This is a genomic window from Rhodanobacter sp. PCA2 (genome assembly GCF_013620825.1).
In the GTDB taxonomy this organism is placed as follows: domain Bacteria; phylum Pseudomonadota; class Gammaproteobacteria; order Xanthomonadales; family Rhodanobacteraceae; genus Rhodanobacter_A.
On record NZ_NJIC01000036.1, the window covers coordinates 1 to 55,647 of the forward strand.

At 70.3% G+C, this 55,647-nt stretch carries 58 protein-coding genes (1 of these 58 only partly in view); 37 read left to right on the forward strand and 21 right to left on the reverse strand.

Annotated features, from left to right (window positions below; all coding sequences use genetic code 11):
- The coding region (locus tag PCA_RS12010; RefSeq protein ID WP_255436821.1) for a helicase-related protein at positions 1–1,566 on the forward strand (1,566 nt) is incomplete at its 5' end.
- A 316-nt stretch (positions 1,567–1,882) separates the two neighbouring features.
- Here the strand turns inward: PCA_RS12010 and fghA are convergent.
- From fghA to PCA_RS12050, 8 genes are all read right to left on the reverse strand, one after another.
- On the reverse strand, positions 1,883–2,719 hold the full coding sequence (fghA, locus tag PCA_RS12015) for an S-formylglutathione hydrolase (RefSeq protein ID WP_181302858.1): 837 nt from the start codon (positions 2,717–2,719) through the stop codon (positions 1,883–1,885).
- A gap of 133 nt (positions 2,720–2,852) precedes the next feature.
- Positions 2,853–3,962, reverse strand: coding sequence for an S-(hydroxymethyl)glutathione dehydrogenase/class III alcohol dehydrogenase (locus PCA_RS12020; protein ID WP_181302859.1), 1,110 nt, complete (start codon positions 3,960–3,962; stop codon positions 2,853–2,855).
- Positions 3,963–4,008: 46 nt separating this feature from the next.
- A complete protein-coding gene (locus tag PCA_RS12025; protein ID WP_181302860.1) occupies positions 4,009–4,281 on the reverse strand; it encodes a metal/formaldehyde-sensitive transcriptional repressor in 273 nt (90 codons plus the stop codon).
- Between the two features lie 147 nt (positions 4,282–4,428).
- Complete coding sequence (locus tag PCA_RS12030; protein WP_181302861.1) at positions 4,429–5,796, reverse strand: amino acid permease; 1,368 nt, start codon at positions 5,794–5,796, stop codon at positions 4,429–4,431.
- Between the two features lie 18 nt (positions 5,797–5,814).
- Positions 5,815–6,477 carry a rhomboid family intramembrane serine protease gene (locus PCA_RS12035; protein WP_181302862.1) on the reverse strand — a complete coding sequence of 221 codons (663 nt, stop codon included), beginning with the start codon at positions 6,475–6,477 and terminating at the stop codon, positions 5,815–5,817.
- Between the two features lie 147 nt (positions 6,478–6,624).
- Complete coding sequence (locus tag PCA_RS12040; protein ID WP_255436822.1) at positions 6,625–7,437, reverse strand: C40 family peptidase; 813 nt, start codon at positions 7,435–7,437, stop codon at positions 6,625–6,627.
- Between the two features lie 272 nt (positions 7,438–7,709).
- A complete protein-coding gene (locus PCA_RS12045; protein WP_181302863.1) occupies positions 7,710–8,414 on the reverse strand; it encodes a YggS family pyridoxal phosphate-dependent enzyme in 705 nt (234 codons plus the stop codon).
- A 140-nt stretch (positions 8,415–8,554) separates the two neighbouring features.
- Entirely contained in the window at positions 8,555–9,985 is a 1,431-nt protein-coding gene (locus tag PCA_RS12050; RefSeq protein WP_181302864.1) for a M20 family metallopeptidase, read from the reverse strand.
- A gap of 109 nt (positions 9,986–10,094) precedes the next feature.
- Here PCA_RS12050 and PCA_RS12055 point away from each other — a divergent pair, with 109 nt between their 5' ends.
- From PCA_RS12055 to PCA_RS12090, 8 genes are all read left to right on the forward strand, one after another.
- Positions 10,095–10,559, forward strand: a complete 465-nt coding sequence (locus PCA_RS12055; RefSeq protein ID WP_181302865.1) for an SET domain-containing protein — start codon at positions 10,095–10,097, stop codon at positions 10,557–10,559.
- An 18-nt stretch (positions 10,560–10,577) separates the two neighbouring features.
- A complete protein-coding gene (locus tag PCA_RS12060; protein ID WP_181302866.1) occupies positions 10,578–11,120 on the forward strand; it encodes a GNAT family N-acetyltransferase in 543 nt (180 codons plus the stop codon).
- Between the two features lie 128 nt (positions 11,121–11,248).
- The gene (locus PCA_RS12065; protein WP_181302867.1) at positions 11,249–11,935 is read left to right on the forward strand and encodes a response regulator; all 687 of its coding nucleotides are present in this window, start codon (positions 11,249–11,251) and stop codon (positions 11,933–11,935) included.
- Positions 11,932–13,365, forward strand: coding sequence for a sensor histidine kinase (locus PCA_RS12070; RefSeq protein WP_181302868.1), 1,434 nt, complete (start codon positions 11,932–11,934; stop codon positions 13,363–13,365). Before PCA_RS12065 ends, PCA_RS12070 begins: the two co-directional genes overlap by 4 nt.
- Before the next feature lie 167 nt (positions 13,366–13,532).
- On the forward strand, positions 13,533–14,966 hold the full coding sequence (locus PCA_RS12075; RefSeq protein ID WP_181302869.1) for an efflux transporter outer membrane subunit: 1,434 nt from the start codon (positions 13,533–13,535) through the stop codon (positions 14,964–14,966).
- A complete protein-coding gene (locus PCA_RS12080; protein ID WP_181302870.1) occupies positions 14,966–16,096 on the forward strand; it encodes an ABC transporter permease in 1,131 nt (376 codons plus the stop codon). The genes PCA_RS12075 and PCA_RS12080 overlap by 1 nt, the downstream gene beginning before the upstream one ends.
- A 5-nt stretch (positions 16,097–16,101) precedes the next feature.
- Complete coding sequence (locus PCA_RS12085; RefSeq protein WP_219918778.1) at positions 16,102–16,845, forward strand: ABC transporter ATP-binding protein; 744 nt, start codon at positions 16,102–16,104, stop codon at positions 16,843–16,845.
- Positions 16,842–17,792 (forward strand): HlyD family efflux transporter periplasmic adaptor subunit, encoded by a 951-nt coding sequence (locus tag PCA_RS12090; protein WP_181302872.1) that lies wholly within the window; start codon positions 16,842–16,844, stop codon positions 17,790–17,792. The genes PCA_RS12085 and PCA_RS12090 overlap by 4 nt, the downstream gene beginning before the upstream one ends.
- 975 nt (positions 17,793–18,767) lie before the next feature.
- On the opposite strand, the gene PCA_RS12095 is transcribed toward PCA_RS12090, so the two are convergent.
- Positions 18,768–19,100, reverse strand: coding sequence for an MGMT family protein (locus PCA_RS12095; RefSeq protein WP_181302873.1), 333 nt, complete (start codon positions 19,098–19,100; stop codon positions 18,768–18,770).
- Between the two features lie 80 nt (positions 19,101–19,180).
- Between PCA_RS12095 and PCA_RS12100 the strand changes: the two genes are divergently transcribed.
- A complete protein-coding gene (locus tag PCA_RS12100) occupies positions 19,181–19,585 on the forward strand; it encodes a hypothetical protein (protein ID WP_181302874.1) in 405 nt (134 codons plus the stop codon).
- On the opposite strand, the gene PCA_RS12105 is transcribed toward PCA_RS12100, so the two are convergent.
- Positions 19,582–20,706 carry an inorganic phosphate transporter gene (locus tag PCA_RS12105; RefSeq protein ID WP_181302875.1) on the reverse strand — a complete coding sequence of 375 codons (1,125 nt, stop codon included), beginning with the start codon at positions 20,704–20,706 and terminating at the stop codon, positions 19,582–19,584. The genes PCA_RS12100 and PCA_RS12105 overlap by 4 nt on opposite strands.
- Before the next feature lie 10 nt (positions 20,707–20,716).
- Positions 20,717–21,346 (reverse strand): pit accessory protein, encoded by a 630-nt coding sequence (locus tag PCA_RS12110; protein WP_181302876.1) that lies wholly within the window; start codon positions 21,344–21,346, stop codon positions 20,717–20,719.
- A 179-nt stretch (positions 21,347–21,525) separates the two neighbouring features.
- Here PCA_RS12110 and PCA_RS12115 point away from each other — a divergent pair, with 179 nt between their 5' ends.
- Entirely contained in the window at positions 21,526–22,854 is a 1,329-nt protein-coding gene (locus PCA_RS12115; protein ID WP_181302877.1) for a hemolysin family protein, read from the forward strand.
- A 109-nt stretch (positions 22,855–22,963) separates the two neighbouring features.
- On the opposite strand, the gene PCA_RS12120 is transcribed toward PCA_RS12115, so the two are convergent.
- Positions 22,964–23,722, reverse strand: coding sequence for an RNA methyltransferase (locus tag PCA_RS12120; RefSeq protein WP_181302878.1), 759 nt, complete (start codon positions 23,720–23,722; stop codon positions 22,964–22,966).
- A 110-nt stretch (positions 23,723–23,832) separates the two neighbouring features.
- Here PCA_RS12120 and PCA_RS12125 point away from each other — a divergent pair, with 110 nt between their 5' ends.
- The gene (locus tag PCA_RS12125; RefSeq protein ID WP_181302879.1) at positions 23,833–24,636 is read left to right on the forward strand and encodes an inositol monophosphatase family protein; all 804 of its coding nucleotides are present in this window, start codon (positions 23,833–23,835) and stop codon (positions 24,634–24,636) included.
- Between the two features lie 13 nt (positions 24,637–24,649).
- Here the strand turns inward: PCA_RS12125 and PCA_RS12130 are convergent, their stop codons facing one another.
- The 4 genes from PCA_RS12130 to PCA_RS12145 all read right to left on the reverse strand — a co-directional run bounded on the left by PCA_RS12130 (position 24,650) and on the right by PCA_RS12145 (position 27,987).
- Positions 24,650–24,904, reverse strand: coding sequence for a DUF2164 domain-containing protein (locus PCA_RS12130; RefSeq protein WP_181302938.1), 255 nt, complete (start codon positions 24,902–24,904; stop codon positions 24,650–24,652).
- 200 nt (positions 24,905–25,104) lie between these two features.
- Positions 25,105–25,791 (reverse strand): DnaA regulatory inactivator Hda, encoded by a 687-nt coding sequence (hda, locus tag PCA_RS12135; protein WP_181302880.1) that lies wholly within the window; start codon positions 25,789–25,791, stop codon positions 25,105–25,107.
- Positions 25,788–26,981 (reverse strand): AI-2E family transporter, encoded by a 1,194-nt coding sequence (locus PCA_RS12140; RefSeq protein WP_181302881.1) that lies wholly within the window; start codon positions 26,979–26,981, stop codon positions 25,788–25,790. The genes hda and PCA_RS12140 overlap by 4 nt, the downstream gene beginning before the upstream one ends.
- Before the next feature lie 25 nt (positions 26,982–27,006).
- Positions 27,007–27,987 carry a DUF2066 domain-containing protein gene (locus PCA_RS12145; protein ID WP_181302882.1) on the reverse strand — a complete coding sequence of 327 codons (981 nt, stop codon included), beginning with the start codon at positions 27,985–27,987 and terminating at the stop codon, positions 27,007–27,009.
- A gap of 165 nt (positions 27,988–28,152) precedes the next feature.
- Here PCA_RS12145 and purM point away from each other — a divergent pair, with 165 nt between their 5' ends.
- From purM to PCA_RS12160, 3 genes are all read left to right on the forward strand, one after another.
- On the forward strand, positions 28,153–29,187 hold the full coding sequence (gene purM / locus PCA_RS12150; RefSeq protein WP_181302883.1) for a phosphoribosylformylglycinamidine cyclo-ligase: 1,035 nt from the start codon (positions 28,153–28,155) through the stop codon (positions 29,185–29,187).
- Positions 29,188–29,421: 234 nt separating this feature from the next.
- Positions 29,422–30,081 (forward strand): phosphoribosylglycinamide formyltransferase, encoded by a 660-nt coding sequence (purN, locus tag PCA_RS12155; protein WP_181302884.1) that lies wholly within the window; start codon positions 29,422–29,424, stop codon positions 30,079–30,081.
- Positions 30,082–30,116: 35 nt separating this feature from the next.
- Entirely contained in the window at positions 30,117–30,821 is a 705-nt protein-coding gene (locus PCA_RS12160; RefSeq protein ID WP_181302885.1) for a DUF3108 domain-containing protein, read from the forward strand.
- A gap of 3 nt (positions 30,822–30,824) precedes the next feature.
- Here PCA_RS12160 and PCA_RS12165 read toward each other — a convergent pair whose 3' ends face one another.
- The 4 genes from PCA_RS12165 to PCA_RS12180 form a co-directional block, all read right to left on the reverse strand.
- Positions 30,825–31,145 (reverse strand): hypothetical protein, encoded by a 321-nt coding sequence (locus PCA_RS12165; RefSeq protein ID WP_181302886.1) that lies wholly within the window; start codon positions 31,143–31,145, stop codon positions 30,825–30,827.
- The gene (locus PCA_RS12170) at positions 31,142–31,492 is read right to left on the reverse strand and encodes a hypothetical protein (protein WP_181302887.1); all 351 of its coding nucleotides are present in this window, start codon (positions 31,490–31,492) and stop codon (positions 31,142–31,144) included. Before PCA_RS12170 ends, PCA_RS12165 begins: the two co-directional genes overlap by 4 nt.
- A 27-nt stretch (positions 31,493–31,519) precedes the next feature.
- A complete protein-coding gene (gene murA, locus PCA_RS12175) occupies positions 31,520–32,779 on the reverse strand; it encodes a UDP-N-acetylglucosamine 1-carboxyvinyltransferase (RefSeq protein WP_181302888.1) in 1,260 nt (419 codons plus the stop codon).
- An 88-nt stretch (positions 32,780–32,867) separates the two neighbouring features.
- A complete protein-coding gene (locus tag PCA_RS12180) occupies positions 32,868–33,110 on the reverse strand; it encodes a BolA/IbaG family iron-sulfur metabolism protein (protein WP_181302889.1) in 243 nt (80 codons plus the stop codon).
- 145 nt (positions 33,111–33,255) lie between these two features.
- On the opposite strand from PCA_RS12180, the gene PCA_RS12185 reads away from it, so the two are divergent.
- The 14 genes from PCA_RS12185 to ptsP all read left to right on the forward strand — a co-directional run bounded on the left by PCA_RS12185 (position 33,256) and on the right by ptsP (position 46,136).
- Complete coding sequence (locus tag PCA_RS12185; protein WP_181302890.1) at positions 33,256–34,266, forward strand: KpsF/GutQ family sugar-phosphate isomerase; 1,011 nt, start codon at positions 33,256–33,258, stop codon at positions 34,264–34,266.
- Positions 34,267–34,334: 68 nt separating this feature from the next.
- Positions 34,335–34,883, forward strand: coding sequence for an HAD hydrolase family protein (locus tag PCA_RS12190; RefSeq protein WP_181302891.1), 549 nt, complete (start codon positions 34,335–34,337; stop codon positions 34,881–34,883).
- Positions 34,880–35,488: an LPS export ABC transporter periplasmic protein LptC gene (gene lptC / locus PCA_RS12195; protein ID WP_343204444.1), complete on the forward strand. Its 609-nt coding sequence runs from the start codon at positions 34,880–34,882 to the stop codon at positions 35,486–35,488. Before PCA_RS12190 ends, lptC begins: the two co-directional genes overlap by 4 nt.
- Positions 35,489–35,510: 22 nt before the next feature.
- Positions 35,511–35,999 carry a lipopolysaccharide transport periplasmic protein LptA gene (gene lptA / locus PCA_RS12200; RefSeq protein WP_343204445.1) on the forward strand — a complete coding sequence of 163 codons (489 nt, stop codon included), beginning with the start codon at positions 35,511–35,513 and terminating at the stop codon, positions 35,997–35,999.
- A 2-nt stretch (positions 36,000–36,001) separates the two neighbouring features.
- Positions 36,002–36,721, forward strand: coding sequence for an LPS export ABC transporter ATP-binding protein (lptB, locus tag PCA_RS12205; RefSeq protein ID WP_181302893.1), 720 nt, complete (start codon positions 36,002–36,004; stop codon positions 36,719–36,721).
- 288 nt (positions 36,722–37,009) lie between these two features.
- On the forward strand, positions 37,010–37,345 hold the full coding sequence (locus tag PCA_RS12210; protein WP_181302894.1) for a DUF2946 family protein: 336 nt from the start codon (positions 37,010–37,012) through the stop codon (positions 37,343–37,345).
- Positions 37,346–37,448: 103 nt separating this feature from the next.
- Entirely contained in the window at positions 37,449–39,548 is a 2,100-nt protein-coding gene (locus PCA_RS12215) for a TonB-dependent copper receptor (RefSeq protein WP_181302895.1), read from the forward strand.
- A gap of 108 nt (positions 39,549–39,656) precedes the next feature.
- Complete coding sequence (locus PCA_RS12220) at positions 39,657–41,123, forward strand: RNA polymerase factor sigma-54 (RefSeq protein ID WP_181302896.1); 1,467 nt, start codon at positions 39,657–39,659, stop codon at positions 41,121–41,123.
- A 134-nt stretch (positions 41,124–41,257) separates the two neighbouring features.
- Complete coding sequence (raiA, locus tag PCA_RS12225) at positions 41,258–41,581, forward strand: ribosome-associated translation inhibitor RaiA (protein ID WP_181302897.1); 324 nt, start codon at positions 41,258–41,260, stop codon at positions 41,579–41,581.
- A gap of 130 nt (positions 41,582–41,711) precedes the next feature.
- Entirely contained in the window at positions 41,712–42,662 is a 951-nt protein-coding gene (gene hprK, locus PCA_RS12230; protein ID WP_181302898.1) for an HPr(Ser) kinase/phosphatase, read from the forward strand.
- A gap of 4 nt (positions 42,663–42,666) precedes the next feature.
- Positions 42,667–43,569, forward strand: a complete 903-nt coding sequence (gene rapZ / locus PCA_RS12235; RefSeq protein WP_343204446.1) for a RapZ family nucleotide-binding protein — start codon at positions 42,667–42,669, stop codon at positions 43,567–43,569.
- A 39-nt stretch (positions 43,570–43,608) separates the two neighbouring features.
- On the forward strand, positions 43,609–44,001 hold the full coding sequence (locus PCA_RS12240; protein ID WP_181302899.1) for a PTS fructose IIA subunit family protein: 393 nt from the start codon (positions 43,609–43,611) through the stop codon (positions 43,999–44,001).
- Entirely contained in the window at positions 43,994–44,263 is a 270-nt protein-coding gene (locus PCA_RS12245) for an HPr family phosphocarrier protein (RefSeq protein WP_181302900.1), read from the forward strand. The genes PCA_RS12240 and PCA_RS12245 overlap by 8 nt, the downstream gene beginning before the upstream one ends.
- A gap of 142 nt (positions 44,264–44,405) precedes the next feature.
- On the forward strand, positions 44,406–46,136 hold the full coding sequence (gene ptsP, locus PCA_RS12250; protein ID WP_181302901.1) for a phosphoenolpyruvate--protein phosphotransferase: 1,731 nt from the start codon (positions 44,406–44,408) through the stop codon (positions 46,134–46,136).
- A 15-nt stretch (positions 46,137–46,151) separates the two neighbouring features.
- On the opposite strand, the gene PCA_RS12255 is transcribed toward ptsP, so the two are convergent.
- Complete coding sequence (locus PCA_RS12255; protein WP_181302902.1) at positions 46,152–46,859, reverse strand: AraC family transcriptional regulator; 708 nt, start codon at positions 46,857–46,859, stop codon at positions 46,152–46,154.
- A gap of 131 nt (positions 46,860–46,990) precedes the next feature.
- On the opposite strand from PCA_RS12255, the gene PCA_RS12260 reads away from it, so the two are divergent.
- The 8 genes in view from PCA_RS12260 to PCA_RS12295 are tightly spaced (at most 49 nt apart) and all read left to right on the forward strand, a layout consistent with a single transcriptional unit that may run on beyond the window.
- Entirely contained in the window at positions 46,991–47,932 is a 942-nt protein-coding gene (locus PCA_RS12260) for a proline racemase family protein (protein ID WP_181302903.1), read from the forward strand.
- A complete protein-coding gene (locus PCA_RS12265) occupies positions 47,929–49,041 on the forward strand; it encodes an FAD-dependent oxidoreductase (protein ID WP_181302904.1) in 1,113 nt (370 codons plus the stop codon). Before PCA_RS12260 ends, PCA_RS12265 begins: the two co-directional genes overlap by 4 nt.
- Positions 49,038–49,283, forward strand: a complete 246-nt coding sequence (locus PCA_RS12270; protein WP_181302905.1) for a 2Fe-2S iron-sulfur cluster-binding protein — start codon at positions 49,038–49,040, stop codon at positions 49,281–49,283. Before PCA_RS12265 ends, PCA_RS12270 begins: the two co-directional genes overlap by 4 nt.
- Entirely contained in the window at positions 49,276–50,568 is a 1,293-nt protein-coding gene (locus PCA_RS12275; protein WP_181302906.1) for an FAD/NAD(P)-binding oxidoreductase, read from the forward strand. The genes PCA_RS12270 and PCA_RS12275 overlap by 8 nt, the downstream gene beginning before the upstream one ends.
- Entirely contained in the window at positions 50,565–51,470 is a 906-nt protein-coding gene (locus PCA_RS12280) for a dihydrodipicolinate synthase family protein (RefSeq protein ID WP_181302907.1), read from the forward strand. Before PCA_RS12275 ends, PCA_RS12280 begins: the two co-directional genes overlap by 4 nt.
- A 1-nt stretch (position 51,471) precedes the next feature.
- The gene (locus PCA_RS12285) at positions 51,472–53,070 is read left to right on the forward strand and encodes an aldehyde dehydrogenase family protein (RefSeq protein WP_181302908.1); all 1,599 of its coding nucleotides are present in this window, start codon (positions 51,472–51,474) and stop codon (positions 53,068–53,070) included.
- On the forward strand, positions 53,067–54,275 hold the full coding sequence (locus tag PCA_RS12290) for a Xaa-Pro peptidase family protein (RefSeq protein ID WP_181302909.1): 1,209 nt from the start codon (positions 53,067–53,069) through the stop codon (positions 54,273–54,275). Before PCA_RS12285 ends, PCA_RS12290 begins: the two co-directional genes overlap by 4 nt.
- A gap of 49 nt (positions 54,276–54,324) precedes the next feature.
- Positions 54,325–55,647 carry the 5' portion of a DUF885 family protein gene (locus tag PCA_RS12295; RefSeq protein ID WP_181302910.1) on the forward strand. 456 nt of this gene lie beyond the right edge of the window, so only the first 1,323 of its 1,779 coding nucleotides appear in the window; the start codon lies at positions 54,325–54,327; its stop codon lies beyond the right edge, outside the window.

Consider the following 55,647-nt stretch of genomic DNA (forward strand, 5'->3'; position numbering starts at 1 on the left):
GTGCTGGATGCCGCCGACGTGGACGAGGCCATGCGCCAGTCCCTGCTCGCCGAATTCCATGCCGACATCCAGCAACCCTCGCCCGTGCTGGAGCACGACTACGCGAACGATCCGCGCCTCGAGGCGCTGGTCGAATTGCTCGACGCGCATCCGCAGGACAAGTTCCTGCTGATCTGCCGCAGCCAGGCCAAGGTGCTGGCGCTGGAGGAAGCGCTGCGCACGCGCAGCGGCGCCGGCATCGCGCGCTTCCACGAGGGCCTGGGCATCGTGCAGCGCGACCGCAACGCGGCCTACTTCGCGCAGCCCGACGGTGCGCGCCTGCTGCTGTGCTCGGAAATTGGCTCGGAAGGCCGCAACTTCCAGTTCGCGCACCGGCTGGTGCTGTGGGACCTGCCGCTGGACCCCGACCTGCTGGAACAGCGCATCGGCCGCCTCGACCGCATCGGCCAGACGCACGACATCAGCATCCACATCCTCGCCGTCGCCGACAGCGCGCAGCACGTGCTGGCGCGCTGGTACGACGAGGGCGTGGATGCGTTCCGGCTGAGCCCGGCGGACGGCCGCGAACTGCTGCGCCGCTACGGCGACACGCTGGCGCGGCTGGCCGACCAGCATGCGCGCGGCGACGACGGCCGCGACCAGGAACTGGACGTGCTGCTCGCCGAGACGCGCGCCGCCCACGAGCAGATGGCCGAACTGATCCACGAAGGCCGCGACCACCTGCTGGAACTCGCCGCCAGCCGCGATCCGCACGCCGAGGAACTGGGCCAGGCGTTCCGCCGCGAGGACGAGGACCCGTCGCGCGATGCGTTCGTGCAACGCCTGCTGGAAGCCTACGGCATCCACGCCGAGGAACTGGGCGGCAAGGTGCTGCTGCTCGATCCGCAATACCTCTCCACCGACGCCCTGTCCGGCTTCGCCGAAGGACCGCTGTCGGCCACCTTCAGCCGCGCGGTGGCGCTGGCGCGCGAGGAACTGCCGCTGCTGCGGCTCGACCATCCGATGATCGCCGGCGCGCTGGACCTCGCGCTGTCCGGCGAACAGGGCAACGCCGCCTTCATGGTGGACGACATGCTGCCGCCGCGCAGCGCGCTGCTGCAGAGCGTGTTCGTGCTGGAGTGCGTGGCCGACCGCCGGCTCGATGCGGAGCGTTTCCTGCCCGCGCTGCCGATCACCGTCACCGTCGACACGAAGCTCGTCGAGCGCGAGGACTTCCAGCCCAGCGACACCGCGCTGCGCAAGGCCGCCGACCGCAACATCGAGGTGCCGCGCTACCGCAAGTTCCTCGCCAAGCTGGTACCGCCGATGCTGGAGAAGGCCGAGCAGACGGCGCGCAGCCGCGCGCAGGCGATGATCGACGATGCGGTGGCGGCGGCCGGCGCCACACTGGACGCCGAACTGTCGCGCCTGCAGGCACTGCGCACGGTGAACCCGTCGATCAGTGCGGCGGAAATCGCCACCGTCGCCGCCGAACGCGATGCCCTGCTCGCCGCCCTGCCGCAGTCGCGGCTGCGGCTGGATGCGGTACGTTTCGTGGTGAGCGCGGATTTCCTGGCGCTGCGCTGACCGCGGAACCTCATCGCTGCTGATTCGTCATCCCGGCACACTGGTGCTCGTCACCCCGGCGCACTTGTCGCTCGTCACCACGGCGCACTTGTCGCTCATCACCCCGGAGCACTTGTCGCTCGTCATCCCGGCGCAGGCCGGGATCCAGTGACTTCACAACCCCTCATTCCGGCGAACGCCGGAATCCAGTGACGCTACAAGCTCGTCATTCCGGCGCAAGCCGGAATCCAGCGACTACGACGCCCATACAGACGCCGCGGCTGCTGGACCCCGGCCTGCGCCGGGATGACGGGCATAGGATGACGGGCAATATCAGTCAGCCCTTCATCGCCCGCGCATGCCAGGCGATGTGCTCGCCGATGAAGCTCGCGATGAAGTAGTAGCTGTGGTCGTAGCCGGGATGCAGGCGCAGGGTCAGCGGATGGTTCACCGCTGCGCACGCCTCGCGCAGCAGTTCCGGCCTGAGTTGCGTGGCGAGGAATTCGTCGGCCTCGCCCTGATCCACCAGCAGCGGCAGGCGTTCGCTCGCGGTCTTCAGCAGTTCCACGGCGTCGTACTGCGCCCAGCGCGAACGGTCCGGTCCGAGGTACGCGGCAAACGCCTTCTCGCCCCACGGCACCTGCGCCGGCGCCACGATGGGCGCGAACGCCGACACGCTGCGGTAGCGCCCCGGGTTGCGCAGCGCGATGGTCAACGCGCCGTGGCCGCCCATCGAGTGCCCGCTGATGCCGCGCACGCCATTGGTCGGGAACGAAGCCTCGACCAGCGCGGGCAACTCCTGCGCCACGTAGTCGTGCATGCGGTAGTGCGTGGTCCAGGGCTGCTCGGTGGCGTTGAGGTAGAAGCCCGCGCCCTGGCCGAGGTCGTAGGCCGGGTCGTCCGCCACGCCTTCGCCACGCGGGCTGGTGTCCGGCGCCACCACGATCACGCCATGCTCGGCCGCGTAACGCTGCGCGCCGGCCTTGGCGATGAAGTTCTGCTCGGTGCATGTGAGGCCCGACAGCCAGTACAGCACCGGCAGCCGTTCCTTCTCCGCCTGCGGCGGCAGGTAGACGGCGACGTTCATCGCGCAGCCCAGCACGGCCGAGTCGTGCCGGTAGACGTCCTGCCAGCCGCCGAAGCAGGCGCGGTGTTCGATGCGTTCGAGGTTCACGTGGGATCTCCTTGGCTTTTCCTTCTCCCCTTGGGAGAAGGTGCCCGAAGGGCGGATGAGGGTACGGGCGAAGCACAACGCTTCGCCCGTACCCTCCCCCTACCCCTCTCCCGAAGGGAGAGGGGCTTGCAGGTCAATAGTGGACGACCGAACGAATCGACTTGCCTTCGTGCATCAGCTCGAAGGCATGGTTGATGCCGTCCAGTCCCATGGTGTGGGTGACGAAGGGCGCCAGTTCGATCTCGCCCTTCATCGCGTCCTCGACCATGCCGGGCAACTGGCTACGGCCCTTCACGCCGCCGAACGCGGTGCCCATCCACTTGCGGCCGGTGACCAGCTGGAACGGACGCGTGGAGATTTCCTGGCCCGCGCCGGCCACGCCGATGATCACCGACTGGCCCCAGCCGCGATGCGCGCATTCCAGCGCCGCGCGCATCACGTTGACGTTGCCGATGCATTCGAAGCTGTGGTCCACGCCCCAGCCGGTCATCTCCACGATCACCTGCTGCACCGGCTTGTCGTGCTCCTTCGGATTGACGCAGTCGGTGGCGCCCATGGAACGCGCCAGCTCGAACTTCGCCGGATTGGTATCCACCACGATGATGCGGCCCGCCTTCGCCTGGCGTGCGCCCTGCACCACGGCCAGGCCGATGCCGCCGAGGCCGAACACCGCCACGCTGTCGCCTTCCTGCACCTTCGCGGTGTTGTGCACTGCGCCGATGCCGGTGGTGACGCCGCAACCCAGCAGGCAGACCTGCTCGTGATCCGCCTGCGGGTTGATCTTCGCCAGCGACACTTCCGCGACGACGGTGTACTCGCTGAAGGTGGAGCAGCCCATGTAGTGGTAGAGCGGCTGGCCGTTGTAGGAGAAGCGCGTGGTGCCGTCCGGCATCACGCCCTTGCCCTGGGTGGCACGCACCGCGGTACACAGGTTGGTCTTGCCGCTCCTGCAGAACAGGCACTCGCCGCATTCGGCGGTGTACAGCGGGATCACGTGGTCGCCCGGCTGCACCGAGGTGACGCCCTCGCCGACTTCCACCACCACGCCGGCACCTTCGTGGCCGAGCACGCAGGGGAACAGGCCTTCCGGATCGTCGCCCGAGAGCGTGAACGCATCGGTGTGGCAGACGCCGGTGTGGCTGATCTTCACCAGCACCTCGCCCTTCTTCGGCGGGGCCACGTCGATCTCGACGATCTCCAGCGGCTTGCCGGGAGCGAAGGCGACGGCGGCACGGGATTTCATGGCGGTACTCCTGTGATCGATCGATGGTCCGGCCGACGCGGGCCGGTTACTTGAGATAGGTGCGCAGCAGCGCGATGGTCTGTTCCAGCGCCGCCGCATCCGCCGTCGCGGCGCGGCGCGGCACGAAGCTGGCGCGCAGGTGGCTTTCCAGCACCTCGCCCATCAGCCCGTTCACCGCGCCGCGGATCGCCGCGATCTGCTGCAGCACGGCGCCGCAGTCGGCCTCCTGCTCCAGCGCCTGCGCCAGCGCATCCAGCTGACCGCCGATGCGACGCACGCGCACCAGCGCCCGCTTCTTTTCCTGCGTCGAGTACGGCATGGACGTTCGCCTTGTATACCCCGGGGGAGTATAGGCCAATCCGTCGCCGGAATCATGCTGCGTCCGGGCAGGCGAAAGGATGCGCATGAAAAAACGCACGGCCTGCGCCGTGCGCTTCGGAGAAGCAGCGCCGAACCCGCGACGGAATCAGGCGGCGTCCGAAGCAGCCGCCTGCCGCATGCGCCGCTCGATGCCGAACGCGTAATAGGCCACGGTGAGCAGCGCGATCCACGCCACGCCCACGTAGATCGCCACGCGGGTATCCGGACTGTAGGCCAGCATCACCCACACGAAAGCGAGGAAGGCGAGGCACAGCACGCTGGACAGCGGCCACACGCGCAGCCGGAACGCCAGCGGCTGCGCCTGGCGGCGGCGGAAGCTCCAGTGCGCCACCAGCACCATGCCCCAGGTCCACACCGTGTTGAACGCGAGGATGGACATCATCATGCCGAAGATGCGGCCCGGCACCAGGTAGTTCATCAGCACGCCGAACAGCAGGAAGGCCATGGTCACCAGCACGCCGCGCACCGGCACGCCGTGCACGCTGGTCTTGCCCATCGCCGCGGGCGCCTGCCCCTTGCCGGCCAGGCTGTGCAGCATGCGGCTGCCGCTGAAGGTGGTGGAGTTGAAGCTGGACAACGCCGCGGTGATCACCACGAAATTGATCAGCCCCGCCGCGCCGGGGATGCCCAGCCGCGCGAAGGTGGTGACGAACGGGCTGCTGTTCGCGTCCAGCTCGTTCCACGGGTAGATCGCCATGATCACGAACAGCGAGCCGATGTAGAAGATCAGGATGCGCCAGATCACCGAGTTCACCGCGCGCGGGATGGTGCGCTCCGGCTGCGCGGCCTCCGCCGCCGCCATGCCGATGGTCTCGATGCCGCCGAAGGAGAACACCAGCACCGGCAAGGCCAGCACCATGCCGGTGACGCCGTGCGGGAACCAGCCGCCATGCGTCCACAGGTTGGCCAGGCCCACCGGCTTGCCGCCGTTGCCCCAGCCCAGCCAGATCATCGCGAAGCCGCCGAGGATCATCGCCACCACGGTGAGCACCTTGATCAGCGAGAACCAGAACTCCAGCTCGCCGTACACCTTCACCGCCAGCAGGTTCAGGCCGCCGATCATCGCGACGCTGGCGAACGCCCAGATCCATTGCGGCGAGTCGGGGAACCACGCCTTCATGTAGATGCCCACCGCCGTGCTCTCGGCGATGCCCACGCCCATCATCAGGATCCAGTAGTTCCAGCCGGTGAGGTAGCCGGCGAACGGACCGAGGTACTTGTGCGCATAGGCGCCGAAGGAACCGGCGACGGGCTCGTGCGCCGCCATCTCGCCCAGCGCGCGCATGATGATGAAGATCATCGCGCCGCCGAACATGTAGGCGAACAGCACCGAGGGGCCGGCCAGCTTGATCGTGCTGGCCGAGCCGAGGAACAGCCCGGCGCCGATGCACATGCCCAGCGCCATGAAGGTGATGTGGCGCGGCGTGAGGCGGCGCTGCAGGTCTTGGCTCATGGTTTCCCCGGTGGACGGTCAGCGCAGCAGTTGGCGCTTCGGCTTCAGCGGCAGGCGGCCGCGCCAGTACTGGATCATGACATAGCCGCCCACCATGCCGCCGAGATGCGCGAAATGCGCCACCCCGGCCTGGGTGCCGGTGACGCCCAGCACCAGTTCCACCGCCGCGTAGCCGATCACGAACAGCCACGCCGGCATCGGTATCGGCAGGAAGATCAGGAAGATCTTCTCCCTCGGGTACAGCATGCCGAACGCGAGCAGCAGGCCGAACAGCGCGCCCGAGGCGCCCACGGTGGGAACGAAGGCGTGGGTGAAGTACTTCACCACCAGCAGCTGCGCCACGCCCGCCACGATCGCGCAGACGAAGTAGTACAGCGCGTAGTTGCGCGCGCCGAACGTGCGCTCGATCACCCCGCCGAACATGTACAGGCCGAACATGTTGAACAGGATGTGCTGGTAGCCGCCGTGCATGAACGCGTAGGTGACGAGCTGCCACGGCCGGAAGCCCACCGTGAGCACCTGGCCGCCCTGCACCTGGCCCACCACGTCCGGCCCCAGCGGCCACAGCGCGAAATGCTGCGACAAGGCCAGCGTGGTCTGGTCATGCAGCAGCAGTTGCAGCGCGAACACCAGCACGTTGGCGATCAGCAGGTAGCGGGTGACCGGGGGGAGATTCGGCATGAAGGATTCCGGCGATGCCTGCGCGGCAAGGACAAGGCGACTAGCGTAGCGGTTGCGGCAGGGAGTGACCACGGGCCACCGGCAGGAACCGCGCCTGCGAAAAGGCCGCCCGTGGGCGGCCTTGGTCGTGCGTGCGGACGGGCCCGATCAGCCGTTGTGCGCCAGCGCCAGCATGCCATCGGGGCGCTTGGCGCCGACGAAATGGCGTGCCCAGTAGGCCTCTTCCAGGCTGGAGATCTGCACCGACTTGCCGTACGTCGGCGCGTGGATGAAGCGACCGTTGGAGATGTAGATGCCCACGTGGCTGACGCGATGGCGGCGACCGCCGGTGTGGAAGAACACCAGGTCGCCCGGCTTCATGTCCGCGCGCTTCACCTTCAGGCCGGCGAGGAACTGCGAGGCCGAGTTGGCGGGCAGCTGCACGCCGATCGCATGGGCGAACACGTAGCGCACGAAGCCGCTGCAATCGAAGCCGGTGGACGGGCTGCTGCCGCCGCGCACGTAGCGCACGTCGCGCAGGTTCATCGCCAGCGCGACCAGCGCCCTGCGCAGGTCGGTGACGGTGTCGACATCGCTGTCGATCGGGTCGGCCGCCGGCTTGGCCGCCGTGGCCACGGCCGGCGCGAGAAGAACGCTGTGCCTGATGCCGAAGGCCGGCACCGGGGCGGCGCCGAAGCCTGCCAGGCCGGGCGAGGCCAGCGTAGGCATCGGGCTGAGGGCGGGCAGCGGGTTCAGGGCCAGCGGGGAAGCGAGGGTGCCGCCGGTAACCAGCGAGTAGTGGCTGTCGGCGGCGGTGCTGGCGACGGCGCGGGACTGCGGATGGGCGGACTTGCCGTGGCGCGAATGGTGGACGGTGTGGTGCGTCTGCGCGTGGCGGTGCTGGACGTGCTTCTTCTGGGCCGGGTGGCTTTTCTGGGTCTGGTGCGTGGTGGCAAAGGCGGGGGGGGCCAGCAGCAACATCGAAACAATTGCGGCAACACCGGTCAGTCGCTGGATTGGCATCAGACAAAACCCCCAAACCACTTATTCATGTGTCGCTTGCAAGGCAGGCGACGTGAGTAAGGGGTGAACTTACCAAGATGATTCCCGGGGGTTGTTGGATCGAGGTTAACTGAACTCTGTCGTTCGTAAACGCCGGTACTCCGATCACATTCCGGGGAACAGCAGATTTTTCCGAAACTTGCCGTCATGTTCCCGCCGGCCGGCCGGGAAAATGCCGGGTTTCCAGTCCGTTACAGGCCGCCCGGCGCCGGGCGGCGCCCGAAGATCGCCGTACCGATGCGTACTTCGGTGGCGCCCTCGGCGATCGCCAGCGGGAAATCGCCGCTCATGCCCATGGAGAGCTGCGGCAATATGTGCCCCCGCGCCTGGGCCGCATCGCGCAGCTCGCGCAACTGGCGGAAACAGGCACGGACGTGCTCCGCGTCGTCCGATTGGACCGCCAAGGTCATCAGGCCGCGCACGCGCAGCGTGTCGTAGCGCGCCAGATCGTCCAGGAAGCCAGGCAGGTCGGCGGCCGGCAGGCCGGATTTGCTCTCTTCCGCCGAGGTTTTCACCTGCACCAGCACGTCGATGGCGCGGCCTTCGAGCTGCAGGCGCCGGTGCAGCGCCTCCGCCAGTTCGGGGCGGTCCAGCGACTGCACCTCGCTGGCCAGCCGCGCCACGTCCCTGGCCTTGTTGGTCTGCAGGTGGCCGATCACCACCCAGGCGATGCCGCAGTCGGCCAGCGGGCCGGCCTTGTCGCGGATCTCCTGCACCTTGTTCTCGCCGAAGCGGCGCAGGCCCAGCGCCACCGCCTCGCGCACCACGTCGGCGCCAAAGGTCTTGCTGACCGGCAGGATCGAGACCTCGGCCGGATCGCGCCCGGCGGCGCGGCAGGCCTCGTCCACGCGGTGGCGGATGTCGGCCCAGTTGGCGGCGAGGTAGGTGTGATCCATGTTTTCAACCTCCTCTCCCCTGGGGGGAGAGGATTGAGGTGAAGGGTGGGGCTCGCGGAAAAGCCAGCTATATCAAACAACTTCGCCAGCCCGCCCCTCACCCCGGCCCTCTCCCCGGAGGGGAGAGGGGGGAAGTCGTGTCACGCCTTGGCGGCCTGCGCGTAATGCTTCGCCACCACCTCGGCCACCACCGCCGACACCTTCTTGCCGGTGGGGATGTGCAGGAACTCGTTGGGGCCGTGGGCGTTGGAATGCGGGCCCAGCACGCCGGTGATCAGGAACTGGGCAGCAGGGAATTTCTCGCCCAGCATGCCCATGAACGGGATGGAGCCACCCTCGCCCATGTAGGTGGCAGGGGCGCCGAACTGGTGTTGCGAGGCCTCGTCCACCGCCTGTTCCAGCCACGGCGACAGCGCGGGCGCGTTCCAGCCGCTGCCGTCCTTCTCCAGGTCGAACGTCACCGTGGCGCCGTAGGGCGGGTCTTTTTCCAGCAACTGCTTGAGGAAGCGGCCGGCCTGCTTCGCGTCCAGCGTGGGCGGCACGCGCAGGCTCAGCTTCACCGCGGTGAACGGGCGCAGCACGTTGCCCGCGCTGTCCAGCGGCGGGATGCCGCCGACGCCGGTGACCGCGAGCTGCGGACGCCAGGTGCGGTTGAGCACCAGATCGGGCAGCTCCTTCGTCACCGGCTGCATGCCGGCGGCCCACGGGAACTTGCTGTAGATGTCGCTGCCCAGCACGGTGGCCGCGTGCTTCGCCTGTTCGACGCGCTGGGCCGGAATCTCGACGTACAGCTCGCCAGGCTTGATCGCGCCGGTTTCCGGGTCCTCAAGCCGCGACAGGATCTCGCGCAGGATGCGGAAGCTGGACGGCACCACGCCGGAGGCGTCGCCGGAATGCACGCCCTCCTCCAGCACCTGCACGGTGAGGTTGCCGCCGGTCATGCCGCGCAGCGAGGTGGTGAGCCAGAGCTGGTCGTAGTTGCCGCAGCCCGAATCCAGGCACACCACCAGCGAGGGGCTGCCGATGCGCGCGGCGAGGTGGTCGACGTAATGCGGCAGGTCGTAGCTGCCCGACTCCTCGCAGGCCTCGATCAGGATCACGCAGCGCGCGTGCGGCACGCCCTGCTCCCGCAAGGCCAGCAGCGCGGCCAGCGAGCCGAAGATCGCGTAGCCGTCGTCGGCGCCGCCGCGGCCGTACAGCCGGTCGCCCTTCAGCACCGGCGTCCACGGGCCCAGGCCGTCGGCCCAGCCGGTCATCTCCGGCTGCTTGTCGAGGTGGCCGTACAGCATCACGGTGTCGTCGCCGGCGCCGGTGGCCGGCACCTCGATGTAGATCAGCGGCGTGCGCCCTTCCAGCTGCACCACTTCCAGCGTGGCGCCCGGCAGCGCGGCCAGCTTGCCGTTCGCCCAGTCGCTCATCAGCTTCACCGCCGCGTCCATGTGGCCGTGCGCCTTCCAGTCCTTGTCGAACATCGGCGACTTGTTGGGAATGCGGATGTACTCCACCAGCCGGGGCACGATCTCGCCGTCCCACAGGTCGCCGACGAAACGGGAAAGGCGGGCGGTATCCATCGGTGACTCCGGGCAGGGAAAAACGGGATTCTAGCAAGCCGCCGCCACCGGCCGATCCCGCGTCCCGCGACAGGGACTACACTGGCGCCCCGTTTCGCCCGGCTACGCCATGATCCTGCCGCGTTACCACATCGCCCCGTCCCGCATCCCGGGGGCCGGCAAGGGCTTGTTCCTGGACGAAACCGTGGCGGCGGGCCGCATCATCAGCGCACCCGACGCGATCGACCGCACGTTCCGCGAGGCCGAATTCGCCGAACCGGAACTTGGAAAGCTGAAATACGCCAGCGCGCGCTGGTTCGAGGACCGCTACACGGTCTCGCCCGACTGGCCGGACGAGTGCTACATCAACCACAGCTTCACGCCCAACGGCCTGTGGCACCTGGGCTTCGTGTTCGCCACCGCCGAACTGCCCCCGGGCAGCGAGATCACGGTGGATTACCGGCACCTGCTGCCGCCCGGCGAGGCCGAGGATTTTGCGGATGCGGCCACTGGTGAGACAATCGTCGGCTTGTCCTGGACCGAAAGCCTCGCTTCGAGCACCCGTGCCCTCGCTGTCCTGCTCAATGGCACGTGACCTGCCTGCTGATTCCGCATGATCGACATTCCCGTAATCGAGACGGCGCGCCTGCGCCTCACCGCGCTCACCGAGCGCCACTTCAACGACTACGCCGCGATGCTGGCCGACCCGGACAGCACCCGCTTCGTGGGCGACGGCCAGCCGCTGGACCGCACCAACGCCTGGCGCTCGCTGGCGATGCTGCTGGGCCACTGGCAGCTGCGCGGCTGCGGCATGTGGGCGCTGGAGCTGAAGGACGGCGGCAAGTTCGTCGGCCGCGCCGGCCTGATGTACCCCGAGGGCTGGCCCGACCTGGAACTGGGCTGGATGCTGAAGCCCGAACACCGCCACCACGGCTACGCCACCGAAGCCGGCACCGCGGTGCTGGACTTCGCCTGGAACCAGCTGCATGCGCTGCGGGTGATCAGCCTGGTGCGCGTGGGCAACGAGGCCTCCGACCGCGTGGCCGAACGCCTCGGCGGCGAGCATATCGACGACATGGATTTCTACGGCAGCGACACCCACGTGTTCGCCTACTACCCGCCGCATCGGGAAAGCCGCCGCGCCGCCTGCGGCTGAGCCGTCGCCGGGGCGTGCCACGGCCCCCGGCCTGCGCCGGCCGGGCGGGCTCCCCCGCTAAGCTGGCGGACGGGTGGCGCATGGCAAGCTGTGCCTCCCGGCCGCACCGTCCAAGGAATCCGAACCGCATGCGCATCCTGCTGGCCGAAGACGATCCCTCCATTGCCGAAGGCATCTGCGCGTCCCTGCGCCACAGCAGCCACGCGGTGGACCACGTGGCCAGCGGCCAGCTCGCCGACGCGGCGCTGCGCGAGCACGACTACGAACTGGTGGTGCTGGACCTGGGCCTGCCGCAACTGGACGGCAGCGAAGTGCTGCGCCGCCTGCGCGCCCGTGGCGCCAGCGCGCCGGTGCTGGTGGTGACCGCGCGCGACGGGCTGGACGAACGCATCCGCGTGCTCGACCTGGGCGCCGACGACTACCTGGTGAAGCCGTTCGCGCTCTCCGAATTCGAGGCGCGGGTGCGCGCGCTGCTGCGCCGCTCCAGCAGCCAGGGCGTGCCCGAACTGAAGCTCGGCCGCCTGCGGCTGGACCTGCCCGGCCACCGCGCCTGGCTGGACGAGACCCCGCTGGAACTCACCGCGCGCGAATTCGGCCTGCTGGAAGCGCTGGCGCTGCGCGCCGACCGCGTCACCAGCCGCGCCCAGCTGATCGAGGCGCTGTGCAGCTGGGACGAGGAACTGACCGACAACGGCCTGGACATCGCGATCCACCGCCTGCGCCGCAAGCTCGAAGGCAGCGGCACCGGCGTGCGCACGATACGCGGCCTGGGCTACCTGCTGGAGGAATCCGCCGGCGACGGCGGCCACGCATGAGCCACGCGCCGGCCCGCCGTCCCAGCCTGCGCCGGCGCCTGCTGGGCTTCCTGCTGATCCCGGTGGCGATCCTGCTGGTGCTGGACATCCTGCTCACCTACGGCGTGGCCCTGAGCTACGCCAACCACGTGCACGACCGCGACCTCGGCAACGACGCGCTGACGCTCGCCAAGATGATGGGCACCGAACAACTGGGCGGCGAACTCACGCCGCAGGCGCGCTTCCTGTTGCAGTACGACCCCACCGGCGAAGGCTATTTCAGCGTGGTCAGCCGCAAGCGCGGCCTGATCGCCGGCAACGAGCGCCTGCCGCAGGCGGCGGAGGCCCCGGCGGCGGGCGCGCCGCCCCGGTTGTTCGACACCCGCATGGGCAACCGCCCGCTGCGCGCGGTCACGCTGACCACCGAGGCCGGCGGCCATCCCGACGATCCGCTGGTGATCACCGTGGCGGAAACCCTGCACGACCGCCACGCGCAGGCACGCAGCATCCTGCTGCTGGCCATCCTCACCCAGGCGCTGCTGATCGTCTGCGTGCTGTCGCTGGTGTGGCTGGGCGTCACCCGCGGCCTGCGCGTGCTCGATCCGCTGCCCCTGCGCCTGGCCCGCCGCAACCAGGAGCTGACCCCGATCGGCGGCCCGGACGTGCCGCAGGAAATCCTGCCGTTGACCCGCACCATCGACGCGCTGTTCGCCCGCGTGCGCGGCATGCTGGCGCTGCACGACCGCTTCATCGCCGACGCCGCGCACCAGCTGCGCACGCCGCTGACCGGGCTCAGCCTGCACGTGGAGCGCGCGCTGGCCGACCCCGATCCGGCGAACGTGCACGACGCGCTCACCCACATCCGCCGCCTCACCCAGCGCGCCGCGCGCACCACCGCGCAGCTGCTCGCGCTGACCCGGGCGCAGGCGCCGTCCACCGACACCGTCGAGCACGTGCCGCTGGAACTCACCCGGCTGATCCCCGAGGCGGTGATGCAGCGCGTGCACGAGTCGCTGGCCGCCGGTGTCGACCTCGGCTACCAGGGGCCTGAGCAGACGCTAAGCATCGACGGCCATGCTGCCAGCCTGCACGACCTGCTGGACAACCTCATCGACAACAGCATCCGCTACGCCGGTCGCGGCAGCACCGTCACCGTGAGCCTGCAGGCGCAGCCCGACGGCGGCGCCAGTCTCCTCGTCGAGGACAACGGCCCGGGCGTCCCGCCCGAGCTGCTGCCCCGGCTCAGCGAGCGTTTCTTCCGCGCGCCGGGAACCAGCGAGGAAGGCAGCGGTCTCGGACTGGCGATCGTGCAGCGCATCGCCGAGCGCCACCACGCCGAGGTGATCTACCAGCTCGGCGAGGAGCGCGGCCTGTGCGTGGAGGTGCGTTTCCCGCCGCCGCGGGTCCGCGACGGTGCGGCACCGCATCCCGACACGCCGCCGACGCGCTGACCGACAGGCCGCCGACTTACGGCATCAGCGCCCGGCCTGTATCCTTGTGCGCATGCGCACGGTCGTTATCCGCGCCCACCATCCATCTTCACCAGACCTGACCGTGGCCCTCATCCCCATCCACAACGCCGGACCCCGTCCCGGCCTCGCAGCAGGCGGTGGCCGGCATGGCTGATCCGGCCACCGGACCGTTCCGCCGCTGGCGCACCACCTTGCTGGCCACCGCAGTCGCCCTCGCCGGCTGCTCGGTGGCGATGCCCAGGCTGGAGCCGCCCATCCCCGCGCAATGGCAGCACGCCATGGCCGCGCAGGCGGCCACGCCCACCGACCTGCACAGCTGGTGGCGCGCATTCGACGATCCCGCCCTGGATGCGCTGGTGGACCAGGCGCTGGAGCGCAACCTGGACGTGGCGCAGGCGGTCGAACGGCTGCGCGCCGCGCGCACCCTGCAACGCCGCGAGGGCACGCGTTACCTGCCCGGGCTGCACGCACGCACCGAACAGACGATCGATCCCGACGCCAGCGCGTCGTATCTGGTCTCCGGCCTCGACGCCACCTGGGAGCTGGGCCTGTTCGGCCGCGCCCAGGGCACCCGGCGCGAAGCGCAGGCCGCCCTGGACGCCGGCGCCGCCGACCTGCAGGCGGCGCGCGTGTCGCTGGTGGCCGAGGTGGTGCGCAACTGGATCGAACTGCGCGCCGCGCAGCAGCAGGAGCGCCTGTTGTCGCAGATCGGCGCCGCGCGCAGCCGCCAGCTCGAGCTGCTGCAGGTGCGCCAGCGCCTGCAACTGGCCCCGGCCGGCAGCGTGGACCAGGCGATGGCGGCCTCCGCGCAGGCGCAGGCCGCGCTGGCCGCGCCGCGCCAGGCCGTGGATGCCGCGGCGCAGCGGCTGGCCGTGCTGCTGGGCCAGAACCATCCCGACCCCGCATGGTTGCAGGCCGGCCCGCAGCCGCAACTCGGCGCATGGCAGTTGCCCGGCACGCCGGCCGACCTGCTGCGCACGCGTCCCGAGATCGCCCGTGCGGAAGCCGACGTGCTGCGCGTGGCAGGCGAACTGGGCGTGGCCCACGCCGACCGTTTCCCCAGCGTCGGCCTGGGCGCGTCGCTGATCTGGGCGACCGACCTCAACAACAACCGCTCGCACACCGTCTCCAACGGACTGTTCTCGGTGGGACCGCTGTTCGACATGCCGCTGTTCGACTGGGGCATGCGCGCCGCCGCCGAGCATGCCAAGTCGCATGAGCTGAAGGCCAGCGTCCTCGCCTACCGCCAGGCCGTGCTGCAAGCGGTGTCCGAAGTGGAAACCGCGCTGGGCACGCTGCAGCAACAGCGGCAGCGCGAGCAGCACAACCTGGAAGCCTGGCAGGCGCTGCAGCGCGTCGACGGCACGCTGCAGACCCGGGTGAAACTGAAGCTGGAAAGCCCGCTGGCGCTGGCCGACGGCCAGCTTGCAGCCGACCAGGCCGCGATCGAACTGGCCGACGCACGCGCCAGCCGCGGCCTGGCCTACGTGGCGCTGTTCAAGGCGCTGGGCGGCGCCCCGCTGCCGGCGGACGAGGCGCCCGGCTCCAAGCCTGAAAAATCCGCCGAGGCCGCGCACTGATGGTCGCCCTGGCGCGCAAGACCCTGGTCTACGAATGGCGGCGCTTCCTGCCGGCCATCCTCGCCGTGGGCTTCGCCGGCCTGCTGCAGCTGCTGCAGCTGGCGCTGGTGCTGGGGATCTTCGGCGCCACCAGCGTCTACATCACCCGCTCGTCCGCCGACGTGTGGGTCGGCTTCCCCGGCACGCAAAGCGTGGGCTCGGGCCGCTCGATCGATCCCAACGTGGAATCGCGCGTGCTGATGGACCCCGCGGTGACCCGCGTCGAACCGTACGAATGGATAGACGGCGACTGGCGCGGCGCCGGCAACACCGGCGGCGTGTCGGTGTTCGTCTCCGGCATCGATCCGTCCGCCCAGGGCCTGATGTTCTCCAAGGTGCTGCCGCCCGCGCTGCGCGCGCGGCTGGCCGAGCCGGACGCGGTGATCGTGGACCGCGCCGACATCGACAAGCTGGGCGTGAAGCTGGACCAGACCGCCACCATCAACGGCCACCGCGTGCGCGTGGTCGGCGTCGGCAGCGGCCTGCGCGGCCTGGGCGGCATCAACGTGATCGCCTCGCTGGACACCGCGCACCGGCTCGACGCCGACGACGCGGACAATGGCCCCACCTACTTCGTCGCCAAGCTGCGCGACCCGGCCCAGGCCGAGGCCGTGGCGACGCGCCTGCGCGGCGACGCCGCGTTCGGCCCCTACACCACGTGGAGCGCCGCCAACTTCGCCCGCATCTCGGTCACCTACTGGCTGTTCGACACCGGCGCCGGCGCGGGCGTGCTGTTCCTCGCCGGCATCGTGTTCCTGGTCGGCGCGGTGATCACCAGCCAGACCCTGGTCGGCGCGGTGCAGGGCTCGGTGCGCGAGTACGCCACGCTCAACGCGCTGGGCGTGGGCGTGGGCGCGCTGCGCAAGGTGGTGCTGGAACAGGCGTTCTGGGTAGGCGCGCTGGGCCTGATCGGCGCCACCGTGCTGGGCGTGGCGCTGCTGGTGCTGGCACGCAGCCAGGACGTACCGGTGGTGTTGGGGCCGGTGGCCGCAATCACATGCATCACGCTGGTGATGGGCCAGGCCACCGTCTCGGGCATGGCGGCCATGCGCAGCATGCGCCGCATCGACCCGGCCACCTTGCTGAGATGAGCGCCATGCCCCACACCGCCGCCACCACGCCAGGCACGCCGATCCTGCGGGCGGAAGGCGTGTGCAAGGCGTTCGAATCCGGCCGCCAGCACACCCAGGTGCTGGACCACCTGTCGCTGGCCATCGACCCCGGCGAACTGACCCTGATCTCCGGCCCCTCCGGCTGCGGCAAGAGCACGCTGCTGGCGGTGCTGAGCGGCTTGCAAAAGGTGGACAGCGGGCGGGTGTACGCGCTGGGCAGCGAACTGGGCCAGCTCGACCTGCGCGCGCTCGAAAATTTCCGCCTGCAGCACACCGGCTTCGTGTTCCAGGGCTTCAACCTGTTTCCCGCGCTGACCGCACTGGAGCAGGTGGAACTGCCGCTCACCCACATGGGCCTCTCCAGGCAGGAAGCGCGCGAACGCGCGCGCCACTCGCTGGAGGAAGTGGGCCTGTCCCACCGCGTCAAGCTGCGCCCCTCGGAACTCTCCGGCGGCGAGAAGCAGCGCGTGGCCATCGCCCGCGCGCTGGCCAAGGAACCCGAGCTGCTGTTCGCCGACGAGCCCACCAGCGCGCTGGACGCCGCGAACGGCCAGACCATCATCGACATCCTGCACACCATCGCCCGCACCCACGGCACCACCGTGCTGTGCGTGAGCCACGACCCGCGCCTGGTCGCCCACGCCGACCGCGTGCTGGCGATGGAAGACGGCCGCATTCTCAGCGACCGGCGCCCCGGCGCCGGCGCCCCCAAGGAATCTTCGCCATGACGCCGACCGCCACTCGTCCGTCTCCATCCGCGCGCCTCGCCGCGCTGCTGCGCCCTGCCGGCTTCGCGCTGGCCGCCGTGCTGCTGCTCGCCGCCTGCTCGAAGCATGCCGACCCGGCCGCCGCCGGCAACGCTGCGGCGCCCCGTTACGCGGCCGTGGCGCGCGGCCGCGTCGACATCGAGGGCGGCCTGCTCGCCCTGGCGATGCCGCGCGAGGGCGTGCTGGCCAGCGTCGCGGCGCGCGAAGGCGAGACGGTGAAGCAGGACCAGCTGCTGGCCGCGCTGGACACCCGCCCCGCCCAGCTCGCCGTGGACGCGGCAAAGGCACAGCTGGAGCAGGCGCAATCCCAGCTCAAGCTGCTGGACATCAAGCAGGCCGCGGCGAAGCAGCGCGCGCAGCGGCTCGCCGCCGCAGCCGCCGCCGGCGCCGGCGACGGCCAGAGCGCGGACGACGCGAACGAGGCCAGCAACCAGCTGGGCGCCGAACGCGACGCCAGCCAGGCCGCCGTGGACATGGCCGCCCAGAAACTGGCCGAGGCGAAATACGAACTCGCGCAGCGCAGCCTGCGCGCGCCGTTCGACGCCGTGGTGGTGCGCGTGCTGGCCCAGCCCGGCGCCAGCGTGTCGCCCGCCTCCGGCCCGCTGTTCACCCTGCTGCCGAACAAGCCCCGCATCGTGCGCGCCGAACTCAACGAAAGCTTCGTGGGCGCCGTGCACCCCGGCATGCGCGCCGAAGTGGTCGCGAACGACGACGCCGAGAATGCCCGCTGGACCGCCCGCGTGCTGCGCGTGGGCCAGGTCTACGGCCCCGCCACGCTGGAGAACGACCCGCAGATCCGCGCGAACGCGCGCACGGTGGAATGCGTGCTCGCCTTCGACCAGCCCGAGCAGCAGCTGCGCATCGGGCAGCGGGTGATTGTCAGGTTTTTGCCTGACGGTAAGGAGTGAGGGTTTGCCGCTCGCGCGGCGCGAAGTCTTTCGCGTGGTGATTGTATAGAACGGTTTCGTGCGCCCGTTGGGCGCCCGAGTTACTTCTCCTTTGCTTGTCCAAAGTAGAAGTAACCAAGAGGAAACGACACCCCGATGGCGCGCCCTCCAGGCATCCTGCCTTCCGGGTGCGGGGGCGGGTTGCGGGGTTTTTCGACAGCACATCCTGTGCTGGCGAAAAACTGGCTCGCATCCCTGCGAGCCATCCTGCGGACTTTCCTCCACCCGCCCGCCGCGCCATAGGGGCCCCGGTAAAGCAGCGCGCTCCCGGCGCGCAGAAGCAACAGCAGGGCACAGCCAGAGCCATGAAGGTCTGGTCAATCGATTGCCTGCACGTCATTCCTGCGGCTTTCAACGGCCGAAGGGCCGGTCAAGCAGGAGGCGCTTCACAACAGCGAAGCTGGTCATCCAGCGCCTTGGTGTTCCGTGGCTTGCAGGCACTGGATGACTCGCTGCGCTCGCCCCTTCGGGGCCGCCCTGCGGGCGTTCTGCGCGCTTTGCGCTTGTCCAGCCTTCGCTGGGATGACGAGCAAAATCAAAAGCGAAGCGCAGCGATCTCGCGGCGCTTCGCCGTTGCCGTTGCTGTTGCTGTCGCTTCTGGCGCGCACGATGCGCGCCTGCTCTTCGGGGGCCCCTCGGCGGCGGTGAGTCGCGGACGATCGGGCCGCGCAGCGGGCGAGGCCATGGATGGCCTCGCCTTTTCGCGCGGGCAGGATGCCCGCTCGAAAAGCCCGGCCGCGACTCACGCACTTGCCGGGCAGGACGCTCGGCAAGCGCCGCCGCGGGGTGTCGTTTTCTCTTGGTTCCTTCTCTTTTGGACAAGCAAAAGAGAAGGAACTCGGGCGCCCAACGGGCGCACGAAACCGCTTTAACGCCATGCGAGTGCCACGCGAATTCCGCGCGAATTCCGCCCGCAAACGCCGGCGGCCGCGCCGCCTACATCCCCCACAACGCCCGATCCAGGTTCGCGTCCAACCCGAACGCCGACAGCGCCACGCGCCCGTTCTTCACTTCCACGCCCTCGGCACGCAGCCGCCGCACCTGCTCGCGAAAGCCTCGGCTGCCCTTGGGCAGGGCGATCTCGCCGGAGGCGCGCAGCACGCGGAACCAGGGCAGTTCCATGCCGTCGGGCACCTCGCCCAGCAGCCTGCCGACCAGTCGCGCCCGGCCCGGCAGGCCGGCGCGGGCGGCGATGGCGCCGTAACTGGCCACGCGGCCGGGCGGGATCGCGGCGATGGCGGCGTAGACGCGGGCGTGGCTGTCTTGCATGGCGATAACGCGTGCTTGACCATGGCGAACGGCGGACGTGGCAGAGTATCAGGGCCATCGGCGAGTCACGAGGGTGTCCCATGCACCACTTCGAAGCCGTGCGTTCCCATGTCGGCAGCCAGCACGGGCTGCGCCGGAACGATCCCTACCTGATCAGCTTCGACCTGACGCTGCCGCACGGCCGCCGCCAGGGTATCTACCTGGCCGAACTGGAAGCCGAATCCGGCCGCCGCTACCTGCGCATCTCCACGCCGATCGGGCCGCTGGCCGGCACTGATCCGGAGCGTTGCCTGCGCTTCAACTGGGCGCAGCGCTGCGGCTTTCTCGCCGTGGCCGACCTGGACGGCGCGCCCTGCCTGCACCTGTGCGAGAACCGCCCCTACGAGCTGCTGGACGAAGGCGAGCTGCACCGGGTGATCGTCGAACTGGGCCGGCTGGGCGACCAGCTGGAACAGCTGCTGGCGTTGCGTAGCGACACGTTCTAGCCAAGCAGGCGGGCGATCACCACGAAGCACCAGGCGATCAGCGCGGTGACCGGCAAGGTGAGTATCCATGCCCACACCATGCGCTCGACCACCGACCACTTGATCGCGTTGGAGCGCTTGGCCGAGCCCACGCCCATGATCGCCGAGGACACCACATGTGTGGTGGACACCGGCAGGCCGAACGCCGAGGCCGTGAGGATCACGATGGCCGAGCTGCCCTCGGCGGCGAAGCCGTTGATCGGGTGCAGCTTCACCATCTTGTGGCCCAGCGTCTTGATGATGCGCCAGCCGCCGCCGGCGGTGCCGCCGGCCATGGTCAGCGCGCACACCACCGCCACCCAGGCCGGTACCGTGAAACCGCCGGCGGTGGATTCGTGGATGCGCAGGAAATGCAGCCACGCCGGCAACTGGTCGAACTGCCCTGCGGCGGTGGCGCTGGCCAGCGCCAGCGCGATGATGCCCATGCTCTTCTGCGCGTCGTTCATACCGTGCGCCAGGCCCATCGCGCTGGCCGAGGCGATCTGCGCCTTGCCGAAGAAGCTGTTGACGAACGGCGTGCGGCCCAGCAGCCGCAACCAGCCGCCGCGGCGCGAGAACCAGGCCAGCAGCGCATAGAGCGCGCCCATCAGCAGGAAGCCGATCACCAGGCCCATGATCGGCGACGCCACCATCGGCACGACGACCTTGGGAATCACGCCCTTGCCCTGCCACCAGTGCAGGCCGTCGCGCGCCCACACCACCGCGTCGAAGCGGCCGCCGGCGGCGCCGATCGCCGCGCCGACCAGGGCGCCCACCAGCGCATGGCTGGAACTGGACGGCAGGCCGCGCCACCAGGTGATCAGGTTCCACACGATCGCCGCCAGCAGCGCGCAGATCAGCAGTTGCGGCCCGGCCTCCACCACGCCGGTGTTGACGATGCCGGCGGCGATGGTGGCCGCCACGGCCGTGCCCCACAGCGCGCCGATCAGGTTGGTCACCGCGGCCAGCAGCACCGCCTGCCCCGGCGTGAGCACCTTGGTCGCCACCACGGTGGCGATGGAGTTGGCGGTGTCGTGGAAACCGTTGATGTAGGTGAAGACGAGGGCGATCGCCACCACCACCACGACCAGTCCGAGGCTCATGCAGGCAGCCTCAGGAGTTCTTCAGCACGATCGAATAGACGATGTTGCCGACGTCGCGGCACTTGTCGATCGCCTTCTCGATCAGCTCGAACAGGTCCTTGGCCAGCATCGCCTTCATCGCGTCGTTGCCTTCGACGTACAGCGTGCGGTACGGCGCGAGCAGCATGCGGTCGCCTTCCGACTCCAGCGTCTGCAGGCGGTCCTGCAGCTTCTTCACCGGGTCGATGCGCAGGCCGCGGCGCAGCTCGCCTATCATCTCGGCCACCACCCCGGTGGAGCGCTCCAGCACCCGGGCGCGCTGGGCGAAATCCACGGCTTCGAGGCGCTCGGCCACGATGTCGTAGCGCTCGGCGAACTTCTCCACCGCCTTGGGAATCTTGTACAGCGCCGAGTTCAGCGCCTCGATGTCCTCGCGGTCCAGCGCGGTCACGAAGGTGTTGACCAGTTCCTCGCTGATCTGCGCGGCCAGCGCCTTCTCGCGCGCCCGGGTGGCGGCGAACGCGGCCATCACCGGCACGTGGTCGGCCTGGGTGACCAGCGCATGCAGCGCCTCCGCGCTCTCGCGCGCCGCCTCGGCGCTCTGTTCCAGCAAGCCGTAGAACTTGTCGCCTTTGCCGAAGATCGTCTGCAGTGAAAACATGCGGGTCAGCCCGGAAACCGAATGACACTAATGTTACAGGACAGTTACCGCGCACCGCAGCATGACCAGGTCCGAAACCGCCTCCGGCGGCCGTCGCGACCGCCACGCAGCGGCCATGGAGCGCCGTGCGGCACTGCCGCTAAACTTCGCTGCATGCGCCCCTGCCCGCCATTCCCGCGATGCTGACCGAAATCGCGTTCGTGTTCGTGCTCGCCCTCTGCAACGGCTTCTTCGCGCTGTCCGAGATGGCCCTGGTGGCGTCGCGCAAAAGCCGCCTGAAGCAGATGGCGCGCAGCAACCGGGGCGCCGCGGTGGCGCTGCGGCATGCCGAGAAGCCGGAATACTTCCTTTCCACCATCCAGGTCGGCATCACCTTGATGATGCTGGTCACCGGCGCCGTGGCCGGCGACGCGCTGGGCACGCACATCGCCGCCCTGCTGCACGGCGGCCGCGCCGCGTGGCTGGAGCCTTATGCCCGGGTGATCGGCGTGGTGCTGGGCTTCGTGCTGATCTCCTTCATCCAGATCGTGGTGGGCGAACTGGTGCCCAAGCGCCTGGCGCTGTCCGCGCCGGAAAAGCTCTCCAGCGCGGTGGCGATCCCGATGCTGCTGCTGTCGCGCGTCACCGCCCCGTTCGTGTGGCTGCTCAACACCGCCAGCAGCCTGCTGCTGCGCCTCATGGGCGTGCGCAACCACGGCCATGCGGCCGCCACCGAGGAGGAGATCCGCCTGCTGGTGGCCGAAAGCGCCGAACAAGGCGTGCTTGACGCCGACGAGCACGCCATGGTCAACCGCGTGCTGCGCCTGGGCGACCGCAGCGTGGACAGCGTGATGACGCCGCGCGTGCGCATCGCCTGGCTGGACATGGCCGCGCCGCGCGAGGAGAACGTGGCGGTGCTGCGGCAGACGCCGTATTCGTGCTACCCGGTCTATCGCGACGACGAGAGCGAAGTGGTCGGCGTGGTCGAGGTGAAGCGCCTGCTGCAGGCATTCGCCGAAGGCCGCCCGCAGTTGTTCGACCACCTCGCCAAGCCGCTGTACGTGCCGGCCACCGCGCGCGCGTTCGACCTGCTGGAGGAATTCCGCGACGCGGAGACCCCGCTTGCGCTGGTGGTGGACGAGTACGGCGACATCCAGGGCCTGGTCACCGTCAACGACCTGCTCGCCGCCGTGGTCGGCGCCAGCCAGCTGGGCCACGGCGGCGACACGGACGCGAACGCCCCCATCGTCCGGCGTGCCGACGGCAGCTGGCTGGTGGACGGCAGCCTCGCGAACGACGACTTGCGCGAACTGCTGCAGGTCGACCAGTTGCCCGGCGAGGGCGACCACGACTTCCGCACCGTCGCCGGCATGGTGATGGCCGCGCTGGGCCACATCCCGCAGGTCGGCGAGGTCTATGCCTGGCAGGGCATCCGCTTCGAAGTGGTGGACCTGGACGGCGCCCGCATCGACAAGCTGCTGGTCACCCGCACGCCGCCACCCGGCAACGCGGACGAGGCAGAAGGCTAGCCACCCACGGTACGCCCCGAACCGCTCGCCGTCCGCCAGGCCGGAGTCGAAGGGCCGTACCGCCGGCCCTGCGTCGCCGCCCGGCGCGAACGACAGCGCCCGGCAGCGCCTACTTCTTCTCCCCCGCCAGCTGCGCCATCCGCTGCGCATCGGCGAGGATGCCGTGCAGCACGCGCAGTTCGCGCTGGTCCGGTTGCGCGCGCTGGAACAGCTTGCGCAGCCTCAGCATGATCGTGGTGGGCTCGCGGCCCTTGTGGAAATCGATGTCGTCCAGCATCTGCGCCAGGTGCGCGTAGAAGCGCTCCATCTGCGCCGCATCGGCCGGCGGCTCGTCATGCTCCGGCGGCGGCGCGGGCGCCGCGTCGCCGAGCATGGCCAGCCGCAGCTCGTAGGCCATCACCTGCACTGCCTGCGCAAGGTTCAGCGAACTGAAATCGTCCACGCTGGGGATGCGCACCATCGCGTGGCAGGTCGCAAGCTCCTCGTTCTCCAGCCCGGTGCGCTCGTTGCCGAACACCAGCGCCACCTGCTCGCCGCGCACGGCGGCGGCCAGCGCCTGCGCCGCCGCCTCGCGCGGCGACAGCTCCGGCAAGGTCACCCCGCGCCGGCGCGCGGACAGGCCCAGCGCGAAGCTCGTCCCGGCAAGGCCCTCGACCAGCGTCCCGTGCACCCCGGCCCCGGCCAGTACCTGCACCGCGTTCGCCGCCAGGGCATCGGCCTCGCGGTCGGGGAAACGCTGCGGCGCCACCAGGTCCAGCCGCTCGAAACCCATGGTGCGGATCGCCCGCGCCGCGCCGCCGATGTTGCCCGGATGCGAGGTGCGCACCAGCACGAAGCGGAAAAGCGGGGCGAGTTCGAGCGGATTCATGGGCGCGGCCGGATGCGGGCGGACCGCCTAGGATACGGCAACACCCGCAGCGCACGGCCGGGCTCTGCTAGAATCGCCGGCCGCAATCCGCTCTTTCGACAGCCCAAGCCATGACCCGACCCGCCATCACCATCGCGGTGCGCGCCGCGCGCGCCGCCGGCAACGTGATCCTGCGCTACATGAATCGCATCGACGGCCTCACCGTCGTCGAGAAGCAGCGCATGGACTTCGCCTCCGAGGTCGACAAGCTGGCCGAGGCCGAGATCGTCAAGGAGCTGCGCCGCGCCTACCCCGACCACGCCATCATCGGCGAAGAGGGCAGCGCCGTCGGCAAGGGCCCGCTCACCTGGGTGATCGACCCGCTGGACGGCACCCACAACTACCTGCGCGGCATCCCGCATTTCAGCGTCTCCATCGCCATGCTGGACAAGGGCGTGCCGGTCTACGGCGTGGTATTCGACCCGCTGCGCAACGAGCTGTTCACCGCCAGCAAGGGCGACGGCGCCTATCTCAACGACCGCCGCATCCGCGTCGGCAAGCGCGAGGACCTGGGCGGCGCGATGATCGCCACCGGCTTCCCCTACCGCCAGCGCAAGCACCTGGACGCCCAGCTCGCAATGACCCGCGCCCTGCTCGGCCAGGCCGAGGACATCCGCCGTTCCGGCTCCGCCGCGCTCGACCTCGCCTACACCGCCGCCGGCCGCTACGACGGCTACTTCGAGATCGGCCTCAAGCCCTGGGACCTCGCCGCCGGCGTGCTGCTGGTGCACGAGGCGGGCGGCCGCTACGGCGACTTCGCCGGCCGCGACGGCATCCCGGAAAGCGGCAACATCATCGCCGGCAACCTCAACGTGGCGAAGGCGATGACCGACGTCATCGGCGCGCACGCCACGCCGGACCTGCTGAAGGCCTGAGCGGCGCGCCGCCTCAGCGGCGGAACTCGGTCGGCCGCTCCAGCTGGTAGATCGCCTCGCCCAGCTCGTCCAGCTTGCCGGAGAGGATGGCCTGCGCGTCGTACAGGCCGCGGTTGTAGAAGTACGGGCCGATCTCGCCCGCGAAGAAATCCAGCAGGAATTCCGCATCAAAGCGGCCGATCTCCTGCTTCAGCTCCTCCGCGAAGTAGAGCTTGATCTTGCGCACGATGATTTCCTTCTCGTCGCTGCTGAACTGGATCTCGGGCATCGTTTTCACCACCATCTTTTCTGATTCGGCAGCGGCACTGTGCCAGCACTCGCATCGTTCGTCCCGGGCGCAGGCCCGCAGGGCCGAAGTCGAAGGATGGCTTGCCGCAAGCGCCTCGACTTTGCTTGCCGTCATGGGCAGTACCCGGCATCAGCGGAGTTTCGGGCGGGGCATGGCCGCCGACCGGGCCGTCTTGCCGGCTATTTCAGCAACCCGCGCAGGAACGGAATCGTCACCCGCCGCTGCGCCGCCAGCGAGGCCTGGTCGAGCTTGTCGAGCAGGTCCAGCAGCGCGCCCAGGTCGCGGGTGTGGCGGGCGAAAAGCCAGTCCAGCACGGGGTCGTCCAGTTCGATGCCGCGCAGGCCGGCCTGGGCCTTGAGCACGGCGCGGCGCTCGGCGTCGTCCAGCGGCTTCAGCGCGAACCGGGTGCAGGCGCCGAGGCGCGAGCGCAGGTCGGGCAGGCCGAGGCCGAGTTGCTGGGGTGTGGTTTCGGCGGCGAACAGCAGGGCAGCGCCTTCGGCCCTGGCGCGGTTGTAGAGGTCGAACAGCGCGTGTTCGGCCGCGCGCTCGCCGGCGAGGGCGCCGAGGTCGTCCAGCGCCAGCAGTGCGCCGCCGGCGACGCCGCGGATCGCGGCGGCGCGGTCGGCGATGCGCGCCAGCGGCAGGTATTGCACGGCGCGGCCGGCTTCGCCGGCGGCTTGGCAGGCGGCCATCAGCAGGTGGCTCTTGCCGCTGCCCGCCGGCCCGTCGAGGTATACCCACGGCGCGCCGGGTTCGCGCGCCAGCGCCTCGACGGCGGCGAGCGCGGCGGCGTTGGCGCCGGCATGGAAATGTTCGAAGCGCTGGCGACGCGGCCAGCGCAGCGCGAGCGGGAGCTGCGGTATCACGGCTTCGCGGGCGGTTCGCGCGGCGGCGTTTCCACCACCGTTTCGGTCTTCACCGTGCCGGCGTCGGTGCTGACCGTCACTTCCACGTCGGTTTCCGTTTCGTGGATCGCGGGGTCCGCCTCGCCCTCCTCGGTGTACAGGTCGCTCTGGTGGTAGCGATCCACCAGGTAGCGCAGCAGCACCATCACCACCGAGGCCGCGGGCAGCGCCAGCAGCACGCCGATGAAACCGAACAGCTCGCCGCCGGCCAGCACGGCGAAGATCACCGCCACCGGATGCAGGCCGATCTTCTCGCCCACCAGCTTGGGCACCAGCACGTAACCTTCCAGCAACTGGCCGACGATGAACACGGCGCACACGATCAGCACGTGCGTCCAGTCGCCATACTGCACCAGCGCGGCGATGATCGCGGCGCCGAAGCCGGTGATGAAGCCCAGGTAGGGCACGAAGCTGAGCAGGCCCGCGACCAGGCCGATCAAGACGCCCACCGAAAGGCCCGCGATCAGCGACAGCGCGCCGCCGTAGAACACGCCCAGCGCCAGCATCACCAGCAACTGGCCGCGCACGAACGCGCCCAGCACCGCGTCCGATTCGCGCGCGAGGTAGGCGATGGTGGGCTCGATCGAACGCGGCAGCACGCGGTCGATGCCGGCCACCAGGCGGTCCCAGTCGCGCAGCAGGTAGAACGCCACCACCGGAATCAGCACCAGGTTGGTGAGCCACAGCACCACGCCCAGGCCCGAGCGCGAGACCTTGCCCAGCACCTGGCCGGCGATGCCGCCCACCGAGCCTATGTGTTCCTTGATCGTGGCGATCATGCGGTCGCTGTCGAAGGTGCGCGGGTCCAGATGCAGCTTCGTCTGCAGCCACGGCCACGCGGTGTGCTCGGCCCAGTCCACGTAGCGCGGCACGTTCTGGATCAGGTTCTCGATCTGGTGCGAGATCAGCGGGATCAGCAGCAGCAGCGCGCCGGCCAGCAGCAGCGACAGCACCAGGAACACGATGCTCACCGCCAGCGTACGGCTCATGCGCATGCGTTCCAGCCGGTCGGCCAGCGGGTCGCCGAAATACGCCAGCATCGCCGCCACCACGAACGGCATCAGCATCGGCGACAGCCGCCACAGCAGGAAGCCGATGACCGCGAGTATCACCAGCAACTGCCAGCGGCGTTGGTTTTCCTGGGTCAGCATGAGGGCGTCCCGTGGCGCTTGCGCATCAGTGCAGCCAGCGCAGGCTGGCATCCGTGCCCGCATGCGCCGGGCCGCTGATCAACCGCCCGCTGGCGGCGAGGTTGGCGGCCAGCGCATCGGCCGGCATCGCCGACTTCACCGCGAACAGCATGCCGTCGTTCTCCGCCCCCAGCGTGACCACGCCGCGCACCGAGGGATCGGCGCGCAGCACGTTGAGCAGGCCGGCGTAGTCCATCGCGCTCTTCAAGCCGCTTACCCACAGCTTCCCGTCGCTGACCGCGGCGCCGATCACGTTGAGCTGCCTGCCGATGCGCGCGGCCATGCCGTTGCCGGCGCCGGCCAGCAACGCGTCCTCGGTGGCGGCCTTGTCGTTCCAGTGCTGCGCCTTGCCGCCGGAGACCAGGGTCCAGTCGGCATCGCCGTCGTGCAGGCTGCCCAGCAGCACCAGGCCGGTGTGGTACTGCTGGTTGATCGCCGCCAGCGTGGCGGGGTCGGCGGCATCCACCTTGGCCGGGTCGGGCGCGTTCGCCGGATCCACGTAGGCCACGCCGTAGCCGCGCGCCGTGGCCGCAGCGGCGAGGCTGGCCAGCGCCGCCTTGTCCAGCAGCTGGCCGTCGCTGCCGCGCACCATCAACAGCACCGGCGGCTTGGCGCCCACGCTGCCCGCCACGCCCAGCGAGGAGACCAGGTGGCGCACCGCGCCGGGCTCGAAGTCCACGGCGAGGCTCATGCCGGGGGCGGCGCGGGCGTACTGGAAGTGGCGCACCAGCGAGGCGGCGTTCTTCAGCGCGTCGTCGTAACCCGGCTTGCCGCGCAAATCCTGGCCGCCCGCCGCCCGCGCCAGCACCTGGCTGAGCGCGGTGGCGAACGCATCGCTGCGCTGGGTGTCGCTGGTATCGGGCACCGGCACGGTCACCGAATACGGCGAGGCGCTCTGCGCGCGCAGCGCAGGCGGCGCGGCGAAGCCCAGCAGCAGGACGAGGGAGAACAGGCGCAGCAGACGCATCGGGGACGGGCGCATCGGCGGGACACTTGGGCGGGGGATACGGCGGAAGTCTGCCCAATCGCCCTGCCGGCGTCCATGCCGCCGGCCCCTGGACCGGTCCGCTTCCGCCCTGCCGCAGCCCCGCATGCCGTAGAATCACCGGTTTCCCCACCGCCGGTTCCCGCCATGTCCGACGCCCTCACCTACCGCGCCGCCGGGGTCGATATCGACGCCGGCAATGCCCTGGTCGAACGCATCAAGCCGCTGGTGAAGCGCACCAGCCGTCCCGAGGTGATGGGCGGCCTGGGCGGCTTCGGCGGCCTGTTCAACCTGGGCGGCAAGTACAAGGAGCCGGTGCTGGTCTCCGGCACCGACGGCGTGGGCACCAAGCTCAAGCTCGCCCAGCAGTGGAACCGCCACGACACCATCGGCATCGACCTGGTGGGCATGTGCGTGAACGACGTGCTGGTGCAGGGCGCCGAGCCGCTGTTCTTCCTCGACTACTTCGCCACCGGCAAGCTGGACGTGGACACCGCCGCGGCCGTCGTGGGCGGCATCGCGAAAGGCTGCGAACTGGCCGGTTGCGCCCTGATCGGCGGCGAGACCGCCGAGATGCCCGACATGTACCCGCCCGGCGAATACGACCTCGCCGGCTTCACCGTGGGCGCGGTGGAGAAGTCCGAACTGCTTTCCGGCGACGGCATCGTGGCCGGCGACGTGGTGCTGGGCGTGGCCTCCAGCGGCCCGCATTCCAACGGCTATTCGCTGATCCGCAAGATCCTGGAGCGCGCCGGCAGCCCGCTGGACCTCGACCTGGGCGGCACGAAGCTGGCCGACGCGCTGCTGGCCCCCACCACGATCTACGTGAAGCCGATGCTGGCGCTGCTGGCCGCCCAGGCCCACGCGATCCACGGCCTGGCCCACATCACCGGCGGCGGCCTCAAGGAAAACATCATCCGCGTGGTGCCCGACGGCCTCGGCCTCGCGCTGGACGCCGCCAGCATCGAACTGCCGCCGGTGTTCGACTGGCTGCAGCGCGAAGGCAAGGTGGCGCGCGAGGAAATGTGGCGCACCTTCAACTGCGGCGTGGGCTTCACCGTGATCCTGCCGCACGACGCCGTGGCGGCGGCCTCGGCCCTGCTGGCGAAGCACGGCCTCGCCAGCCGCGTGATCGGCGGGGTGGTCGAGGCCGCGGGCGACGAGCGCGTCCATATCGGCTGAACCCCATCGATGCCGCCCCCGACGTACTAGCCCCGGACTCCACCCACGCCATCCGCCTTGCACGCAGACCCGGACTCCACCCACGCCATCCGCCCTGCACGCAGACCCGAACCCCATCCGCACCGTTCGCCCTGAGCGCAGACCCGAAGGGTCGAAGTCGAAGGGCCTCCCGACATCGCCCCCGGCATCGACCACCTGCGCCCGCGGCCAACGGCTTCAAGTCAACGAGCATCCATGCACCCACCCTTGCGCATCGCCGTACTCGCCTCCGGTCGCGGCAGCAACCTCGCCGCACTGATCGCCGCGCGCGATGACGGCACGCTGCCGGTGGAGTTCGTGCTGGTGGCCAGCGACAAGGCCGCCGCCGGCGCGCTGCGGTTGGCCGAGAATGCCGGCATCCCCACGCTGGCGTTGAACCCGAAGAGCTACCCCGACCGCCCGACGTTCGACCGCGAGCTGTTCGCCCGCATCGCCGCCAGCGGCGCCGATCTGCTGGTGCTGGCCGGTTTCATGCGGGTGATCGATGGCGCCGTGCTGGCGCCGTGGGCGGGCCGCATCGTCAACGTCCATCCCTCGCTGCTGCCGAAATACCGCGGCCTGCACACCCACCGCCGCGCGCTGGAAGCTGGCGATGCCGAGCACGGCGCCAGCGTGCACTTCGTCACCGCAGAACTGGACGGCGGCCCGCTGATCGCCCAGGCCCGGCTGGCCGTCGAGGCCGGCGACGACGAGGAAACCCTCGCCCGCCGCCTGCTGCCGCTGGAACACCGCCTGCTGCCGGCCGTGGTGGCGCTGCTGGCCGCACGCCGCCTCGCGCTGGGCGACTCCGGCGTGCTGCTGGACGGCCAGCCGCTGCGTGCCCCGCTGCGGCTGGGCGAACACGGCCTGCAGTGACAAACGGTTCAGTTGGCGCCGGGCAGACTCGGCCGATGAACCCGCGCACCGTCCTCGCCTGCACCGTCGCCCTGCTGCTGACCACCGGCAGCGCCCTCGCCGCCACCGTCCCGGCCGCGTTCACCGCCCACTACAAGGTCACCCAGGGCGGCCAGCCCATGGGCGAAGCCACCGTGACCCTGCGCCCCGGGGCGGACGGCACCTGGCTCTACCGCAAGGACGTGAAGGGCACCGGCGGCCTCGCCGCCCTGCTCGGCGCCAGCACGCAGGAAACGTCGAGCTTCCGCTGGAAAGGCAAGGTGCCCGAGGCGATCGGCTACGACTACCGCCTCGTCGCCGCCGGCAAGAACAAGCAGCGCCACCTGCACGTGGACTGGCCGAAGCAACAGGTGAGCGTGGACGAGGGCAAGGGCGTCAACACCTACCCCGCCCAGCCGGGCATGGTCGAGCGCAACACCTTGCCGCTGGCGGTGGGCCTGGCGCTGGCCGGCGGCGGCCGGCAGATCAGCCTGCCGGTGGCGGTGCGCCAGAAGGTGGAGACGGAAGACTTCAAGGTCGCCGGCAGCGAGACCGTCCAGGTGCCGGCCGGCAGCTTCAAGACCCAGCGCGTGGAACGCAGCGACGCCGCCCGCGAATTCAGCGCCTGGTACGCCCCCGGCCGCTACCCGCTGCCGGTGAAGCTGGCCCAGCACGATGGCGGCGACCTGGTGCTGGAGCTGGAAAGCTTCTCCCGCCCGTAGGCGTCACGCTGACGCGTAGCGGTCCAGCTCATGCGCGTGCTCGCGCAGCCAGCGGCGGGCGGCTGGCTGGGCCACGGCATGGTCGTTGAACACACCGGCAAGCAAGATGCCCGGAATGGCGTACGCGGAGATCAACCATCCGGGCCACAGCAGATGTCCAAGCAGGATGGACAAACCGGCGAAGGCCAGCATCACCGCCAACCTCAGCCCCATCGAGTGCACGGAAAAACTGCGACTCCCTGCCTCGCGCCAGAGGCGCCGCCGCCGCGACCGGGACACGCCGCGCAACTCGGGGATATCCCGCAGTCGCCAGTAGATCGTCATCGGCGCACCGCGCCGGTAGCCCCGGCATCGCCGTCGTCCGTGCGGAACTCGTGCAGGTGTTCGCGCAGCCAGCGCCGGGCGCGCGGCTGCACGCAGAAGAATTCAAAAGAACCTCCGACCAGCCCCGCGGCCACCAGCACGACGAGCAGGCCCGCGAACGGATTCAGGTGCAGCGTGTCGTCGAGCTGCCTGGCGCCGACGTAGGCCAAAGCCCCGGCCGCCACGCAGGTCCACTGTATCCATCCCCGCCAGACGCGCCCCCGGGCCACCTGCCACCACTCGTGCCGGTCGGCGGGTTGCACTTCCTGCAGCTCGGGAATGTTCCTCGCCCGCCAGTAGTACCCCATGCGCCGCCCCCCGAACCCCGAATCCCGTCAGTTGGGCAACCGCCGGATGCGGGCGCCGAGCACGCCGAGCTTTTCCTCGATGTTCTCGTAGCCGCGGTCGATGTGGTAGACGCGGTCCACCGTGGTGTCGCCCTGGGCCACCAGGCCGGCCAGCACCAGGCAGGCCGAGGCGCGCAGGTCGGTGGCCATGATCGGCGCACCGCTCATGTGGTCGACGCCCTTGATCACCGCGGTGTTGCCTTCGAGCTGGATGTCGGCGCCGAGGCGCTGCAGTTCGTGGGCATGCATGAAGCGGTTCTCGAACACCGTCTCGGTGATCACGCCGGTGCCCTCGGCCACGCAGTTGAGCGCGGTGAACTGGGCCTGCATGTCGGTGGGAAACGCGGGGTAAGGCGCGGTGGTGATGCTGACCGCCTTCGGACGGCGGCCACCCATGTCCAGCTCGATCCAGTCCTCGCCGCTGGAGACCTGCGCACCGGCCTCCTCCAGCTTCGCCAGCACCGCTTCCATGGTGCTGGCGCGGGCGCCGCGGGCGCGCACCTTGCCGCCGGTCATCGCCGCGCCGACCAGGAAGGTGCCGGTCTCGATGCGGTCGGGCAGCACCTTGTAGTCGGTGCCGTGCAGGCGTTCCACGCCGTGGATCACCAGGGTGGAGGAGCCCACGCCCTCGATCTGCGCGCCCATCGAGATCAGGCAGTGCGCCAGGTCCACCACCTCGGGCTCCTGCGCGGCGTTCTCGATCACCGTGGTGCCCTCGGCGAGGGTGGCGGCCATCAGGATGTTCTCGGTGCCGGTGACGGTGACCATGTCCATCACGATGCGCGCGCCCTTGAGCCGCCTGGAACGCGCCTTGATGTAGCCGTTCTCCACGGTGATCTCGGCGCCCAGCGCCTGCAGGCCGCGGATGTGCTGGTCGACCGGGCGCGAACCGATCGCGCAGCCGCCGGGCAGCGACACCTCGGCCTGGCCGAAGCGCGCCACCAGCGGGCCCAGCACCAGGATGGACGCGCGCATGGTGCGCACCAGGTCGTAGGGTGCGATGCAGGTGCTGGTGGTGCGCGGGTCGACGTGGATCTTCATGCGGTCGTCCAGCACCAGCTGCACGCCCATCTGGCCCAGCAATTCGATGAAGGTGGTGACGTCGTGCAGGTGCGGCACGTTGCCGATGCTGACCGGCGCGTCGGCCAGCAGGCAGGAGGCGAGGATGGGCAGCACGGCGTTCTTCGCGCCGGAAATGCCCACCTCGCCCTGGAGCGGCACGCCGCCGTTGATGAGGATCTTGGCCATTGTTTCTGAGGGATTCGGTATTCGGTATGGGGGATCGGGAAAAGCGGGGACGGGGCCCGGTCGGGATTCGGCTACTGCGAATCCCGGATCACGATTCCCGGATTCCCGCCTCCTCCGGTGTCAGCGTCTTCAGCGCCAGGGCGTGGATCGCGCCGCCCATCAGCTCGCCCAGCGTGGCGTAGACCAGCCGGTGCCGCGCGATCGGCAGCTTGCCGGCGAACTGGGCGGAGATCACGGTGGCCTCGAAATGCACGCCATCGTCGCCGCCGACCTCCACTCGCGCTCCGGGCAGGCCGGCTTCGATCAGGGTCTGGATGCGTGCTGGGTCCATCGGGCTTCCACGAAAAGAGGGGCGCAACGCGGCATCGCGCTGGCTTGTGACGTTAAAATGCGAATATGCCATGGTAATGGAAATCCCCTGTCGCAGAAACGACAGCGGCCCCGTTCCGGCAGCCTCCGTTCCGCATCGAGCCGACATGAACCCACGCCCCGCCCCGCACGCCGCCATCGAACCGCAGCCCGACGCCGTCCTGCGCAGCGCCCGCGCGGTGATCGCCACCGAGGCGGCGGCGATCGCGGAACTGGGGCCGCGGGTCGATGCCGCGTTCGTGGAGGCCTGCCGGCTGATCCTGGCCTGCCAGGGCCGCGTGGTGGTCACCGGCATGGGCAAGTCCGGCCACGTGGCGCGCAAGATCGCCGCCACCCTGGCCTCCACCGGCACCCCGGCGTTCTTCGTGCACCCCGGCGAGGCCAGCCACGGCGACCTGGGCATGATCCAGCCCGACGACGTGGTGCTGGCGCTGTCCTATTCCGGCGAAACCGACGAGCTGCTGTTCATCCTGCCGATGATCAAGCGCCAGGGCATCCCGCTGATCGCGCTCACCGGCAAGCCCGGCTCCTCGCTGGCCAGCCAGGCCGACGTGCACATCGACGGCAGCATCAGCAGCGAAGCCTGCCCGCTGGGCCTGGCCCCCACCACCAGCACCACCGCCGCGCTGGTGCTGGGCGACGCGCTGGCGATCGCGCTGCTGGAAGCGCGCGGCTTCACCTCGGACGACTTCGCCCGCTCGCACCCGGCCGGCAGCCTGGGGCGCCGCCTGCTGCTCCGGATCAGCGACGTGATGCACGGCGGCGACGACGTGCCGCGCGTGCCGCCCGACGCCAGCCTCACCGCCGCGCTGGTGGAGATGACCCGCAAGCACCTGGGCATGACCGCCGTGGTGGATGCCGACGACCGCCTGCTCGGCGTGTTCACGGACGGCGACCTGCGCCGCGCGCTGGACGACGAGGACGTGAACCTGCGCGGCGCCAGCGTGGCCGAACTGATGACCCGCGGCCCCAAGACCATCGGCCCCGACAAGCTGGCCTCCGAGGCCGCCCAGCTGATGGAGAAGCACCAGATCCACGCCCTGCTGGTGGTCGACGGCGAGCGCCGGGTGATCGGCGCGCTGAACATTCATGATCTGCTCCGGGCGCGTGTTGTCTGATTCGCCTTGGTGAATCAGACCCATCAGGCAAGCCGCTCTTGATCCTGCCCCATCCAGAACCACGACCCGTGCCCACCTCCCACCTCTCCAACATCCCGCCCGATGTCCTCGCCCGCGCCGCGAAAATCCGCGTGGCCGCGTTCGACGTGGACGGCACGCTCACCGACGGTCGCCTGTGGTACGGCGAGGACGGCCACGAGGCCAAGGTGTTCCACGTGCACGACGGCCTGGGGCTGAAGCGGCTGCAGGCGAACGGCGTGCGGGTGGCGCTGATCACCGCGCGGATCAGCCGCCCGGTGGCGCTGCGCGCCGAGGAACTGGAGATCGCCCACGTCTACCAGGGCCAGGCCGACAAGCGCGCCTGCCTGCGGCAGTTGCTGGAGGCGCTGGATCTTGCGCCCGAACAGGCCGCCTTCATCGGCGACGACCTGCCCGACCTGCCGCCCATGCGCATCGCCGGCCTCGCCGTGGCGGTGGCGAACGCCCACCCGTGGGTGGCCGAGGCCGCGCACTGGCGGACCCGCCTGACCGGCGGCATGGGCGCGGCGCGCGAGGTCTGCGACCTGATCCTGCACGCGCAAGGCCTGGCCGCCGCGGAGCGGGAGCGCTGGCAGTGATCGGCCGCCTGCGCCGCTGGCTGCGCGACCGCAAGCTGGCCAGCGCGATCGTGACCGTGGCGCTGGCCGCCGGCCTCGCCCAGCTGCTGCTGTGGTGGATGGAGCCGACGGCCAAGCCCAACGACTTCGTGGGGCCGCCGCGCTCCGGCTACACGCTGACCAACTTCAAGCTGTGGTCCTACAACCCGGAAGGCGCGCTCGCGTTCCGCATGCAGTCGCCGCACCTGGAGCGCCGCGAGGGCGACGACTCGCTGTACATCAACTCGCCGGTGTTCGACCTGTCCGCCAAGAAGCCCGGCGTGCCGGAATGGCACGGCCAGTCGCTGTACGGCTGGGTGGACAAGGGCGGCACCCTGATCAAGCTGCAGGGCCCGGTGACCATGCACCGCCCCGCCTGGGCCGACAATCCGCCCGCCGACCTGGTCACCGCCGACGCCACCGTGTGGCCCAGGGAAAACCGCATGGCGACCGACGCCCCGGCGCAGATGACGCAGGGCGACAGTAGAATGAACGGGGTCGGCATGCGTGCCGACCTCAACGACAATCACCTGGAGTTGCTCGATGACAGCCACGGCTCGTTCCCGCCGCGCAAGCGCAAGTCGTAAGTTTGCCGCCGGCCTGTGCGCGGTGGCTGCACTGGCGCTGCTGCCCGCGCTGGCGCTGGCGAAGAAGTCCGATCGCCAGCAGCCGATGGCCTACCAGGCCAGGCACACGGACGCCTACAACGCGCCGAACAGCGTGACCACGCTCACGGGCGGCGTGAAGATCACCCAGGGCACCCTGCTGATCACCGGCGACGAGGCCAAGATCCACCTGGATGCCGACCAGCAGATCTCGCGCGTGGTGGTCACCGGCAAGCCGGCGCACATCCAGCAGCTGGACGAAGCGAACAACCTGATGACCGGCGACGCCGCCACGCTGAACTACGACAACATCAACGGCATCGCCGTGCTCACCGGCAACGCGGCGGTGAAACAGCAGAACCGCGGCGAGTTCCACGGCGACAAGCTCACCTACAACACCGACACCAGCCAGATCACCGGCGACTCGGCCGGCGACGGCCTGGTGCACGGCGTGATCCTGCCCAAGGCCAAGCCGGCCGCGGGCGGCAAGTAAGCATGCTGTCGGCCGAAGGTCTGCAGAAGAGTTTCAAGGCGCGCCAGGTGGTGCGCGACTTCGCCTTCTCCATCCGCGAAGGCGAGGTGGTGGGCCTGCTCGGCCCGAACGGCGCCGGCAAGACCACCTGCTTCTACATGGTGGTGGGCCTGATCGAGGCGGATGCCGGCACGATCAAGCTGGACAAGCAGGAGATCACCGGCCTGCCCATGCACATGCGCGCACGCCTGGGCATCGGCTACCTGCCGCAGGAGGCCTCGGTGTTCCGCCGGCTCAGCGTGGCGGACAACATCATGGCCGTGCTGGAACTGCGCGAGGGCCTCGGCGCGCAGGAACGCGACGCCGAACTGGAAAGCCTGCTGGACGAGCTGAAGATCGCCCACATCGCCGGCCAGAAGGGCATCAGCCTGTCCGGCGGCGAGCGCCGCCGCGTGGAGATCGCCCGCGCGCTGGCCGCCAACCCGCGCTACATGCTGCTGGACGAACCGTTCGCCGGCGTGGACCCGATCTCGGTGGGCGAGATCCAGCGCATCGTGCGCCACCTGCGCGAACGCGGCATCGGCGTGCTGATCACCGACCACAACGTGCGCGAGACGCTGGGCATCTGCGACCGCGCCTACATCCTCAACGAGGGCGAGGTGCTGTCGCGCGGCACCCCGGCCCACATCCTCGCCGACGAGAAGGTGCGCGAGGTCTACCTGGGCCGCGAATTCAAGCTGTAATTCGCGCACCCGCCCCTCGCGTGGCGACTCCCCGAAGCGCTGCGATGCCTGCGCGCCGAGGCAGGCACGTGGCGGCCCGCAACATCGTCGCCCTCGCCCGCAAACACGCCGTTTTCGCACACGCCTCCGCAAGCCTTGAACGACCGCGCCAGCGCGCCCCGCCGCTCGCGTGTCGCATTGCCGCAGCGACGGCTGGCGTCGTCGCCGCGGCGATACCATCGCTCCGGATACTGGGAGATCGACGTGGTTCGCGGAAGCGCTCGGCACCGCCCGTTTGCCTGGCTGGCCATGCTCGCCATGGGCCTGCTGCTGGTGGCGCCCAGCATCTCCCGCCTGCTGCCCGCCGCACCCATGGCGATGGCGATGGCGGCCCCGCACCACGGGCACGCCGACGGCGACCAACCGGACCCGCACGCCGGACACGGCGTGGACGTGTGCAGCTACTGCACGCTGATGTCGCACGGCGCGGTGGACAGCGGCACGGTGGCGTTCACCGTGCCAGCCGTGCCTGCGGCGGCGATGACCGTACGGCCCGCCGGGCGCCACATCGCGAACCTCGTCATCTGGCGCAAGCACGCGCGCGGCCCGCCCGCGCAGCCGATCGGCACCCGCGTCGTCGTCTGAACGACGCCTGCATTCCGATGCCGCCCGCCCCGTTCGCACCCGCCATCGCGCGTGCGGATGCATGCCGCTGCGGCTGCTGAAACGCATCCAGGATTTTCCAATCATGTCAAAACATCCCCACGCGCCGGTCCCGGCGCGACGCGCGCTCGCGCTCGCCATGGGCCTCGCCCTGGCCGGCGCTGCGCAGGCGAACGATGCCGCCCCTGCCGGCGGCCAACCCGTCACGCTGGCGCCGGTGGTCGTCACCGCGGCCATGCAGAGCGGCCCGCTCACCGTGACCATCGACCCCCGCCAGCCGGTCCAGCCGGTGCCGGCCAGCGACGGCGCCGATTTCCTCAAGAACATCCCGGGCTTCTCGGTGATCCGCAAGGGCGGCAGCAACGGCGACCCCATGCTGCGCGGCATGAGCGGCTCGCGACTGGGCTTCATGATAGGCGGCGGCATGATCGCCGGCGGCTGCCCGGGGCGCATGGACCCGCCCACGGCCTACATCGCGCCCTGGCTGTACGACCGCGTCACCATCGTCAAGGGACCGGAGACCGTGCTTTACGGCCCCGGCAATTCCGCCGGCGTCGTGCTGTTCGACCGCGACTACAAGCGTTACACCGAGCCCACGCTGGAAGGCTCCGGCAGCCTGCTGTTCGGCTCCTCCGGCCGCAACGACCAGAACCTGGACCTGCGCGCCGGCAACGCCAGCGGCTACGTCGGCGTCAGCGCCAACCACACGCATTCGCAGGACTACAAGGACGGCGACGGGCACCGCGTGCATTCGCAGTACGACCGCTGGAACGTCGACGCCACGCTGGGCTGGACGCCCAGCGACGACACCCGCGTGGAACTGACCGCCGGCACCGGCAACGGCAGCGCCGCCTACGCGTTCAGCGGCATGGACGGCTCGCGCTTCCTGCGCGAGAGCGCGGCCATCAAATGGACCCAGGAACACCTCACCAAGCACTGGGACGAACTCGAAGTGCAGGCGTACATGAACTACGCCGACCACGTGATGGACAACTACACCCTGCGCCAGCCCGATCCGCGCAGCATGATGGCGATGCCGATGGCCTCGAACGTGGACCGCCGCACCCACGGCGGCAAGGTGATGGGCACCTGGCGCTGGGACGATGCGCTGGAACTGCAGGCCGGCCTGGACGGCTCCGCCAGCGTGCACAGCAACCGCATGGGCGGTCCGTTCGGCAGCCCCATGGGCTATTACAAGACCAAGCCGAGGGTCCGCGACGCCCGCATCCAGGACATCGGCGCGTTCGCCGAGGCCCGCTGGACGCTGACTCCCCGCGACCGGCTGATATCCGGCGCCCGGGTCGACCGCGCCGAGGTGCGCGGCTACACGCTGGCCGTCCCCGCCCCCGGCATGGGCGGCATGGGCGGCATGGGCACGACGTCCACGCAGGTCGCCGCCGATCGCTCCAGCACCCTGCCCGCGGGCTTCGTGCGCTACGAGCACGATCTCGCCGACGCACCCACCACGCTGTACGCCGGCATCGGCCACGTCGAACGCTTTCCCGACTACTGGGAACTGTTCGGCCGGAACGCGCTGGGCACCCGCGCCGCCTTCCTGTCGCTACGCCCCGAGCGCACCACGCAGCTGGACGTGGGCATGCAGTACCACACCGACCGCCTGAAGGCCTGGGCGTCGGCCTATGCCGGCAACGTGGCGAACTTCATCCTGATGCACTACCCGGTCGGCGCCATGGGCACCGGCTACGCCAGCAACGTGAAGGCGCGCACCGCCGGCGGCGAGGCCGGCGCAAGCTATCTCCTCACCGACCACTGGAAGGCGGAAACCACGCTCTCCTACGCCTGGGGCCGCAACCGCAGCGAAGGCCGCCCGCTGCCGCAGATGCCGCCGCTGGAGGCGCGGCTGGGCCTCACCTACCAGGCGGCAGAGTGGTCCGTAGGCGCGCTGTGGCGGGTTGCGGCGGCGCAGCACCGCGTGGCCAGGGGCGAGGGCAACATCGTGGGCCAGGACCTCGGCCCCAGCGGCGGCTTCGGCGTGTTCTCGCTCAACGGCGCCTACCGCATCGACCGCCGCTACACGCTGAGCGCCGGCATCGACAACCTGTTCAACAAGGCCTACGCCGAGCACGTCAACGCCGCCCCGGCCGCCCTCGCCGGCTACGTCAACACCGTGCGCGTGAACGAGCCCGGCCGCAGCCTGTGGATCAAGCTCGACGCCAGGTTGTGACCGGGCTCTCGTCCGCGGCTCCGTGCGGCCCGGGTGCGCAAGCCGCCCGGGCTGCACGCAGCGGCGGCCGCGGGGTAGGATGGAGCCCACTTCATCCAAAAGGCCGGCATGAAACCCGCACTGCAATTCCGCCTGCACCAGCAGCTCACCCTGACGCCGCAACTGCAACTGGCGATCCGCCTGCTGCAGTTGTCGCAGCTGGAGCTGGAGGCCGAGTTGCGGCAGCTTGCCGAAGGCAACCCGCTGCTGGAGTTCGCCGAAGAGAACGAAGACGAGGCCGGCGCCGGCGAAACCGCGCCGGAAACCGACTACGCGCCGCCGTCCGGCCCCGCCGAGGCGGCCGCCAACGACGTCGCCGACCGCGATGAGGGCGGCGACTGGTCCGACGACGGCGGCGGCAGCGTGGAGACGCCGATCGACTTCTCCAGCGGCAGCGGCAGCGGCAACAACTCGCGCGGCGACGAGGATTTCGAGCCGCAGAGCGCCGCGCCGGAAACCCTGCAGCAACACCTGCTGTGGCAGCTCAACCTCGCCGGCTTCAACCCGCGCCAGACCGCGATAGCCACGGTGATGATCGACGCGCTCAACGCGGACGGCTATCTCGCCGAAGGCATCGAGGCGGTGCGCGCGGCGCTGCCCGGTCACCTCGCGGCCGACCTGGACGAGATCGAGGCGGTGCGCCGCCGGCTGCAGGGCTTCGATCCGGTGGGCGTGGCCAGCCTGGACCTGCGCGACTGCCTGCGCAGCCAACTGGAACAGTTCGACCCCGCCACCCCGCAGCGCGGCCTCGCGCTGGCCATCGTGGACGGCGAACTGGAGCTGCTGGCCCGCAACGACATCGCGAAACTCGCGCGCAAGCTGCACGCCGGCGAAGACGACACCGCGGCCGCGGCGGCGCTGATCCGCAGCCTGGACCCGCGCCCCGGCGCGGCGTTGGACACCACGCCGGTGGAGTACGTGGCGCCGGACGTCTACGCGGTGCGCGAGGGCAGCCGCTGGCAGGTGCGCCTGAACCCGGACGCCCAGCCCCGGCTGGGCCTGAACCAGCACTACTGCAACCTGATCGCCCGCGCCCGCGGCGACGACGCGAGCTGGATGAAGGGCCAGCTGCAGGAGGCGCGCTGGCTGCTCAAGAGCCTGGAATCGCGCGCCGACACCCTGCTCAAGGTGGCCGGCGCCATCGTGCAGCGGCAGAGCGCGTTCCTGGACTACGGCCCCGAGGCGATGCACCCGCTGGTGCTGCGCGAGGTGGCCGAGGAAGTGGGCATGCACGAATCCACCATCTCGCGCGTCACCACGCGCAAGTACCTGCATACGCCGCGCGGCACGTTCGAGCTGAAATATTTCTTCTCCAGCGGCGTGTCCACCGAGGACGGCGGCAGCGCCTCGGCCACCGCGATCCAGGCGATGCTGCGCAAGCTGATCGACGCGGAAGACGTGCGCAAGCCGCTTTCCGACCAGGCGCTGGCGGAGGAGCTGAAGAGCAAGGGCATCCAGGTGGCCCGCCGCACCGTGGCGAAATACCGCGAGGGCCTGCGCATCCCCAGTTCCAGCGAACGCCAGCGCATCGGCTGAGCGGGGAACTTGCCAGCCGGAAAAACGCTCCCATATCCGAAGCGAAGGATGATTGACGATGCGCCCCGGACCCGGTCCCGGGCGTGTCCATCCCGCCGCGAAACGCGGCACTGCACCACCAGAGGAGGCGTACCATGCAATTCCAACTCAGCGGCCAGCAGATCGAAGTCACCCCCGCGCTGCGCGCCCACGTCGAATCCAGGCTGGACCGCCTCCATCGTCTGGACGACAAGCTGATCAGTCTGTCCGTGGTGCTCACGGTGGACAAGCTGCAGCACCGCGCGGACGCCACGCTGGGCGTCACCGGCGCCTCCCTGCACGCCCAGGCCGCCGAGGCCGACATGTATGCCTCGATCGATGCGCTGTTCGACAAGCTGGTGAACCAGCTGCGCCGTCATCGCGAAAAGATCGCCAACAAGCACCAGCGCGCCGTGCGCGAGGAGCGCCAGTACGGCTGATCGCCTGCCGCAGGCCGCCCGCAACGGGCGGCCTGCCCTCCCTGCGGAAACATTCCGGCCGTCCAAGCTGGCACAATGGTTGCGCTGCCACCAGCCCCACGGGCGGCGCGCGACGCAAAGGACCGAAGGCTTGGACCGGCTCACCGCACGACAACTCTACGACGGCGTCAACGAGCGCATGGCGCTGCGCTGGCTGGCCGGCATGCGCGGGGAATCCCGCGCGCTGGAACCCGGCGCCGTGCAGGCGCGCCGGCCCTCGCTGATCGGCTACCTCAACGTCATCTACCCGAACAAGATCCAGATCATAGGTTCGGAGGAACTGAACTTCCTCGACGGGCTGGACTCGCGCCAGCGCTGGGAAGCGATCCACAAGATCGCCGCCACCCGCCCGGTGGCGCTGATCGTCACCAAGGACCAGCCGGTGCCGCCGGACCTGCGCGAGGTGGCCGAGGAAACCGACACCCCGCTGTGGGTCAGCTCCAAGCGCGGCCACGAGCTGCTGACGTTCCTGCAATACCACCTGGCGCGCCAGCTCGCGGCGAAGACCACGCTGCACGGCGTGTTCCTGGAAGTGTTCTCGATCGGCGTGCTGATCACCGGCGAGGCCGGCACCGGAAAGAGCGAGCTGGCGCTGGAACTGATCAGCCGCGGCCACCGCCTGGTCGCCGACGACGCCACCGAGTTCACCCTGATCGCGCCGGACGTGATCGACGGCAGCTGCCCGGAACTGCTGCAGGACCTGCTGGAAGTGCGTGGCCTGGGCGTGCTCAACGTGCGCGAGATGTTCGGCCACATGTCGGTGAAGCCGTCCAAGTACCTGCGCCTGGTGATCCACCTGAAGCCGCTGCGCGAGGGCGAGGAGATCGACGCGCTGACCCGGCTCACCGGCGACATCGGCCACCGCGAGGTGTTCGACGTCAAGGTGCCGAAGATCACCATACCGGTGGCGTCCGGACGCAACATCGCGGTGCTGGTCGAGGCCGCGGTGCGCAGCCACGCGCTGAAGAGCAAGGGCATCGACCCCGCGCAGACCTTCATCGACCGCCAGGCGCACCAGTTGCGCCGACTGCCGCCATGGTGACCCCGTGAACGAAGAGCCAGCCGCGCAAAACAACCAGTTCTCGAACCCGCACGAAACGCACCTGATCGTGCTCACCGGCATGTCCGGCGGCGGCAAGACGGTGGCGCTGCGCGCGCTGGAGGACCTGGAGTTCTACTGCGTAGACAACCTGCCGCCCTCCCTGCTGCCGCAGCTGGTGAAGGCGGTGGGCCGAGGCGCCGGCCGGAGCCGGCGCATTGCGGTGGGCGTGGACGTGCGCAACCGCGGCGCCAGTTTCGAACAGATCCCCACGATACTTTCCACGCTGGCCAGCGCCGGCGTGCACCTGCACCTGGTCTTCCTCGACTGCCGCGACGAGGTGCTGCTCAAGCGCTATTCGGAAACCCGTCGCCGCCATCCGCTGGCCAAGCGCGGCATGTCGCTGGCCGACGCGATCGCCGAGGAGCGCCACCTGCTGCGCCCGCTGGCCGCGATCGCCGAGAAGGTGATCGATTCCAGCGAGCTCAACGTGCACCAGCTGCGCCGCCTGGTGGCCACCGGCTACGCGCAGGCCACCGAGGGCATGACGCTGATGTTCCAGTCCTTCGCGTTCAAGCGCGGGCTGCCGCTCGATTCGGATTTCGTGTTCGACGCGCGCTGCCTGCCCAACCCGCACTGGCAGCCGCGCCTGCGCCCGCTGTCCGGCAAGGACGCGCCGGTGCGCGAGTACCTCGAGAACGAACCGCTGGTCGGGGAATACCTCGCCGACACCACGCGCTGGCTGGACGCCTGGCTGCCGCGCTTCGAACAGGACGACCGCAGCTACGTCACCGTGGCGATCGGCTGCACCGGCGGCCGCCACCGTTCGGTCTACCTGGTCGAGCAGCTCGCCGCGCACTACCGCGCGACCCGCGAAGGCGTGCTCACCTTCCACCGCGAGCTGGACTGAGACGATGGCGCCACGACGCAACCCGCCGGGAACGCAGCCATGAGCGTGGGCGTGCTGCTGATGACCCACGAGGCGGTCGGCCAGGCGCTGATCTCCGCCGCGCACCACGTGATGCCGAAACTGCCGTTGCAGGTGGAAGCGGTGGAAGTGCCGCCGCAGTCCGACCCCGACGTGATGCGCACGCTCACCGCCCGCCATGCGCGCGAGCTGGACCAGGGCGAAGGCGTGCTGGTGCTGGCCGACCTCTACGGCGCCACGCCGTGCAACATCGGGCTGTCGCTGGGCTCGCTGGGCGTGCGCCTGCGCTGCGTCTCCGGCCTCAACCTGCCGATGCTGCTGCGCGTGCTCAACTACGCGGAAAAACCACTGGACGAACTGGCCGAGATCGCGGCAAGCGGCGGCCGCGGAGGGATCTTCATCGACCATGCTTGAACAAGAGATCGTGGTATCCAACAAGCTGGGCCTGCACGCGCGCGCATCGGCCAAGCTGGTGCAACTGGTGCAGGGGTTCAAATCCACCGTGATGCTGCTCAGCAAGGGGCGCGAGGTGAACGCGCAGAGCATCATGGGCGTGATGATGCTGGCCGCCGGCATCGGCACGCCGCTGACCGTGCGCGCCGACGGCCCGGACGAGCAGGCCGCGCTGAATGCCGTGGTCGCGCTGTTCGAGCGCAAGTTCGACGAGGGGGCTTGATGGCGATGGGATACGGGATACGGGATACGGGATACGGCAGAGCGGGCCGTGGCGGGGTCGGCTGCCGCGATAGCCGTGCGCATCCCGGTTTTGCGTATCCCGTATCCCCAATCCCGAATCCCGGCTCCGCAAGGAGCCCGCAATGAGACACGTCATGGCCGGCATGCTGGCTTCGCACGGCATGGCGCTGGGGCGGGCGCGGCTGGTGCAGCCCAGCCGCTACGCGGTGGACACGCGGCCGCTGGCCGAGCACGAGATCGCGGGCGAGCTGGAGCACCTGCACCGCGCGCTGGACATGGCGCGCCAGGAACTGCGCGAACTGCGCGGCAAGCTGCACGGCGCGCTCGCACGCGAGGTCAACGAGTTCATCGACGCGCACAGCCTGCTGCTGGACGACGCCGAGATGCTGCGCGGCCTCGACGACCTGGTGAAGATCGGCCACTACCGTGCCGGCGCCGCGCTGAAGAAGCAGCGCGACAAGCTCGCCGCGGTGTTCGAGGCGATGGACGACCCCTACCTGCGCAGCCGCCGCGAGGACATCGACCAGGTCATCGCGCGGGTGATCTCCGCGCTGCAGCGCCAGACCAGCGCGGAGGAGCGCAAGCTGGCCGCCCGCGTGGGCGAGATCCTGGTCGCCGACACCATCGCGCCCGCCGACATGGCCCAGCTCGCCGGCAACGGCCTGCTCGGCGTGGTCACCAGCTCCGGCAGCGCGTACTCGCACAGCGCGATCCTTGCGCGCAGCCTGGGCCTGCCGATGCTGGTGGGCGCACGCGACGCGCTGTCGCTGCTGCACGACGACGACCTGATCCTGCTCGACGCCGAACACAACGAGGCGATCGTGCACCCCACCGCGCAGGACCTCGCGCGCTACCGCGCCTGGCAGCGCCAAGCCGCCGCCGAAGGGCGGCGCCTCGCGATGCTGGCGAACGCACCCACGCGCACCCGCGACGGCGTGGACGTCCGCCTGCTGGCGAACGCGGAAACGCCGGCCGACGTGGCGCTGGCGCGCGCGCGCGGTGCCGACGGCGTGGGCCTGTACCGCACCGAATTCCTGTTCCTGCGCCAGAAGGGCCTGCCATCGGAAGACGAGCAGTTCATCGCCTACCGCGACCTGGTGCTGGGCATGGGCGGCCTGCCCGTCACCATCCGCACGCTGGACCTCGGCGCCGACAAGGCCGATGCCGCTGGCCTGGTGATGCGCGGCGAGGAAAACCCCGCGCTCGGCGTGCGCGGCGTGCGGCTGTCGCTGCGCTACCCCGCCGTGTTCACCACCCAGATCCGCGCGATCCTGCGCGCCGCCTGCTACGGCCCGGTGCGCGTGCTGGTGCCGATGGTGACCCAGCCCGACGAACTGATCGCGGTGCGCACGCTGTTCAAGCTGGCGCGGCAGGAGCTGAAGCGCGAGAGCATCGACCTGCCGGAGAAGCTGCCGCTGGGCGCGATGATCGAGGTGCCCGCCGCCGCGATCAACGTGCGCGCCCTGCTGGAGCACGCCGACTTCCTCGCCATCGGCACCAACGACCTCGCCCAGTACGTGCTCGCCGCCGACCGCGGCAACGATGCGCTGGACAACATCTACACGCCGCTGCAGCCCGCCCTGCTGCGCCTGCTCTCGCACGTGATCAGTTCGGGGCGACGCGCGAGGAAGCCGGTGAGCCTGTGCGGCGAGATCGGCGGCGACGTGCATTTCACCGCGATGCTGCTCGCGCTGGGCCTCAACGAGTTCAGCATGCATCCCAGCCAGCTGCTGCAGGTGCGCGACCGCGTCGCCACGCTGGACCACGCCACGTTGCGCGGCCACGCCACCCGCCTGCTGCGCGCCTACACGCACGAGCACGTGGCCGAACTGCTGGCTGAACTGGCCGGCTGAGGCACCCCGCGGCGCTCACGTCGACGCGAGCATGCTCCGGTAGTCGCGCGGCGGCATGCCCACGGTGGCCTTGAACTGGCGCGCGAACGAACTCTGGTCGGCGAAGCCGCAGGCCAGGCCGATCGCCGCCACGCTGTCCTCGCCCTGCAGCATGCGCATCGCCGCCTCGATGCGCAGCTTGGTCAGCACCTGCTGCGGCGTGAGCTGGAACACCCGGCGGAAATGCCGCTCCAGTTGCGCCACCGAAAGCTCGGCCAGCGCCGCCAGCGTCGCCACGCGGACGTTCTCCGCGTAGTGCTCCTGCAGGTGGGCGAGCACCCGGCGCAGGCGCAGGTAGGTCGGATGGCGGCCGTCCGGCTGGCCCAGGTCGCGCGAGATGCCGATCACGCCGCCGATGCCGCCGTCCTGGCGCAGCGGGCGCTTGAACGTCAGGCACCAGCCCGGCGTCCGGTTCGAAAAGATGTGCACCTCGAGCTGGTTCTCGATCACCTCGCCCTCCAGCACGCGCCGGTCCTGCGACGCGTACGAGCCGCCCAGGGTCGCGGGGAACAGTTCGGTCACGCTGCGGCCGATCACGTCCTCGCGGCGCTTGAGGCCCAGCCGGCGCACCAGGGTGAGGTTGGCGTGCGTGTAGCGTCCGGTGGCGTCCTTCACGAAGAACACCACGTCGGGCAGCGCGTCGAACAGCGCCTCCAGCTCGTTCGCCGAAATTGTCGTTTCCATCGCGGGGCTCCGACAGGACGCGGGGCGGGCGCATCGCCCGCCGCGGCACGCAGCCGGAGTATGCAGATTTCCGCATCCGTGGGCCACAAGCGGCCATAGACGCGCGGCGGCCGCGGCACCAGCATGGACCCATGACTACGATAGACGTGATCGACTCGCATACCGGCGGCGAACCCACCCGTGTCGTCATCGGCGGATTCCCCGACCTCGGCCCCGGCCCACTGCCTGAACAGCGCGAGCGCTTCCGTCGCGACTTCGACCGCTGGCGCAGCGCGATCGCCTGCGAACCGCGCGGTTCCAGCACCGTGGTCGGCGCCCTGCTGGTGCCGCCGCAGAGTGCGGACGCCTGCACCGGGGTGATCTTCTTCAACAACGTCGGCTACCTGGGCATGTGCGGCCACGGCACCATAGGCGTGGTGCGCACGCTGCAGCACCTGGGTCGCATCGGTCCCGGCCGCCACCGCATCGACACGCCGGTGGGCACGGTGGGCGCGGAGCTGCACGCGGACGGCCGCGTCACCATCGACAACGTGGAGAGCTACCGCCATGCGGCGGGCGTGGCGGTGGACGTGCCGGGCTACGGCCGCGTCAGCGGCGACGTGGCCTGGGGCGGCAACTGGTTCTTCATCACCCGCGACACGCCGCTGCCGCTGGAGATCCGCCACCAGCGCGCGCTGACCACGTACACCGAGGCGATCCGCCACGCGCTGGAAGCGGCCGGCATCACCGGCGCGGACGGCGGCGAGATCGACCACATCGAGGTCAACACCGCCTCGCCGGTGGACGGCATGGACGGCCGCAACTTCGTGCTGTGTCCCGGCCTGGCCTACGACCGCTCGCCCTGCGGCACCGGCACCAGCGCCAAGCTGGCCTGCCTGGCCGCGGACGGCAAGCTCGCGCCTGGCGCCACCTGGCACCAGGAAGGCATCCTCGGCAGCGTGTTCGAGGGCCGCTACGCGCCAGGCGAACGCGGCGTGCGCCCGCAGATCACCGGCACCGCGTTCGTGGTGGCGCGCAGCACCTTGCTGTTCGACGACGCGGACGCCTTCGCCTGGGGCAGCGGCGCGGAATGAGCGGCAGCACGGCCACGTTCGACCTGATCGTCGTCGGCGCCGGCATCGTCGGCGCCAGTTGCGCCGACGCCGCCAGCGCGGAAGGCATGCGCGTCGCCATCGTGGAACCCGGCCCGATCGGCGGCGGTGCGACGGCGGCGGCGATGGGTCATCTCGTGGCCATGGACGACGATCCCGCCGAACTCGCGCTGGCCAGCTATTCGCTTGGACTGTGGGAAAGCTTCGCCGACCTGAAGGAAGCCGAATTCAGCCGCTGCGGCACGCTGTGGGTGGCTCGCGACGACAGGGAACTTGCCGCGGCCGCCGCACGCATCGCGCGCCTGAAAGCGGCGGACCGCGACGCCCGGCTGCTGGATGCCGCGAGTCTCCACGAACTCGAACCCGCGCTGGTCCAGGGCCTCGCCGGCGGCATGCTGGTGGAGCGCGAAGCCGTGGTGTATCCGCCGCGCGTGGCGAATCACCTGGTGCGCCGCGCGCAATCGCGCGGCACGCGATTGTTTGCCGGCCGCCGCGCGCAGGCGCTGTACCGCGGCGGCGTGCAACTCGACGACGATACGCGCCTGGGCGGCCCCGTGCTGGTCGCCACCGGCTGCGCGCTGCCCGACCTGTTGCCGATGCTGCCGATGCGCGCGCGCAAGGGCCACCTCGTCATCACCGACCGCTACCCGGGGCTGATCCGCCACCAGTTGCTGGAGCTGGGCTACGCCGACAGCGCGCACGGCGACGCGGACAGCAGCGTGGCGTTCAACGTGCAGCCGCGGCCGACGGGACAGATCCTGATCGGCTCCTCGCGCGAATTCCAGGCGAACGACGCCAGCGTCTCGCCCTCGATGGTGCAGCGCATGCTCGAACGCAGCTTCGCCTTCGTGCCGCGCCTGCGCGGATTGCAGGCGCTGCGCGTCTGGACCGGCTTCCGCCCCACCACGCCGGATGGACGTCCGTATCTCGGCGCCGTGCCTGGCGCGGTCGACCAGTGGGTGGCCGCGGGCCACGAAGGCCTGGGCGTCACCACCGCGCTGGGCAGCGCGAAGCTGATGATCGACCTGATCCAGGGCCGCCGGCCCGCCATCGACCCCGCGCCGTACTCGCCCTGGAGGATGGCCGCATGAGCGCCATGGTGCGGCTCACCGTGAACGGCCAGGCGGTGGAAGTGCCTGCCGGCGCCAGCGTCGCCGCCGCGGTGGCGCACGCGACGCAGCGCTTCCGCCGCTCCGTGCACGATGCGCCACGCGCGCCGCTGTGCGGCATGGGCGTGTGCTTCGAATGCCGCGTGAGCGTGGATGGCGTGGTCCATGTGCGCGCCTGCCTCACGCCTGCGGGCGAAGGCATGCAGGTGATTACCGATGCGTGAGCATTACGACGTCCTCGTGGCAGGCGCCGGGCCGGCCGGCCTGGCCGCGGCGCAGGCCGCGGTATCGCATGGCGCGCGGGTCGGCCTGCTCGACATGCAGGCGCGCCCCGGTGGACAGGTCTGGCGACACGACGTGCGCCTGCCCGCGGCGCCGGCCGCGCGGCAAGCCATCGAAGCCCTGCAAGGCGTCAAGCTGCTGGCGCGCCACAGCGTGGTCACTGCCGAACCATCGGCGCTGCGCGTGGAAACGCCGACAGGTTCGGACTTGCTTTCGTTCGGCTCGCTGGTGCTCGCCACCGGCGCGCGCGAACTGCTACTGCCGTTCCCCGGCTGGACGCTGCCCGGCGTGACCGGCGCCGGCGGCCTGCAGGCGCTGGCCAAGCAGGGCTGGCCGGTGGCCGGCAAGCGCGTCGTGATCGGCGGCAGCGGACCGCTGCTGCTGGCGGCGGCGGATACGCTGCGCAAGCACGGCGCGCACGTGCTGGGCATGCACGAGCAGGCTTCCGCCGCCACGGTGCGCTCCTTCGCATGGCAGCTGCGCCGGTGGCCCGCCCGTGCCGCGCAGGCAGCCGGCCTGCGCCTGCGTCTCGCCGGCGTGCCGTACCGCTGCGGTTCCTTCGTGCGCGAAGCGATCGGCGGCGACGCCGTGCGCGGCGCCGTCATCGAAACGCCGCACGGCACGCGGCAGGTCGAATGCGACCTGCTGGCCGTGGGCTACGGGCTGGTGCCCAACACCGAGCTGGCCGCGTTGCTGGGTTGCGCGCTCGACGAAGCGGACGCCCATCCGCGCGTGCGGGTCGACGCGCTGCTGCGCACCAGCGTGGCGAACATCCATGCCGCCGGCGAAGCCTGCGGCATCGGCGGCCTCGCGGTCGCGCGCATCGAAGGCGCGATGGCCGGCCACATGGCGGCCGGCGATGTCGCGGCCGCCAGCGCACTGCTGCCGCGGCGCGACCGCGAACGGCGCTTCGGCGCCCTGCTCGCCCGGCATTTCACGCTGGACCCACGCCTGCGCGAGCTGGCCGACGAGCGCACCCTGGTCTGCCGCTGCGAGGACGTCGCGCTCGGCGCGCTGGCCGGCTACGACGACGCCCGCGCCGCCAAGCTCGCCACCCGCTGCGGCATGGGTGCCTGCCAGGGCCGCATCTGCGGCACGGCGCTGGCCGAACTGGGCCGCTTTCCACGCGGCGGCGCACGACCGCCGATCTTCCCCGCCCGCCTGGCCACGCTGGCCGGACTGGCCGACTTTTCCCCTGACGACGCACGACGAGGCAATCGACCATGAGCAACGCTTCCCTGTGGCACGGCGTGATTCCCGCCATCACCACCCCGTTCACCGCCGACGGCAAGGTCGACCACGACTTCCTTGCCACCCACGCGCGCACGCTGATCGACAGCGGCTGCAAGGGCATCGTGCCGCTGGGCTCGCTGGGCGAGGCGGCCACCCTGACGTTCGACGAGAAGCTGGCGATCATCCGCACCCTGGTGAAGGCGCTGGACGGCCGCGCGCCGGTGATCCCCGGCATCGCCGCGCTGTCCACCGACGAGGCGGTGCGCCTGGCCCGCGAGGCCAAGGCGGCCGGCGCGGCGGCCCTGATGGTGCTGCCGCCGTACGTCTACTCCACCGACTGGCGCGAGATGGGCGCGCACCTGCGCGCGGTGATCGCGGCCACCGACCTGCCGTGCATGCTCTACAACAACCCGATCGCCTACAAGACCGACTTCTCGCCCGAGCAGATCGCCGAGCTGGCGCATGCCTACCCCAACGTGCAGGCCGTGAAGGAATCCTCCGGCGACGTGCGCCGCTTTGCCGCCCTGCGTTCGCTGCTTGGTGATCGCCTGGTGCTGCTGGTGGGCATGGACGACGCGATCGTCGAAGGCGTGGCGATGGGCGCGCGCGGCTGGATCGCGGGGCTCGTCAACGCGTATCCGAAGGAGTCGGTGAAGCTGTTCGAGCTGGCGCGCGACGGCGGCGCCGACGCGGCCGCCGAGCTGTATGCCTGGTTCCTGCCGCTGCTGCGCCTGGACACCGTGCCGAAGTTCGTGCAGCTGATCAAGCTGGTGCAGGAAAAGGTCGGCCTGGGCAGCGAGCGCGTGCGCGCGCCGCGACTGGTGGTGGAAGGCGCCGAGCGCGAGGCCGCGCTGCGCGTGATCGACCACGCCATCGCCCACCCGCCGGTGCTCTGAGATGGCTGCGCAACCCCTGCTGATCGCGGGCGACTGGCGACCGGCCACCGAGCTGGTCGCCAGCTTCCGCGCCGAGAACCCGGCCACCGGCAACGCCATCGGCGCGGAATATCCGGTCAACGGCGCGGCCGACGTGGAAGCCGCCATCGCCGCCGCCGCCGCGGTGGCGGACGAACTGGCGCGCACGCCGCCGGAACGGATCGCCGCCTTCCTCGAAGCCTACGCGGCCGGCATCGAACGCGACGCGGAAACGCTGGTCGCGCTCGCCCACGCCGAAACCGCATTGCCTGCGGAAACGCGACTGGCCAAGGTGGAGCTGCCGCGCACCAGCGGCCAGTTGCGCCAGGCAGCGCGCGCCGTGCGCAACTTCAGCTGGACGCAGCCGGTGATCGACACGGCAGCGGGCTTGCGCAGCCACCATGCACCGCTGCACAAGCCGGTGCTGGTGTTCGGGCCGAACAACTTCCCGTTCGCCTTCAACGCGATCGCCGGCAGCGATTTCGCCTCGGCGATCGCCGCGCGCAATCCGGTGATCGCGAAGGCGCATCCCTCGCACCCGGCCACCAGCGAGCGGCTGGCGCAGCTGGCGCACGCCGCGTTGCGCGAAGCCGGCCTGCCCGCGGCTGCGGTGCAGATGCTCTACCAGTTCGACTCCGCGCTCGGCCTGAAGCTGGCCGGCGATCCGCGACTGGGCGCCATCGGCTTCACCGGCAGCCGCGCCGGCGGGCTGGCGCTGAAAGCCGCTGCCGATGCCGCCGGCGTGCCGGCCTACGTGGAGTTGTCCAGCGTCAATCCGGTCTTCCTGTTGCCTGGCGCGCTGGCCGAGCGCGGCGCGGCGCTGGCGCAGGAATTCTTCAGCTCCTGCACGATGGGCAGCGGCCAGTTCTGCACCAATCCCGGCGTCGTGGTGGTACCGCGCAGTGACGACGGCGACGCCTTCGTCGCTGCCGCCGTGGCGCATTTCGGCAACGCCGCCGCGGGCGTGCTGTTTTCGCGCGGCGTGCTGGAACACCTCCAGCGCAGCGTGGACACCTTGCGCAAGGCGGGCGCCGATCTGCTCGTCGGCGGCGCCGCGGCAGGCCCGGGCCATCGCTACCAGCCGACCTTGCTGCAGGTGGATACCGCGCAATTCCTGCGTGCGCCGCAGGCGCTGCAGACCGAAGCCTTCGGCCCGGTCAGCCTGCTGGTGCGCGTCGACGATGCCGCGCAGATGGCTGTGCTGGCGGCGGCGTTCGAAGGCAACCTCACCGGCACCTTGTACAGCGCCGCCGACGGCAGCGACGCGGCTGCATGGACCGCGGTTGCCGACGCCCTGCGTCCGCGCGTGGGCCGGCTGATCGGCAACCGCATGCCGACCGGCGTGGCGGTGAGCCCGGCGATGAACCACGGCGGCCCTTATCCCAGCACGGGCCACGCAGGCTTCACCGCGGTCGGCATGCCGGCGGCGATCCAGCGTTTCACCGCCCTGCACTGCTACGACCACGTGCCGGACGCGCAACTGCCGCCCGAACTGCGCGACCACAACCCCGGCGGCGTGGCGCGGCAGATCGACGGCCACTGGTGTGTCGACGATGTCGACGCACGGGGCACGACGGCATGACGACGGCACGACAGATCGGCGGCCTCGACTTCGCCCAGGCGCGGGCGATGCTGGCGCCGTGGGCGGCACCGGCGGCGGCCATCGCCGGCGCCGAATACGAACAGCGGCTGGAACGCGCCCGGACCCTGCTGCGCGAACAGCGCGTCGATGCGCTGCTGATCACCGCCGGCGCCTCGCTGCGCTATTTCAGCGGGATCGGCTGGGGCGCCAGCGAACGGCTGCTCGGCCTGCTGCTGACGACGCACGGCGAGCCGCTGGTGATCTGTCCCGCGTTCGAAGCCGGCTCGCTGGCCCACGCGCTGCGCATCCCCGCCGGGCTGCGCTACTGGGAAGAGCACGAAGACCCGCAGGCGCTGGTCGCCGATGCGCTGCGCGAACGCGGCGCCGGCAGCCTCGCGCTCGATCCGGCCGCACCGGGCGTGGTGGCCGAACGCCTGCGCGCGGCACTCGGCGGCAAGCCGGTGGTCGACGCCAGCGCCATCGTCGACGGCTGCCGCATGTGCAAGTCGCCGACCGAACTCGCCCTGATGGAACAGGCCACCGCCATGACGCTGCAGGTGCACCGGCTGGCCGCGGGACTGGTGCACGAAGGCGTCAGCAGTATCGAGCTGACGCGCTTCATCGACGACGCGCACCGTGCGCTCGGCGCCGACAACGGCTCCACCTTCTGCATCGTGCAGTTCGGCCACGCCACGGCGTATCCGCACGGCATCCCCGGCGAGCAGCGGCTGGCCGAAAACGAGCTGGTGCTGATCGATACCGGCTGCAGCGTGCAGGGCTACCAATCCGACATCACCCGCACCTACATCTTCGGCACGCCAACGACGGAGCAGGCGCGCATCTGGGCGCTGGAGCAGGCGGCGCAGCGCGCTGCCTTCGAGGCAGTGCGGCCTGGCGTGACATGCGCCGCCGTGGATGCCGCTGCACGCGCCATGGTGGAACGCGCCGGGCTCGGCCCCGATTACCGCCTGCCCGGCATCCCGCACCGCACCGGCCACGGCTGCGGCCTGAGCATCCACGAGACGCCTTACCTGGTGCGCGGCAACGCCACCGAGCTGCAGCCGGGCATGTGCTGCAGCGACGAACCGATGATCGTGATCCCCGACCGTTTCGGCGTGCGGCTGGAGGATCACTTCCATGTCACCGACGACGGCGCCGCCTGGTTCACGCCGCCGTCGCCCGCGATCGACCAGCCATTTGCCTGAGCGGCACACGCCGCCGACCTGCCTGCGAAAGCCATTGGGGACAACACACATGGGAAAGCTGTTCGCCACTCTTGGATGCGTCGTCGGCCTGGCCGCCGCCACCGGCACGGTGCACGCGGCCGACGATGCCGCCAGCCGCTTCCACGCGATCTACACGCAGGAATGGGCGTGGCGCCAGGCCCAGTTCCAGGGCCAGGACGACGAGGACAGCCAGGGCGCGCCTGCCGACCACCTGCCCAGGGTCGACGCCGCCACCCAGACCATGCGCGAACGCTACTGGGCCGACGTGCTGAAGCAGCTCGATGCGATCAAGCCGACCGAGCTGCATGGCGAAGACGCGGTGAACTACGCGGTCTATCGCTTCCAGATCGAGACCCTGCTGGCCGACCAGCGTTTCCGCACCTGGGAAATGCCGTTCAACAGCGACTCGGGTTTCTGGAGCGATCTCGGCTTCACCGCGCGCGCCAGCTTCACCACGCTGCAGCAGTACAAGGACTACATCGGCAAGCTGCGCGACATACCGCGCTACTTCGGCGAGGAAACCGACAACATGCGGCTGGGCCTGGCGCGCGGTTTCAGCCAGCCCAGGATCATCCTGCAGGGACGCACGCAGTCGATCGGCGACGTGGCCGACGCGCCCGGCGAAGGCAACCTGTTCTACACCCCGTTCAAACACATGCCGGCGATCATTCCCGCCGACGAGCAGGCGCGCTTGCGCGCCGAGGCGCTGGCGGCGATCAAGGATGCCGTGGTTCCCGCGTACGCGAAGCTGCTGCGCTTCATGCAGGACGAGTACATCCCCAAGGCGCGCACCGGCATCGCCGCCGAGGACCTGCCCGACGGCAAGGCGTTCTACCAGTCGCAGATCCGCGAATACACCACGCTGGACATGAGCCCGGACGCCATCCACCAGCTCGGCCTCGAGCAGATGGCGATCATCCACCGGCAGATGCTGGACACGATGAAGCAGGCCGGCTTCAAGGGCAGCTTCGCCGACTTCCTGCATTTCCTGCGCACCGATCCGCGCTTCTACGCCAAGACGCCGGACGAGCTGCTCAAGGACGCGGCGTGGATCGCCAAGCAGGTGGACGGCAAGATCGGCGACTACATTGGCCACCTGCCCCGCCGCCGCTTCGCGATCGAACCGGTGCCGGCCGACCTCGCGCCGATCTACACCGGCGGCCGCGGCGGCCCGGGCATCTACCTGGTCAATACCTACAACCTGCCCTCGCGCCCGCTGTATTCGCTGCCGGCGCTGACCCTGCACGAGTCCTCGCCGGGCCATGCGCTGCAGATGCCGCTGGCGGCGGAGATGACCGGCCTGCCGGACTTCCGCCGCTATTCCTACATCTCCGCCTACGGCGAAGGCTGG

Bases quoted from the DNA above. Each gene is read 5' to 3' on its own strand.
- PCA_RS12020 (WP_181302859.1), bottom strand. From the start codon at position 3,962: ATGAAATCCCGTGCCGCCGTCGCCTTCGCTCCCGGCAAGCCGCTGGAG.
- PCA_RS12025 (WP_181302860.1), bottom strand. From the start codon at position 4,281: ATGCCGTACTCGACGCAGGAAAAGAAGCGGGCGCTGGTGCGCGTGCGT.
- PCA_RS12030 (WP_181302861.1), bottom strand. From the start codon at position 5,796: ATGAGCCAAGACCTGCAGCGCCGCCTCACGCCGCGCCACATCACCTTC.
- PCA_RS12035 (WP_181302862.1), bottom strand. From the start codon at position 6,477: ATGCCGAATCTCCCCCCGGTCACCCGCTACCTGCTGATCGCCAACGTG.
- PCA_RS12040 (WP_255436822.1), bottom strand. From the start codon at position 7,437: ATGTTGCTGCTGGCCCCCCCCGCCTTTGCCACCACGCACCAGACCCAG.
- PCA_RS12045 (WP_181302863.1), bottom strand. From the start codon at position 8,414: ATGGATCACACCTACCTCGCCGCCAACTGGGCCGACATCCGCCACCGC.
- PCA_RS12050 (WP_181302864.1), bottom strand. From the start codon at position 9,985: ATGGATACCGCCCGCCTTTCCCGTTTCGTCGGCGACCTGTGGGACGGC.
- PCA_RS12055 (WP_181302865.1), top strand. From the start codon at position 10,095: ATGATCCTGCCGCGTTACCACATCGCCCCGTCCCGCATCCCGGGGGCC.
- PCA_RS12060 (WP_181302866.1), top strand. From the start codon at position 10,578: ATGATCGACATTCCCGTAATCGAGACGGCGCGCCTGCGCCTCACCGCG.
- PCA_RS12065 (WP_181302867.1), top strand. From the start codon at position 11,249: ATGCGCATCCTGCTGGCCGAAGACGATCCCTCCATTGCCGAAGGCATC.
- PCA_RS12070 (WP_181302868.1), top strand. From the start codon at position 11,932: ATGAGCCACGCGCCGGCCCGCCGTCCCAGCCTGCGCCGGCGCCTGCTG.
- PCA_RS12075 (WP_181302869.1), top strand. From the start codon at position 13,533: ATGGCTGATCCGGCCACCGGACCGTTCCGCCGCTGGCGCACCACCTTG.
- PCA_RS12080 (WP_181302870.1), top strand. From the start codon at position 14,966: ATGGTCGCCCTGGCGCGCAAGACCCTGGTCTACGAATGGCGGCGCTTC.
- PCA_RS12085 (WP_219918778.1), top strand. From the start codon at position 16,102: ATGCCCCACACCGCCGCCACCACGCCAGGCACGCCGATCCTGCGGGCG.
- PCA_RS12090 (WP_181302872.1), top strand. From the start codon at position 16,842: ATGACGCCGACCGCCACTCGTCCGTCTCCATCCGCGCGCCTCGCCGCG.
- PCA_RS12095 (WP_181302873.1), bottom strand. From the start codon at position 19,100: ATGCAAGACAGCCACGCCCGCGTCTACGCCGCCATCGCCGCGATCCCG.
- PCA_RS12100 (WP_181302874.1), top strand. From the start codon at position 19,181: ATGCACCACTTCGAAGCCGTGCGTTCCCATGTCGGCAGCCAGCACGGG.
- PCA_RS12105 (WP_181302875.1), bottom strand. From the start codon at position 20,706: ATGAGCCTCGGACTGGTCGTGGTGGTGGTGGCGATCGCCCTCGTCTTC.
- PCA_RS12110 (WP_181302876.1), bottom strand. From the start codon at position 21,346: ATGTTTTCACTGCAGACGATCTTCGGCAAAGGCGACAAGTTCTACGGC.
- PCA_RS12115 (WP_181302877.1), top strand. From the start codon at position 21,526: ATGCTGACCGAAATCGCGTTCGTGTTCGTGCTCGCCCTCTGCAACGGC.
- PCA_RS12120 (WP_181302878.1), bottom strand. From the start codon at position 23,722: ATGAATCCGCTCGAACTCGCCCCGCTTTTCCGCTTCGTGCTGGTGCGC.
- PCA_RS12125 (WP_181302879.1), top strand. From the start codon at position 23,833: ATGACCCGACCCGCCATCACCATCGCGGTGCGCGCCGCGCGCGCCGCC.
- PCA_RS12130 (WP_181302938.1), bottom strand. From the start codon at position 24,904: ATGCCCGAGATCCAGTTCAGCAGCGACGAGAAGGAAATCATCGTGCGC.
- PCA_RS12140 (WP_181302881.1), bottom strand. From the start codon at position 26,981: ATGCTGACCCAGGAAAACCAACGCCGCTGGCAGTTGCTGGTGATACTC.
- PCA_RS12145 (WP_181302882.1), bottom strand. From the start codon at position 27,987: ATGCGTCTGCTGCGCCTGTTCTCCCTCGTCCTGCTGCTGGGCTTCGCC.
- purM (WP_181302883.1), top strand. From the start codon at position 28,153: ATGTCCGACGCCCTCACCTACCGCGCCGCCGGGGTCGATATCGACGCC.
- purN (WP_181302884.1), top strand. From the start codon at position 29,422: ATGCACCCACCCTTGCGCATCGCCGTACTCGCCTCCGGTCGCGGCAGC.
- PCA_RS12160 (WP_181302885.1), top strand. From the start codon at position 30,117: ATGAACCCGCGCACCGTCCTCGCCTGCACCGTCGCCCTGCTGCTGACC.
- PCA_RS12165 (WP_181302886.1), bottom strand. From the start codon at position 31,145: ATGACGATCTACTGGCGACTGCGGGATATCCCCGAGTTGCGCGGCGTG.
- PCA_RS12170 (WP_181302887.1), bottom strand. From the start codon at position 31,492: ATGGGGTACTACTGGCGGGCGAGGAACATTCCCGAGCTGCAGGAAGTG.
- murA (WP_181302888.1), bottom strand. From the start codon at position 32,779: ATGGCCAAGATCCTCATCAACGGCGGCGTGCCGCTCCAGGGCGAGGTG.
- PCA_RS12180 (WP_181302889.1), bottom strand. From the start codon at position 33,110: ATGGACCCAGCACGCATCCAGACCCTGATCGAAGCCGGCCTGCCCGGA.
- PCA_RS12185 (WP_181302890.1), top strand. From the start codon at position 33,256: ATGAACCCACGCCCCGCCCCGCACGCCGCCATCGAACCGCAGCCCGAC.
- lptB (WP_181302893.1), top strand. From the start codon at position 36,002: ATGCTGTCGGCCGAAGGTCTGCAGAAGAGTTTCAAGGCGCGCCAGGTG.
- PCA_RS12210 (WP_181302894.1), top strand. From the start codon at position 37,010: ATGCTCGCCATGGGCCTGCTGCTGGTGGCGCCCAGCATCTCCCGCCTG.
- PCA_RS12215 (WP_181302895.1), top strand. From the start codon at position 37,449: ATGTCAAAACATCCCCACGCGCCGGTCCCGGCGCGACGCGCGCTCGCG.
- PCA_RS12220 (WP_181302896.1), top strand. From the start codon at position 39,657: ATGAAACCCGCACTGCAATTCCGCCTGCACCAGCAGCTCACCCTGACG.
- raiA (WP_181302897.1), top strand. From the start codon at position 41,258: ATGCAATTCCAACTCAGCGGCCAGCAGATCGAAGTCACCCCCGCGCTG.
- PCA_RS12240 (WP_181302899.1), top strand. From the start codon at position 43,609: ATGAGCGTGGGCGTGCTGCTGATGACCCACGAGGCGGTCGGCCAGGCG.
- PCA_RS12245 (WP_181302900.1), top strand. From the start codon at position 43,994: ATGCTTGAACAAGAGATCGTGGTATCCAACAAGCTGGGCCTGCACGCG.
- ptsP (WP_181302901.1), top strand. From the start codon at position 44,406: ATGAGACACGTCATGGCCGGCATGCTGGCTTCGCACGGCATGGCGCTG.
- PCA_RS12255 (WP_181302902.1), bottom strand. From the start codon at position 46,859: ATGGAAACGACAATTTCGGCGAACGAGCTGGAGGCGCTGTTCGACGCG.
- PCA_RS12260 (WP_181302903.1), top strand. From the start codon at position 46,991: ATGACTACGATAGACGTGATCGACTCGCATACCGGCGGCGAACCCACC.
- PCA_RS12265 (WP_181302904.1), top strand. From the start codon at position 47,929: ATGAGCGGCAGCACGGCCACGTTCGACCTGATCGTCGTCGGCGCCGGC.
- PCA_RS12270 (WP_181302905.1), top strand. From the start codon at position 49,038: ATGAGCGCCATGGTGCGGCTCACCGTGAACGGCCAGGCGGTGGAAGTG.
- PCA_RS12275 (WP_181302906.1), top strand. From the start codon at position 49,276: ATGCGTGAGCATTACGACGTCCTCGTGGCAGGCGCCGGGCCGGCCGGC.
- PCA_RS12280 (WP_181302907.1), top strand. From the start codon at position 50,565: ATGAGCAACGCTTCCCTGTGGCACGGCGTGATTCCCGCCATCACCACC.
- PCA_RS12285 (WP_181302908.1), top strand. From the start codon at position 51,472: ATGGCTGCGCAACCCCTGCTGATCGCGGGCGACTGGCGACCGGCCACC.
- PCA_RS12290 (WP_181302909.1), top strand. From the start codon at position 53,067: ATGACGACGGCACGACAGATCGGCGGCCTCGACTTCGCCCAGGCGCGG.